The organism is Halobacteriovorax sp. (assembly GCF_041587335.1).
Classification (GTDB): domain Bacteria; phylum Bdellovibrionota; class Bacteriovoracia; order Bacteriovoracales; family Bacteriovoracaceae; genus Halobacteriovorax.
In genome coordinates, this window is the sequence record NZ_JBFGYP010000007.1 from 1 (window position 1) to 51,231 (window position 51,231).

At 35.3% G+C, this 51,231-nt stretch carries 38 protein-coding genes; 16 read left to right on the forward strand and 22 right to left on the reverse strand.

Features of this window, described 5'->3' with window-relative positions; genetic code table 11:
- The 4 genes from pnp to ABX784_RS02140 form a co-directional block, all read right to left on the reverse strand.
- A partial coding sequence (gene pnp, locus ABX784_RS02125; protein ID WP_372652013.1) for a polyribonucleotide nucleotidyltransferase occupies positions 1 to 1,823 on the reverse strand: 1,823 nt, incomplete at its 3' end.
- 216 nt (positions 1,824 to 2,039) lie between these two features.
- Complete coding sequence (rpsO, locus tag ABX784_RS02130; protein WP_372652015.1) at positions 2,040 to 2,318, reverse strand: 30S ribosomal protein S15; 279 nt, start codon at positions 2,316 to 2,318, stop codon at positions 2,040 to 2,042.
- Between the two features lie 80 nt (positions 2,319 to 2,398).
- Complete coding sequence (locus tag ABX784_RS02135; RefSeq protein WP_372652017.1) at positions 2,399 to 3,433, reverse strand: RNA polymerase factor sigma-32; 1,035 nt, start codon at positions 3,431 to 3,433, stop codon at positions 2,399 to 2,401.
- A 37-nt stretch (positions 3,434 to 3,470) separates the two neighbouring features.
- Positions 3,471 to 5,162, reverse strand: coding sequence for a hypothetical protein (locus ABX784_RS02140; protein WP_372652019.1), 1,692 nt, complete (start codon positions 5,160 to 5,162; stop codon positions 3,471 to 3,473).
- Positions 5,163 to 5,224: 62 nt separating this feature from the next.
- Between ABX784_RS02140 and ABX784_RS02145 the strand changes: the two genes are divergently transcribed.
- Entirely contained in the window at positions 5,225 to 6,643 is a 1,419-nt protein-coding gene (locus ABX784_RS02145; RefSeq protein ID WP_372652020.1) for a tetratricopeptide repeat protein, read from the forward strand.
- Here ABX784_RS02145 and ABX784_RS02150 read toward each other — a convergent pair.
- The 4 genes from ABX784_RS02150 to ABX784_RS02165 form a co-directional block, all read right to left on the reverse strand.
- Entirely contained in the window at positions 6,640 to 8,478 is a 1,839-nt protein-coding gene (locus ABX784_RS02150) for a FecR domain-containing protein (RefSeq protein WP_372652023.1), read from the reverse strand. The two genes, ABX784_RS02145 and ABX784_RS02150, sit on opposite strands and share 4 nt — an antisense overlap.
- A 70-nt stretch (positions 8,479 to 8,548) precedes the next feature.
- The gene (locus ABX784_RS02155; protein ID WP_372652025.1) at positions 8,549 to 10,066 is read right to left on the reverse strand and encodes a SpoVR family protein; all 1,518 of its coding nucleotides are present in this window, start codon (positions 10,064 to 10,066) and stop codon (positions 8,549 to 8,551) included.
- Positions 10,066 to 11,181, reverse strand: coding sequence for a DUF444 family protein (locus tag ABX784_RS02160; protein WP_372652027.1), 1,116 nt, complete (start codon positions 11,179 to 11,181; stop codon positions 10,066 to 10,068). The genes ABX784_RS02155 and ABX784_RS02160 overlap by 1 nt, the downstream gene beginning before the upstream one ends.
- Before the next feature lie 54 nt (positions 11,182 to 11,235).
- Positions 11,236 to 13,299 (reverse strand): PrkA family serine protein kinase, encoded by a 2,064-nt coding sequence (locus ABX784_RS02165; protein WP_372652029.1) that lies wholly within the window; start codon positions 13,297 to 13,299, stop codon positions 11,236 to 11,238.
- A 231-nt stretch (positions 13,300 to 13,530) separates the two neighbouring features.
- On the opposite strand from ABX784_RS02165, the gene ABX784_RS02170 reads away from it, so the two are divergent.
- The 4 genes from ABX784_RS02170 (at position 13,531) to ABX784_RS02185 (ending at position 18,592) form a co-directional block, all read left to right on the forward strand.
- The gene (locus ABX784_RS02170) at positions 13,531 to 14,274 is read left to right on the forward strand and encodes a Stp1/IreP family PP2C-type Ser/Thr phosphatase (RefSeq protein ID WP_372652031.1); all 744 of its coding nucleotides are present in this window, start codon (positions 13,531 to 13,533) and stop codon (positions 14,272 to 14,274) included.
- A gap of 54 nt (positions 14,275 to 14,328) precedes the next feature.
- A complete protein-coding gene (locus tag ABX784_RS02175; RefSeq protein WP_372652033.1) occupies positions 14,329 to 16,638 on the forward strand; it encodes a fatty acid cis/trans isomerase in 2,310 nt (769 codons plus the stop codon).
- 84 nt (positions 16,639 to 16,722) lie between these two features.
- Positions 16,723 to 18,021: a dicarboxylate/amino acid:cation symporter gene (locus ABX784_RS02180; protein WP_372652035.1), complete on the forward strand. Its 1,299-nt coding sequence runs from the start codon at positions 16,723 to 16,725 to the stop codon at positions 18,019 to 18,021.
- A gap of 142 nt (positions 18,022 to 18,163) precedes the next feature.
- Positions 18,164 to 18,592, forward strand: coding sequence for a hypothetical protein (locus ABX784_RS02185; RefSeq protein WP_372652037.1), 429 nt, complete (start codon positions 18,164 to 18,166; stop codon positions 18,590 to 18,592).
- A 48-nt stretch (positions 18,593 to 18,640) separates the two neighbouring features.
- Here ABX784_RS02185 and ABX784_RS02190 read toward each other — a convergent pair whose 3' ends face one another.
- Positions 18,641 to 19,036 (reverse strand): hypothetical protein, encoded by a 396-nt coding sequence (locus ABX784_RS02190; RefSeq protein WP_372652039.1) that lies wholly within the window; start codon positions 19,034 to 19,036, stop codon positions 18,641 to 18,643.
- Positions 19,037 to 19,252: 216 nt separating this feature from the next.
- Between ABX784_RS02190 and ABX784_RS02195 the strand changes: the two genes are divergently transcribed.
- The 4 genes from ABX784_RS02195 (at position 19,253) to ABX784_RS02210 (ending at position 25,911) form a co-directional block, all read left to right on the forward strand.
- Positions 19,253 to 20,347 carry a M23 family metallopeptidase gene (locus ABX784_RS02195; protein WP_372652041.1) on the forward strand — a complete coding sequence of 365 codons (1,095 nt, stop codon included), beginning with the start codon at positions 19,253 to 19,255 and terminating at the stop codon, positions 20,345 to 20,347.
- Positions 20,348 to 20,368: 21 nt separating this feature from the next.
- Entirely contained in the window at positions 20,369 to 22,924 is a 2,556-nt protein-coding gene (gene secA, locus ABX784_RS02200; protein WP_372652043.1) for a preprotein translocase subunit SecA, read from the forward strand.
- A gap of 111 nt (positions 22,925 to 23,035) precedes the next feature.
- The gene (locus tag ABX784_RS02205; protein WP_372652045.1) at positions 23,036 to 24,529 is read left to right on the forward strand and encodes a hypothetical protein; all 1,494 of its coding nucleotides are present in this window, start codon (positions 23,036 to 23,038) and stop codon (positions 24,527 to 24,529) included.
- The gene (locus ABX784_RS02210) at positions 24,508 to 25,911 is read left to right on the forward strand and encodes a glycerol-3-phosphate dehydrogenase/oxidase (RefSeq protein WP_372652047.1); all 1,404 of its coding nucleotides are present in this window, start codon (positions 24,508 to 24,510) and stop codon (positions 25,909 to 25,911) included. Before ABX784_RS02205 ends, ABX784_RS02210 begins: the two co-directional genes overlap by 22 nt.
- Here the strand turns inward: ABX784_RS02210 and ABX784_RS02215 are convergent.
- Both ABX784_RS02215 and ABX784_RS02220 read right to left on the reverse strand, forming a co-directional pair.
- Positions 25,908 to 26,972 (reverse strand): hypothetical protein, encoded by a 1,065-nt coding sequence (locus ABX784_RS02215; protein WP_372652049.1) that lies wholly within the window; start codon positions 26,970 to 26,972, stop codon positions 25,908 to 25,910. The genes ABX784_RS02210 and ABX784_RS02215 overlap by 4 nt on opposite strands.
- 7 nt (positions 26,973 to 26,979) lie before the next feature.
- Positions 26,980 to 28,554 (reverse strand): hypothetical protein, encoded by a 1,575-nt coding sequence (locus ABX784_RS02220; RefSeq protein ID WP_372652051.1) that lies wholly within the window; start codon positions 28,552 to 28,554, stop codon positions 26,980 to 26,982.
- Positions 28,555 to 28,725: 171 nt separating this feature from the next.
- On the opposite strand from ABX784_RS02220, the gene ABX784_RS02225 reads away from it, so the two are divergent.
- Both ABX784_RS02225 and trxB read left to right on the forward strand, forming a co-directional pair.
- Positions 28,726 to 28,914, forward strand: a complete 189-nt coding sequence (locus ABX784_RS02225) for a hypothetical protein (protein WP_372652053.1) — start codon at positions 28,726 to 28,728, stop codon at positions 28,912 to 28,914.
- Positions 28,911 to 29,834, forward strand: coding sequence for a thioredoxin-disulfide reductase (gene trxB / locus ABX784_RS02230; protein WP_372652055.1), 924 nt, complete (start codon positions 28,911 to 28,913; stop codon positions 29,832 to 29,834). Before ABX784_RS02225 ends, trxB begins: the two co-directional genes overlap by 4 nt.
- A gap of 33 nt (positions 29,835 to 29,867) precedes the next feature.
- On the opposite strand, the gene ABX784_RS02235 is transcribed toward trxB, so the two are convergent.
- Together ABX784_RS02235 and ABX784_RS02240 are read right to left on the reverse strand one after the other, a co-directional pair.
- Complete coding sequence (locus tag ABX784_RS02235) at positions 29,868 to 31,619, reverse strand: hypothetical protein (RefSeq protein ID WP_372652057.1); 1,752 nt, start codon at positions 31,617 to 31,619, stop codon at positions 29,868 to 29,870.
- Positions 31,620 to 31,782: 163 nt separating this feature from the next.
- The gene (locus ABX784_RS02240; RefSeq protein ID WP_372652059.1) at positions 31,783 to 33,648 is read right to left on the reverse strand and encodes a sigma 54-interacting transcriptional regulator; all 1,866 of its coding nucleotides are present in this window, start codon (positions 33,646 to 33,648) and stop codon (positions 31,783 to 31,785) included.
- An 89-nt stretch (positions 33,649 to 33,737) separates the two neighbouring features.
- Between ABX784_RS02240 and ABX784_RS02245 the strand changes: the two genes are divergently transcribed.
- The 3 genes from ABX784_RS02245 (at position 33,738) to ABX784_RS02255 (ending at position 36,993) form a co-directional block, all read left to right on the forward strand.
- On the forward strand, positions 33,738 to 35,444 hold the full coding sequence (locus ABX784_RS02245) for a hypothetical protein (RefSeq protein ID WP_372652062.1): 1,707 nt from the start codon (positions 33,738 to 33,740) through the stop codon (positions 35,442 to 35,444).
- Between the two features lie 53 nt (positions 35,445 to 35,497).
- Entirely contained in the window at positions 35,498 to 36,010 is a 513-nt protein-coding gene (locus ABX784_RS02250; protein WP_372652064.1) for a hypothetical protein, read from the forward strand.
- 149 nt (positions 36,011 to 36,159) lie between these two features.
- The gene (locus tag ABX784_RS02255; protein ID WP_372652066.1) at positions 36,160 to 36,993 is read left to right on the forward strand and encodes an enoyl-CoA hydratase/isomerase family protein; all 834 of its coding nucleotides are present in this window, start codon (positions 36,160 to 36,162) and stop codon (positions 36,991 to 36,993) included.
- Between the two features lies 1 nt (position 36,994).
- Here the strand turns inward: ABX784_RS02255 and ABX784_RS02260 are convergent, their stop codons facing one another.
- From ABX784_RS02260 to ABX784_RS02285, 6 genes are read right to left on the reverse strand one after another with little or no spacing between them, the layout of a single operon-like run.
- Positions 36,995 to 37,897 carry a mevalonate kinase gene (locus ABX784_RS02260; protein ID WP_372652068.1) on the reverse strand — a complete coding sequence of 301 codons (903 nt, stop codon included), beginning with the start codon at positions 37,895 to 37,897 and terminating at the stop codon, positions 36,995 to 36,997.
- A complete protein-coding gene (gene mvaD / locus ABX784_RS02265) occupies positions 37,898 to 38,986 on the reverse strand; it encodes a diphosphomevalonate decarboxylase (protein WP_372652070.1) in 1,089 nt (362 codons plus the stop codon).
- The gene (locus ABX784_RS02270; RefSeq protein ID WP_372652072.1) at positions 38,970 to 40,004 is read right to left on the reverse strand and encodes a GYDIA family GHMP kinase; all 1,035 of its coding nucleotides are present in this window, start codon (positions 40,002 to 40,004) and stop codon (positions 38,970 to 38,972) included. The genes mvaD and ABX784_RS02270 overlap by 17 nt, the downstream gene beginning before the upstream one ends.
- Positions 40,001 to 41,323, reverse strand: a complete 1,323-nt coding sequence (locus ABX784_RS02275) for a hydroxymethylglutaryl-CoA reductase, degradative (protein WP_372652075.1) — start codon at positions 41,321 to 41,323, stop codon at positions 40,001 to 40,003. Before ABX784_RS02275 ends, ABX784_RS02270 begins: the two co-directional genes overlap by 4 nt.
- A gap of 12 nt (positions 41,324 to 41,335) precedes the next feature.
- The gene (locus ABX784_RS02280) at positions 41,336 to 42,334 is read right to left on the reverse strand and encodes an isopentenyl-diphosphate delta-isomerase (RefSeq protein WP_372652077.1); all 999 of its coding nucleotides are present in this window, start codon (positions 42,332 to 42,334) and stop codon (positions 41,336 to 41,338) included.
- 59 nt (positions 42,335 to 42,393) lie between these two features.
- Positions 42,394 to 43,086 (reverse strand): SAM-dependent methyltransferase, encoded by a 693-nt coding sequence (locus tag ABX784_RS02285; RefSeq protein WP_372652079.1) that lies wholly within the window; start codon positions 43,084 to 43,086, stop codon positions 42,394 to 42,396.
- Positions 43,087 to 43,181: 95 nt separating this feature from the next.
- On the opposite strand from ABX784_RS02285, the gene ABX784_RS02290 reads away from it, so the two are divergent.
- Positions 43,182 to 44,291 carry a hypothetical protein gene (locus ABX784_RS02290; protein ID WP_372652081.1) on the forward strand — a complete coding sequence of 370 codons (1,110 nt, stop codon included), beginning with the start codon at positions 43,182 to 43,184 and terminating at the stop codon, positions 44,289 to 44,291.
- Here the strand turns inward: ABX784_RS02290 and ABX784_RS02295 are convergent.
- The 3 genes from ABX784_RS02295 to ABX784_RS02305 form a co-directional block, all read right to left on the reverse strand.
- Positions 44,275 to 47,259, reverse strand: coding sequence for a hypothetical protein (locus tag ABX784_RS02295; protein ID WP_372652083.1), 2,985 nt, complete (start codon positions 47,257 to 47,259; stop codon positions 44,275 to 44,277). The two genes, ABX784_RS02290 and ABX784_RS02295, sit on opposite strands and share 17 nt — an antisense overlap.
- A 229-nt stretch (positions 47,260 to 47,488) precedes the next feature.
- Entirely contained in the window at positions 47,489 to 48,700 is a 1,212-nt protein-coding gene (locus ABX784_RS02300; protein ID WP_372652085.1) for a U32 family peptidase, read from the reverse strand.
- A complete protein-coding gene (locus ABX784_RS02305) occupies positions 48,667 to 49,875 on the reverse strand; it encodes a U32 family peptidase (protein ID WP_372652087.1) in 1,209 nt (402 codons plus the stop codon). Before ABX784_RS02305 ends, ABX784_RS02300 begins: the two co-directional genes overlap by 34 nt.
- 114 nt (positions 49,876 to 49,989) lie before the next feature.
- Between ABX784_RS02305 and ABX784_RS02310 the strand changes: the two genes are divergently transcribed.
- Positions 49,990 to 51,123: a hypothetical protein gene (locus ABX784_RS02310; RefSeq protein WP_372652089.1), complete on the forward strand. Its 1,134-nt coding sequence runs from the start codon at positions 49,990 to 49,992 to the stop codon at positions 51,121 to 51,123.
- Positions 51,124 to 51,231: the final 108 nt, after the last annotated feature.

Consider the following 51,231-nt stretch of genomic DNA (forward strand, 5'->3'; position numbering starts at 1 on the left):
ACACCAAGAACTTTAACAAGCCCTTCTTCTGTAATTTCAACAGTTACATCAAAGTCTTCTTGAAGCTTCTTAATGTTTTTCCCACCTGGACCAATTAGAGCACCAATTTTGTCTGTAGGAATATTTGTTGTAACAATTCTTGGAACACCGTCTTTGAACTCAGCTCTCTTAGTTGAAATAGTTTTCGCCATCTCACCAAGGATATGAAGTCTACCTTCTTTCGCTTGCTCAATTGATTTCTCAACGATCTCACGAGTAAGACCAGTAATTTTAATATCCATCTGAATTGCAGTAATACCATCAGCAGTACCTGCAACTTTAAAGTCCATATCACCAAGGTGATCTTCGTCACCAAGAATATCTGTAAGAACTTTAAATCTTTCACCATCAGTAATAAGTCCCATCGCAATACCTGCAACTGGGTTAGTGATAGGTACACCAGCATCCATAAGTGCCATTGAAGCAGAACATACAGAACCCATTGAAGAAGAACCGTTTGATTCCATAACTTCACAAACGATTCTTGTAGTGTATGCAAAATCTTCTTGAGAAGGCATTACAGCTTTAACAGCTCTTTCTGCTAGATTACCGTGACCAAGTTCACGACGTCCAACACCTCTAACACCTCTTGCTTCACCTACTGAGTAAGGAGGGAAGTTATAGTGAAGGTAGAATTTTTGGAAGTTAGTTCCTCTAATAGAGTCTTCCATTTTCTCACCGTGTTTACCACCAATAGTAACAGCGGCCATTACTTGAGTTTCACCTCTAGTAAATAGTGAAGAACCGTGAACACTAGAAAGAATGTTAGCTTCAGTTTCGATCTCTCTAACCTGATCCATTCCTCTTCCAGCGATACGCTTTTCTTCATCAAGAATATCTGCTCTCATCATTTCATAAAGAAGTTCATCAACACCTTTATAAGCTTCTTTACCAAAGCTGTCAGAATCAGTTAATCCAAATGCTTCTGGAGATGCTGCCATTGCAGCTTTAACTTCACCTTCAAGTTTTCTAGTAGCAGCTTGTCTTTCCATTTTATCATCAGTAGAGATACAAGCTCTAGCAGCAGAAGCGAAGTCGCTTCTCATTTTTGCCATCATAGTTTCATTCGCAGCTGAAGAGATGAATTCTCTCTTAGGCTTACCAATTTCACTTCTAACTTGCTCTAATAATTTTACGTATTCTTTAATGTGATCATGACCAAAGTAGATTGCTTCAAGAACATCTTTCTCTGGAACAACTTGCGCCTCACCTTCAACCATAAGAATTGCGTCTGCAGAAGCAGCAACAACGATCTCTAGGTCAGAGTTTTCCCACTCTGATTGGCTTGGGTTAAGAACTAGCTTCCCGTCAATTCTACCAACTTTACAAGTTCCAATTGGCCCAGCAAATGGGATATCAGAAATTGTTAGAGCTGCAGATGCACCTAGTGCTGCTAGAACTTCAGCATCACCATCTTCACCGTATGAAAGAACTGTACAAGAAACAACAGTGTCAAACATATATCCTGAAGGAAATAGTGGTCTTAGTGGTCTATCAATTAGACGTGCATTTAAAGTTTCAGAAGTTGCTGGTCTACCTTCTCTTTTTAAGAATCCACCAACAAATTTTCCAGCCGCGTAGAACTTCTCAGTGTACTCTACTAAAAGTGGAAAAAAGTCTTGCCCATCTTTTACTTGGTGAGCTGAACAAACAGTAACAAGAACCTGAGTTCCGTTACAAGATACAAGTACAGATCCATCTGCTTGCTTTGCAAGACGACCTGTTTCAATAGTGACTTCTTTGCCACCATAGTTTAACGAATAAAGTTTCTTTTCGTTTAACATAATTTCTCCTTACCAATTAACGCTTGTTAACTAGCTTATTAATGTGAAGGATTTCAATAAAGAGGGAATTTAAAAGATATTTCAAATAATGATTCTTCAATGTAGCGCCAATATTTCAAATATCCTCTAACTTCCTTGCGCTTTATTTCCATCCAGGGTTTTCTATATTTTAAGCCTAAAAAAAGAAAAGGGGAACAATTAGTTCCCCTTTTTTAATTACTTTCTTAGACCAAGCTTTTTAATTAGCGATTGGTACTGCTCAGGCTTCTTAGCAAGTACATACTTAAGAAGGGCCTTTCTTTGACCAATCATCTTCAGAAGACCACGGTTTGAGTGGTAATCATGAATATGTTTCCCAAAGTGATCTTTAAGACCATTAATATTGTGAGTAAGTAGTGCAACTTGTACAGCAGCATTACCTGAATCTTTCTCACCTTTTCCAAATTCAGTTCCGAATTCAGCAACAATGTTTCTTTTTTGTTCTGTAGTAAGCATATTATCTCCAAATCACCTAAAACCAAGTAGCAATGTTATTATTGAAACCGAGTTGAAGGATATAAACTTATTGGCGCAATTTATCTGATAAACTCGGACATGTAAACCTTTAAATTCTTTAGAAGCCGCTCCTCTATTTGACGAATACGCTCTCTTGACACACCGTATTCATCAGCAATATTTTGAAGAGAAGGAGGAACCTCGCTAAGTAGCCGTTTTTTAAAGATATCTCTATCTCTTTCCTTTAGACCTGATACAAAATCTTTCAGATTATCCTGTAAAAGTTCTAAACCTTGAGCATCAGCAATTTTTTCAGATATATCATCTTGATCTTTGTCTTCAAGAATATCCGAAAGTACTCCGGATCCAGTATCATGACCAAGTGGCGTTTCAAGACTGACTTCACCACCTGAGCTTGAAAGTCTTGAGTCCATTAAGGCGACTGCTTTCTCAGAAACGCCAAGGTTTTCAGATATTAATTTATGATCAGGCTCAATACCTTGCTTTGCTAGCTTATCTTTTTCTTTTAATAGGTTATAGAAGAGTTTCTTCTGCTCGTTAGTAGTTCCTATTTTTACTAAGCGGAAGTTATCTAAGATATATTTTAAAATATATGACTTAATCCACCAGCTTGCATAATAAGACAGTTTCGCTCCCTTATCTGGATCGTACTTTGACACCGCCTTCATTAAACCGATATTTCCCTCTTGAATTAGGTCCATGACATTTTGAAAAGAGCTTCTATATTCCATAGCTATCTTTACAACTAGTCTGAGGTTAGCCGCGACAAGTTGTTTCGCAACTTCAATATCACCAGTCTCAAATAATCTACGTGTCAGCTCTTTCTCTTCTTCAATGGTAAGAAGGTCATATTTTGCAATTTCTTTTAAATAAACGGTAAGGGGATCGCCTACCTTAGAGTCGTACCTAACGAGATCTTTGCCAACGTCAAGAATTGGCAAGTAGTCTTCCTTTAACTCTTCAGAAGAGTTTGAAAGAGATATCTCAATATCTTCAAGTGTACTCTTTTCAGACTCACTGAGTAAGTCCTCAGTACTCAGAACTTCAACAGTTGATTGAGGATCTTTAATGTCATTCTTATTTTTCTTAGTCATATAACTACTATTCAAGTTTTGGGAGAGATTAACACAATTACTCTTCCTCTTCCATAGTATTTAGCTTAAATAACTTTTCGCTTTGCCTAGCTTTTTTCTGGTTTTGCTCGACATTATATTCATATCTTAGATATTTTAAAGCATAAGGTGCGAAATTAATAAGAACAGGTATATCAACCATCCCCGACTCATCGTCATCAAAGTAATTGCCTCTATACCTAGAAATCTGCTCTAAGATTTCATTTCTTACAATCACATCTAATTCACCGTCCCATGGAGGATAAGGGAATTTTGATCTAATGTTGTTAACTATTGGTTCAATGCGAAGTTTCATTTTATAAAAAAGTTCATCTTTTCTTTTCTTATTCCTAGGGTCTAAATTTACCCACTCGTTTCTGGCCCAACGAAGAAATTTTCTTGAAAATTTAATATCAAATGTTGTTGATAGCTTGCCAACAATCTGATTTGTCCTATCTAACTCTCCTAAGTTCACATCAAAGACAACTTTGAACTCAGGTAAGTAATTTTTAAAGTAAAGAGATCTATCAACGAGCTCTATAGTTAAAGGTTCTTCAAAGTAAACTTCTCCTTTAAACTTATCGACCTGATTCTTTGCCCAATCATCCCAAGTTTTGTCTACACTTGCCCTTAAGAACTCTTTACCAAGAGAATAGTTATTACTTCTAAGAAATAAAGAAGGGACACCAGTTTGAAGAGCAAGAAATTGAGATATCAGAATATTTTCTTCGTCGAAAGTCATCTTCTTTATTATTTTTGAAATTTTAGGGGCCTGTCCCTTTATTTGATACTCGTAATCTCTGACCTCTTTACAATAAAGTCTGGAAAGATCATCGCTTAATGACTTATGGCCAACTGAAGTTGGGAACTTCTTAATGAACTCTGCTGCATTCGTCTTTCTACAAATCAGACCTTCACATAAGACCTGCGCTGTTTTTTGATTCTTAGCTTTATACACGTCTCGAGAGTTCTTATTCCACTCAAGCTTCTCATTTGAGAGTTGTCTCATTAGAGAAGAATATACAACTGGATTTTTAACAAAAGGAACAAGTAACCTAAGGTTAGACTCATCTCCACCCCAACTACAGAATACTTTAAAAAGGTCTAGCGTCTTTGCAAATTCTCTTTCTCTAACATCATCCATTGTTGCTAAGGAAGATATCTTTTTAGGAAATAGTGAATTATCAGACACGTCAGGTAGCTCAAATGAATTTTCATTATCAAATTTGCTCAAGAAGTTTTTCTTCAGCTGTTTAATACTAATAATACTTAGATTTTTTGAACAGTAATTACCCACTATATTATCAACCATATTGGAGTACTCATCTCTAGAGAATTCAAAGTATTTTGCGTACTGAGGTATTGCTCTGATAGAAATATCTAGTCCTATATACTGAAGAGTAGCAAAAATACTTCTTTTAACTTGCTGTTCTTGCCACGGAGTTGGGTATGAAAGTTGGTAATCTGCTCTACAAGACTTTTGTAGATTACTTCCTTCCTCGTAGTATCCCCTGTAGATCGTTAGATCTCTTTTTTCTGAAATTTTTCCAGGAAGCTCAGCCTTCTTAAGAAATAAATAATCAAAAGGATCAGCAGACTCTTTGGAGTACTTCTCTTCGAAGTTTCCTAAAAGAATACTCTCTAGAGGCACCAATGCCCTAGCTTGAAAGCTAAATGTGAATATAAGAAAAATGATCCATTCCTTGATCATAAAAGCACCTATTTTTGATTTCTACTTAAGATATCGGTTCTTTATCCCGAAATATTAAGTATATGAAAACATTAATATTTCTGACTTTTTTAATCACCCTTTCACACCTAAGCATGGCGCAAAGTACTCCTGCCATAGTAGATGTTTCAAAACTTAAGGAAATTTACGTAGAGTGGGAATTATTGGATGGATTAGAAATAAATGAATTAAATAGAAGAAATACAATTAAAGCAAGAAAGTACAATATAACTGTTCTAAAACGAGTGAAACAACTCATTATTGGCGGAGATGTAAATGCGGCCAAGTATTACTTAAAGAAGCTAGATGATAAGAATAAGGCCATTAAATATATTAAGGCGAGATACTTATCGATAATTAACTTTATTGATGACAACTTTCAAGAGTCACTCGATGCCATCAACAGTGTTAGCTATGACGAGGATATGTTCTATGAGAGGACTTGCTTATTAAAAATCACGAATATGATGGCCCTAAATATTGAAGAAGGACTCTATAAAGAGTTTGATAGATGTAATCGTCTGACACTTAAATACTCTAAAACAGATCACTACTGGCTCAACACTATTTTTAAATTGAAATTTGATAGAGAAGAAAGCTTTAAAGGAACTTCTTTTTCAGATACACAGTACGTTCTTCAAGATCAAGACTTTTTAAGAATATGGCTAAAAACAGGAATATATTTAAATAAAGAATATCTTATTTTAAAATTAATTAAATCGATTCCAGAAAACTACTATAGATCAAAGAGAACAAGAGAACTCATAGGACTACTCTACTTCAGAACTGGGGATGAAGAGAAGGCCATGAGCTTTATTGAAGACATTGAAACTCCAAATTCTGAGAATATGAAAGGTAATTACAACCTAGCCAGAAATAAGTATGAGCTTGCCTTTGGCCATTACAAACTAGCTCTTCAAAAGAAGAAGAATTCATTAAATGCAATTGAAAGATCACTTCCTCTAGTTTGGATTTTAGGACAATGGGAAGAAGGCAATAGACTCTTAGAGCGCCTTATTAAAAAGAATCTTCCAGAAAGAAAGAGACTTTCACTAAGAACACTATTTAAAGTAAGACAAGAAAAGTTTGATCAAACCAAGAAGCTTTTGGATATATTGAATATCATGTATAAAGAAAAGATGCCTTTTGAGCTTAATCAACTCATGTACTACAATGCTCTCAGAACACATGATCAAAAAGAGTTAATCAAATATTCAAACTACGCTTGTAGATCAATGGACGGCCTTGCATGTTGGATATTAATGCAAACGATTTCATGGGAAAATCTTGGTCAAACAATAGAGAGAGATGAAACGGTACAAAATCTTGATGATGATTATTTTCAAAATTTAAAAGTAAAAGCAGAAGTTGAACCTATTCAAGAAATTCCAACAATAGATCAAAGAGATATAGAAGAGCTCGACAGCGAGCTCATCAGAATAACACCTGGTCAGAACAACTAGAGAACAAAGCCAACTTCGATACCTACTTCAAACATCGAGTTATCGTCTGTTGCATTATAATTAGTTGAACTTACTTCATAGCTAGTGTTCTGGCTCTCAACTCCAAACCTCATCCAAGTTCCTCTAGATAACCAGTACCTGAAGCCACCACCAAGAGTTAGAACAGTACTACTATCAACATCAACATCTCTTGCCGTCTTACTAGGAGCAAATGCAAAAGCTGCGCTAAGATCAACATCAAACCTCTTAGACTTTATAATAAAGTACTGTCCACCAAGTTCAATATTAGTAAAAGTAGATTTTTGTAATCTATATGTTGGATCACTAGTACCTACTGTATAGTAATTTTGTCTTAATTTTATCATTGTACTAAAGTTCAATCTCTCTGTTAGGTATCTCTTCATCCCAACGTCCATACCAAATAAGCTTGAACTTCCTTGAGAGAAAACACCCAATTCTTCACCTTGAAACCTAATACTTTTGTAGTGAAAATTTGAGATAGGCTGCCACTTTCCGCCAGAAGAATGATTCCACATGACAGAAAATCCTTTCCCCGTATCCTCTATAACTCTATTTGCAGTACTACTATTTGAGTGGTCTATAGTATTTGAAACAGAAGTTAATTTAATAGCGATTGAGTTTTTAGAAAATATCTCTAGCTGTGAATAGTATTTAACTGGAGCAATTACTTTAGAGTCTCTAATAACAACATCTTTCTCGATAACTTCATTCATCTTCTTAGCTTGAGCAATATTTAACTTAAGTTTCTCAGGTGATACATTATTCTGAACTAAAAATCCTCTTTTAGCGTCTAATACAAGACCCTCAGGGGCAACATACTGTCCAGTCACAGGGTCAATTCCACCAACGTTCTTTGCCAAATAGACATTTTCTTTTTGAGAAAATTCCGACTCAGGAGTAGGCGGAATATATAAACCAGTGGTAATATCGATAAATCCACCAGACTTTTGAGCAAACTTAGAGTTATTCTTGTCGTATATCCCCTCTTTTGGCGCCGTTTGAGGAACAACTTTAAGTCCTTTAGAGGAATCGCTAGAGGTAACAACACTACTTTGAGATGTCTTAACATTTTGAACAAGATCTTCGTTTTTATAAAGTGTATTTAACTGAACTGGAGATATATTAACTGGAAGTGTAGCGTCTTCAACTCCCCCTACTGAACTTGAGAACTGTCCGGCCTTAACAACAACAGTATTATCTGTCTCAAGAGAATTTTCTACAATATCTACAAGTTTATTTTTTAGTCGTATCTTTTGACTTCGACTTAACTTATCAGAAGATAGGGCCTTTGCTCTTTCACTATAAGACTTACCTGAAAGGATCTTATGCTCTCCCTTCTTAATTGCAACTTCACCTTCATAAGTTAGCAGGTTAGTTACATTATTCTCTGGATTATAAATTGTTTGAAATTCAGTTCCTCTGACTCCGAGAGCAGCACTCTTAGTTCTAACTAAGAACTTATGCTTACCTTTTTTGGTCTTCTCAGGAGATACTTTAGACCTTAGCTGCCCTTTAAGTAGAGTAATTATTCCCGCTCCTGACGTATTCATTTTAGTAACAATTAACTTACTGTTTGGCCCAAGTGAAGCTGTTGATCCATCATTAAACTTCACACGAACAAATGAGCCTTTATATGTAACGATAGAAGCATCTTCTGATAATTTGTCATTTACCTTCAAGATATGAGCATTAACATCACCTGGAGATAATACAGAGGCCTTACCTCTTAACTTAGATACTGTGGCAATATGAGTTTTAGCAAATGATGAATGACTTAAAAAAATAAGGACTACAAAGATATACGATTTGATCATTTTAAATGTTCCGAGGAAAAAGTTATTGTAAAACTATTTTCCTCTAAACATGTATTATCGTCAACAGTGATTAGTTCTTTACCGGCTTAAAACTTTCACCATCGTAAGAATATATATATTCTTTATCTTCTGTAACAGTTGCAATATTTACTGGTCTCTTCCAAATATAGAAAATATTCTTCATAGTATCAGCAGCAAAACTCAAGTCTAGATCAACACCTTGGTGAACATGCCTAAGTAAGATTTCGCCTCTATTATTGTAATTACTTGACTCAATCTCTATTAATGGTTGACCAAAGTTTGTCAGTTGTTGAAGAAGCTTTTGCTTAATCGCCTGAAAGTCTCTAGTTTCAATTTCATTTCGTCCAGTTCTAGGATTGTACTTATAAGTAAAAATCTGCTGTCTTTGGCAGAACTCTTCAGTAAAGTATTCATCTAGAAAAGTAATATCGTTATGAGATTTTCTTACTTCAAATATTTTTTCTCTACCAAGTCCTAGCTTTAAATCCCAAGACTCTTTCTTCTTCATATCAGTACACTCTAGATACTCTTTTCCAAACTTACCTGTATCCCAACGGTGCTCGATATCTCTAAAGAGTTCAATTCCTATTTTATAAGGATTGATACTCTTTTGACTCATGGCCATAACACCTGAGTGAACATCTGCAAAATCGATGATTTCAGAAGATTTAAGTGCATTATTAGTCATAATTTTTGAATGCCAGTAACTTGCCCAACCTTCGTTCATTATTTTAGTCATTCTTTGAGGAAGAAAGTAATAGGCCTCTTCTCGAAGACAACCAATTATATCTGACTGCCACTCTTCAATTGGAGCATTTTGCATTAGGAACTTCATAATATCTCGAGTTCCTTTTACATTCTTATCTATTTTCTTAAAATCATACTTATCATTTGGAACGACAACTTCTTCAGCTGATAAATTATCTTTATCTTTTGATTTCATATATGATCTTAAAACTTTTGACCTAACGTCATCGTCATCGTCTTCTCTTAGACCTTCCTCATGAGCAGTTTTTTCAAGTTCTTCTCTACCTCTTACGACTTCAGCTGTTTCGAAAAGAACATTAATATCAAGTAAGTTTTCGAGAGAGTTTACAGCATCAATAAATGCCTCAACTCTATCTTGTCCAAAGCGGTCCATATATTTTCTGATCTTCGTACCATGATTGGCCATAACATCCATCATGCGCTTATCTGTAGTTCTAAACCAAGCATTATTCTTAAAGAAATCAGCGTGTCCATATACATGGGCCATTACAAGCTTTTGATCTACAATTCTATTAGAACTAAGTAAGTAGGCATAGCAAGGATCAGTGTTTATTACTAATTCATAGATTTTTTGAAACCCATAAATATTTCCTTTAGAAAGCTGATCATACTCCATACCAAAGCGCCAATGAGGATATCTTGAAGGGAATCCACCTTGAGCGGCAAGTATACAGATCGTATCGTAATTACAGACTTCGAACACTACAGGATAGTACGTAAGACCATAATCAATTGCATATTGTTCAATCTCTTCTTTTAGACTAAGCAGTTCACCTTGAATAGGCTTTGATCTATTCATTATTTACCCTTTCCTAAGAATTCTTTAATAGAATCAAGTATGGCATCTTTATTTTTAATTTTTGATAAGATTACACCTTCATTGTCAGTGCCATATTTAGTATGAAGGTCTTTATAGAACTGTCCTGAACCATAACGACTCTCAACCTGTCCATAGCAGAAGACATTTGAGTTCGGTAAGATATCTCTATCAAGGATGTCTAAGCAAAGCTTAGTGTCGTCTGTTGACCAGTTATCGCCATCAGAAAAATGGAAAGGATATATATTCCATTCACTAGAGTTGTAGTCAGATTGAATTATTTCTCTACATAGTTTCAAGGCAGATGAAATAAGAGTACCACCACTTTCTCTTGTTTTGAAAAAGACTTCTTCTTCAACTTCCTTAGCTGTAGCATCGTGAATGATGTAGCGAATCTCAATATCTTTATATTGAGACTTAAGCCAAAGGTTAATCCAAAAACTTTCAGTTCTTACGATTTCTTTTTGCTCATCACCCATTGAACCTGAAACGTCCATCATATAAATAACAACAGCAGAATTCTCATATTCAACTGTCGTATTTGAACTTCTATATCGCATATCGCTTTTGATAGGAATAATTACAGGATTCTTACTATCATAAGTTCCAGTAGCAACCTGTCTTTTTAGGGCCTCTCTATAAGATCTTTTATAATGCTTTAGAGAGTCTGGACCAACTGTTCCAATTGATGAGTACTTATTTGTAGTAGACTCTAAACTTTTTTTACCTTTCGGCTCAATATTGGGTAATTCGAGCTCATCCCCTAGTATAGATGCTAACTCTTCAACAGTTAACTCTACCTCAAGTTCTTTATTCCCTTCAGTATCACCAACTTCACCTTGTCCAGGTTTACCATCACCTTGTTGACCATCAACTGGATCACCAGGCTGGCCATCACCTTGTCCAGCTCCACCTTGTTGTTTGTCACCAAACTTAAATCTTGGAGTTTCAATTTGAGGCATAGGAACTTTGAAGACTCCCTTTCCTTTAGGAATAGGCATTTCTCCACCGGAAACATATTTTTTTAAATTATCACGAACACGACCTTTTATGATTTTTCTAAATCGTGCATGATCTCTTTTGACTGGGTGATCCATTAGATCTCCTTTAGGGAGTAAAATGCGAGCACAAATAACGTGCTCGCAGTGATACTATGACTTAGCTGAGTCACCTTTAGCAAAAATACTTGCTACATAGTTAAGTGCATCAGTAGCTGAAATTTCACAATAACCATAGCTCTTAATAAGTCTTGACTTGATAACTTCAATTTTTTCTTGAGTTTCTTTATCCACAACTTTAGAGACAATGCTTGAAAGTTTGATAGAGTCTTTTTGATCTTCAAAAAGCTTCAACTCTAATGCTCTATGAAGTCTTTCATTCATTTTGAAATCGAAAGTTTTACCTTCAATCGCTAAAGCACCGATGTAGTTCATAATCTCACGTCTGAAATCGTCTTTACGAGATTCTGCAATATCGATTTTTTCTTCGATACTTCTCATAAATCTTTCATCAGAGTCTTCTAATTTATTTGTATACTTGTTACGAACTTTCTCTTTTTGAGTATAGGCCTTAACATTATCAATATAGTTAGCACAAAGAGTTTCAATTGCACTTTCATCAAGACAAATTGCTTTTTGAACATCATTTTTTACGATGTCTTCATACTCTTGTCTCGTCACTGCAAGCATTTCTTTGTAATGATCTAGTTGATCAGCACTATTAATTAAGCCGTGATGCTTAAGACCAGATTCAAGTTCATTGAAAACCATAAATGGGTTTAAAGAACCAGTATGACCGTACTTAACAAGTGCATTAGAAAGTTTATCTTGAATGTATCGAGGAGAGATTCCCTCTAGACCTTCTCTAATCGCTTCTTTTCTAAGTTCTTTAACATTTTCTTCATTATAACCTGGAAGAGTTTTCCCATTATATAACTTTAATTTTTGAATCTTAGTTAAATCTGCCTTCTTAGGCTCTTCAAGTCTAGTTAGAACGGCCCACATAGCTGCCATCTCTAGAGTGTGAGGTGCGATATGAACATGAGGAATCTTTTCAGCATTAAAATCTCTTTCATAGATTTTAACTTCATTGCTTAGTCTAGAGATATAAGGAACGTCAATCTTAACAGTCCTATCTCTAAGAGCTTCCATAAATTCATTGTTTTGAAGTTTTCTAAATTCTGGCTCGTTTGTATGTCCAAGAATAACTTCATCGATATCTGTCTGAGCAAATTTCTTTGGCTTAATAGAGTGCTCTTGAGAAGCTCCTAGTAAATCATAAAGAAACGCAACATCAAGCTTCAACATTTCAATAAACTCAACAATACCTCTATTAGAAATATTAAATTCACCATCGAAGTTGAAAGCTCTTGGATCAGAGTCTGAACCATACTGAGCTATTTTTCTATAGTTGATATCACCAGTTAACTCAGTCGAGTCTTGGTTCTTCTCATCTTTTGGCTGGAATGTACCAATACCGATTCTATCTTTTTCAGAAAGAATTAATCTTTTAATTCTTACATGATTGTTCATGACTTTCGTCCAATCACCATCATACTTTGTCATGTAAGCATTTAAAATAAATCTATCAGCTGGATTAACTTCGCCTTTTACATTTACTTTAGCTTCACCATCTTTTCTTCCTTTATTAATCTCTGCAAGAAATTGCTTTCTAACATCTAGAGGAAGTAACTTAAGAGGCTCTTCATGCATTGGAGATGCGAAGTGTTTTTGACCACCAAGGATGTCTGACTCTTCTTCATCGTACCATTCAAAAGTAAATATTCTCCCATCATCTGTCTTAGAATAATGTTCAATACCTTTCTTTAAATTTCTAGAGATTGATGACTTAGCTGATCCAACAGGCCCGTGTAGAAGAAGTACTCTTTTTTCTGTACCGTACCCCGAAGAAGCCGCTTTAAAAAAGTTTACTAGTTTCATTAAGTGGACATCAATTCCAAATACAGCATCCTTACCAGAGTTATCCGGGTCATCAAAGAAGTGATATCTAACAATGTCTTTTTTGTACTCTGTGTAGTTAGACGTACCATAAGACATAATCATGTCATAAACTCTTTGAAATGCATTTCTTGCAATCTTAGGGTCTTCAGTTACTAAGTTTACATAGTCTTGAAAACTTCCCGTCCAATTAAGGTAAGTAAAGTCATCTACTTTGTAATTTTCATTCATGAATTTCGTGATATCAATTTGGGCCATATTCAACTCCCATCCGTAGAAAAATTAAGGGGCCATTTCTTATTAATATTATATCGTTATACTTACTCTAAATGAAAGAAGAATATTTAGTAATTCGGCGAAATTTACACAGTGTTAAACTGACACCATCGCTCAAGTACTCAATGAACATTCTTCTACATCGATAAATATTTGACAAAAATTTGGTCATCATTGAAAATTTAAAAATCTATTTTTATTAAGGAGTTGCACATGGGTCTTATTTCTTCAGGATTGACCGACATTGGACAAAAACGGAAGACAAATCAAGATTCTATTTATCTTAATCCAGAAAAGAACATTTTTATCGTTGCTGATGGTATGGGTGGACACAATGGAGGCGATATTGCATCTCAAATGGCAGTCGACTTAATACCTAATCAATTATTAAAGGCATTAGATCAAGAACCAAAGAAGTCTTTAACTGAATCTGTTATTTTTGCCAACAATGAAATAAAAAAGAAATCTGATCAAGATCAGCTACTACAAGGTATGGGAACAACAATAGTTGGCTTTTACTTTAAAGGTGACACTCTTTATATAGCAAATGTTGGAGACTCAAGAGCGTACTTAATTAATAGAAATAAACTATTTCAACTTTCTAAGGATCATTCTCTAGTACAGGAAAAGCTCAACTTAGGAATATATAACAGAGAACAGGCAGCAAAAGATCCACAGAAAAACGTCTTAGTTAGAACTGTAGGATTCGAGAAAGATGTAGAGGTTGATACTTTTTCATACAAAGTAAGTAAAGGTGATATATTTTTAAGCTGCTCTGATGGGCTTCACGGAAAAGTATCTGACGCTGATATTCTCTATATTATAAATAAGTATATTCCTAATCCTTCAAAAGCAACTCCTGAACTAGTGCAACAAACTGTGACAACATTAGTAGCTCAGGCCAATGCCAATGGTGGTAATGACAATATATCTGTCATCGTTGTTGTCGCTCAATAATACCCTAGTGTTCAAATCAATTTACATGCTGTAATTTTAATCTATAATTTCAGCATGAAATTACTACTACAATTATTCACAATTTTATTTTTAACAATATCGTGCTCACTTTCGAATAAGGAACAATTCGTTATTACAAATAATGAAGTTATTCGAGCTGATTCTCTGGCATCCCTGCCTATTGGACCCATAAGCTATAAAGACAAGGTTAGGCCTATCTTAGATAATAGATGCGTGGTATGTCATGGTTGTTACGATGCTCCATGCCAACTAAAGCTTTCAAGTATTGATGGTATAAAAAGAGGTGCCAATCCTGAAAGAGTATATGACGGCTCAAGGATTCTATCGATGAAGCCTACAAGGCTTAACGTGGATGCAAAATCTGTATCGGAGTGGAGAAGTAAAGACTTTCACCCAGTTATTAGTGATACAAGTACAACACCTCAAGAAAACTTGGAGAACTCACTAATATATAAAATCATTCAATTAAAAGAAATGTTCCCACAACCTAGAGCAGGTCTTATTTCTAAAGAAATAGACACTTCACTAAATCGTCGCCAGTATTGCGCAAAGATTGAAAACTTCGAAGAGTATGTTGAAGAGCACAGTAACCTAGGGATGCCTTTTGCTCTACCAAACCTGACCCATAAAGAATTTACAATATTAAGTCATTGGATAGCCCAAGGCTCAAAAGGCAATGACGACAAAGATCAAAATGATAAAACAAAAAAGTTAATAGAAATATTTGAAAGTAAGTTTAATGAAAAGAGTAAAAAGTCTAAACTAATAGCTCGCTATATTTATGAACATTTATTTCTAGCGCATATAAACTTTAACACTGACCACTCTCGAACTTTTTATAGATTAGTACGAGCTAGAAATAAAAGTGGTGAGCCCAATGAAATCGATGCTCTTAGGCCTTACGATGATCCAAAAGGAGAATTCTACTACCGCTTCAAACTTTACAGACCCACGATTGTGGCCAAGTCACATAATCTTTACAAGCTTTCTCACCAAACATTTAAAAGGTATGAAGATCTTTTCTATAAGGTAGATTTTAAAGTAAATACTCTCCCTTCTTATGAACCTGAGGTGGCATCTAATCCATTTATTGCATTTAAAGACATCCCTATTAAGTCTAAATATAGCTTTCTACTAGATAACTCACGTTTTTTCATCGAAGGCTTTATTAAAGGTCCTGTATGTAGAGGACAGATTGCTCTTAACGTAATTGAAGATAGATTTTGGGTTTACTTTGCAGACCCAGATTCAAAGATTGATACAAATAGTGATGCATTCATAGATAAATATAAGAACCTACTAGAACTTCCTGCCTCAGAAGAAAGTGAGATTGAGTTTCTTTCTATCTGGTCTGACTTTTGGAAAAAACAAAAAACATTTTTAAGTGCTAGAAACCAACACTTTAAAAACGCAAAGAAATCAAATATAAGTGAAGCTCAAAAGATTATTTGGGACGGTGACGGCCATAATCCAAATGCTGCTCTTACAATATTTAGACATTTAGATAGTGCTTCAGTTAGAGAAGGTCTTCATGGGATTACTCCAGAAACAACGTGGGTGATTGACTACCCTATTCTAGAAAGAATTCACTACCTACTGGTTGCTGGCTTTAACGTCTATGGAAACGTTGCTCATCAACTTAAAACTCGTCTTTATATGGATTTTTTAAGGATGGAAGGTGAGAACTTATTCTTATCATTCTTACCAGTAGAAAACAGAAAGTTACTCCATAAGAAGTGGTACGGGGGTAACAGAAACCATGTAAAGCTCTTTATTAAAGATCCAAGCCAATGGCTTAATATTAATTACGTAACAGGCTTTAAAACTAAAGACCCTTTAGATGAATTACATACCTATTTTAGAAATCGTACAAAAAGAGCAGTTAAATCAACTAAGCAGTCCTTTGATACAAGACTTAAAAAGCTCGATAGATTCAAAGGGAAGTTCTTAAGCTATTTCCCAGAAATCACTCTTTTAAAAGTTGAGGACGAGCTCTACACCATAGTTCATAACAAAGAGTACAAGTTTGTGAGTTTCTTTCTAAATGATGCAAGTACGAGAGACTCTCTCGATCAGGAAAATGATACTCTAACTCTAATAAAAGGGGTTGAAGGCTCTTACCCTAACCTTTTCATTAACCTTTCAAAGGATAACATTCACCAATTTATGGAAGATATGGCCAACATAACTTCTCCATTAGAGTACACACAATTTATTGCAAAATATGGAGTGAGACGAACTAATTCAAACTTTTGGAAATATAGCGATTGGATTAATCAAGAGTATTTAAAAAATCAAAAATTTAGAGCAGGAGTTCTAGACCTAAACAGATATGCACCGTAATTAGACGAACCGAATTATCCATGGAACTAAGGGTCGTATTGAAGTATAATAGATACATTCAATAAATTCAGTTAAGGAAAGTTAGTGAAGAAAATAAAATTAAACCTAGCCGTCTGGGTTGCACTCTTTGGTGTCTTTGGCTATGTAAGTGCTTCGATGTTTGGAGACCCATCTTGGGTAACAACTGATCAAACTCCAGAATTCTATAAATTTATACTCCTAATAAAAGATATCTTTATTCAGTCATTAAAGATGATGGTTGCTCCCCTCATTTTCTTCTCTCTCCTCGGCGGATTAGCTGGAATAAAAGAGGCCTGGAAACTAAAACAACTCGGAGGAATCGCTGTTACTTATTATGTATCAACAACTCTAATCGCGATCCTCATTGGACTAACAGTCGTCTTCTTTATCCACCCGTGGAAAAATTCAACAGTAAGAGTAAATGTACAAAAGAGTGACTCTATAGGAAGTGATTTTAGCTATAAGAAACCAAACAAGATGATCGATGCCAAAGATAATTCAGTCATCACTGTTGTACATAAGATCCTTAAAACATCTTTAGTTAATCCTTTTGAGTCATTAGTGACTAACAATATTCTTGGTCTGGTTACAGCGGCCCTACTGATAGGTCTGGCCATGGTAACCTCACTTAGGACTGACAGTCAGCTCTTTCTCTTAATTGAGGATATCAACAAAATACTCACAACCATTCTAGGATGGTTCATACTATTGAGCCCAGTGGGGATTTTTGCTATTGTCTTTGATTTCAAATTAAAAGTAACAGGAGATCTCTTTTCTCAACTTTTCGCATTTGCTGCAGTTGTACTAGGAGCAACTTTAGTTCATGGAGTGATTGTTCTGCCTATAATCGCTAAGCTTTTTGGTGGTATTAATCCTATTACTCTTTTTAGAAAGATTGCTAACCCTTTACTTATCGCTCTAGGAACAAGTTCATCTTCAGCAACTCTACCAGTTACAATGAAAACATGTGAAGAAGAGCTTGGTGTTTCAAAAGCAGTAAGTGGATTTGTATTCCCACTTGGCGCTACAATGAATATGGATGGGACAGCTCTTTTTGAAGGGATAGCCGCAATCTTTCTAGCTCACCTTTATGGTATTGAGCTAACGACTTTTACTATCTTTGCTATATTCTTTATGAGTATGATTTCCAGTGTGGGAGCTCCAGGGATGCCAAGTGGCTCAATGTCTGGAATGCAGATGGTACTTCTAGCAGCAGGGATTCCTCTCGAAGCGATTGGTATTCTTCTTGTTATTGAAAAGCCACTAGATACCTTTAGAACAGCTGTAAACGTCGAGGGCGACATTATCGGAGCTCTAGTTGTCCAAAAGACAATGGAGAGAAGAAATATACAACTTACGTAACAGCTAAAAATCATATAAGAGAGCATCACTATACCTAGATGCTCTCAATCATTAGAAACTATCATCTCCATTGACGTAAAGAACTATCAATACTAAAACGAGAACAATTTAAATAAATTATACGTACAGGTCAGGAGAAATGATGAAATCGATAACACTTGGAATACTATTTTTTATTTCACTATCAGTGTCAGCATACGATATTGAACTAAAAGATTCAGACTGTAGTTTGTTTGGAAACATAAAAATTAAAGTATCTGGGCTTGAGTCCTTAGGTTCCGTCTCCAAAGACTATCTAAAGAATACTTCCACATCAAGAAGTAACTGTTCAAATCAACTATCTAACCTACGAGAAACCTTTAACAATGAAGCTGTTTATGCTGACGCTAAGGTAACAAAGAAAATAGTAAAGAGAACCTTTTCAGGAAGAGGAATTAAACTAATGAGAAGAGATAGATGTGAAGAGTCTTTAATAACTACTTTAACGTTAACAATTCCTTCATACTCGAATGAAACATTTAAAAACTCTGTAACTAAAGCCGTAAGATCTCACCCAGGAAGTTGCTTCTAACTATAGATCTTGATAAAGCAGGGAGGAGAACTCCTCCCACTGCTCAAATTAAATTGCGTAAGAGCAATCTACCTTAACACCTTCAATTACATCCATATAGTAAATTAAGCTTCTCTGCTTATCTTCTAAACGAGTATTTTCAACGCCGTCTCTGCTTCTAAGCAACTTAAAAGTAAACTTTAAGTAAGTATCCGCAGGAAAGTAGTCACCTAAACTATATGTTGCTGGGTAGTGCTTAACTACCGATAGAACTTCATCAGTTAAAAGAATCCAAAAGATCTCTTGGTCTTCTTTATCTAGTTTTGCCGTATCAACTGTAGCACTTAGAATATTCTCATGAACATATCCAGTAGCGAGAGCTGCATCGCGACAACGATCAAGAACATCTCGGGCCGAAACAGAGAAAGAAACTGTAAAAATCATTAAAATTAGTAAACTCTTCATATGGACTCCTTTTATCTGTCTCTTCATAGGTTAAATAGAACGAAAATAAAAGTAACAATGGCAATAATGACACAATTCAAACAAACAAAAAAAATAACACGCCGCAACCATATCTAATAAATTTAAATATATAATGAACAGTTATTTGCCATAAAGTTACTGGAGTCTTAGAATTGGTAATTAATTTATGAATTAGCCAACTACATGGAGCAGTACTTGGATAGATATTTCACAGTCATGGTTGTACCTGAGAGGGAAAAAGGCGTTAAGTCTTTTCGAATACCTAGGCTTGCTTTCCACGCAATCGTTTTTCTCTTTGTACTAGCAATATTTGTTTTAGGTATCCTTTCTTATGACTACTGGAAAATCCTTAGGCAAGTTCACCAAAATAAACACCTTACTCTAGAGAATAGACAGCTAAAAGAACAGATCCAACTCTTTCAAATGAAGATCAATACCCTGACTGAGGATATTGAAAGAATTGAAACTTTTGAAAAGAAGCTAAGAGTAATATCTGGCTTTGAAAAAATAGACCTTACGAGACCTGCAATTAAGCCTACTGAAAACTCTCAGGTACTAGAAGATCATAGTCATGAGCATGATGCAAAAACAGATAAGGTACAGTCATTCTTTGAGGGAAACGACACAATTAGAGATAAGTTGAAAGATGGTGACAATACCGAGAAGTTTATAGAGCTCAAAAACTTATATGAACAAAAGATTGCAACAAACTTTGGACTACAAACTGGATACGCTTTCACTAAAGAGTGGTCTAACCTTACTAAGCAAAGTTTTACACTTGCTGAAAATTTTGCAGATTTCGATTATAAATTTAATATATTAAAAGATTATGTAAAAGACCTAGAGGTGAATATTCACGATCTTGATCAGTACTTACTGGACCGAGAAAGTTTTATGCGCTCTACGCCTACACTATTGCCTACAAAAGGCTGGATTACATCTTACTATGGACCGAGAATATCTCCATATTCTAAGAGATTAAAAATGCATGAGGGAATAGACGTTGGGGCCCCTACTGGCACTCCAGTATTAGCATCTGCAGATGGAAGAATTACATTTTCAGGAAAAAAAGCAGGCTTTGGTTACTTTGTACAAGTGGACCATGGTTATGGATTAGAGTCAGTCTATGCTCATAATTCACAAGTGATAGCAAAGAAAGGCCAATTGATAAAAAGAGGCCAAATGATAGCGAAGGTTGGGAACACAGGCCATTCAACAGGTCCCCACCTTCACTATGAAATACGAGTGAACGGTACTCCCGTTGACCCATTTTATTATATCTTAGATTAATTTTAGAGGAGAAATATACTAATGTTTAACCCAATAAAAACAATATTTGGGACTAAGAATTCAAGGGATTTAAAAAACCTGAAACCTTATGTTCAAAAGATTAATGAACTTGAAGAGAAAATGAAGTCTATGAGTGATGAAGAGCTCAAGGCCCAAACTCCAAAGCTCAAAGAAATGATCAAAAATGGAGCAACTAGAGAGCAATTAATCCCTGAGGTTTTTGCAACTGTTAGGGAAGCCTCTGTTAGAGTTCTAAACATGAGACACTATGATGTCCAGATGATGGGTGGTGTAGTTCTTACAAAGAATACAATTGCTGAGATGAAAACAGGTGAAGGTAAGACACTATGTTCAACTCTCCCACTCTACCTTATTGCTCTTGAAGGAAAAGGCGCTCACATTATTACAGTGAACGACTACCTTGCTTCTAGAGATGCTGAGGAAATGGGCGTACTATTTAATTGGTTAGGTCTAACTGTAGGTTGTATCATTTCAGATATGGACGACGAAGACAGAAAAGCTGCTTACCAGTCTGATATTACCTACGGTACAAATAACGAATTTGCCTTCGATTACCTTAGAGATAATATGAAGTTTGACCTTGAGGACTACGTCCAAAGAGGACACCACTATTGTATCGTGGATGAAGTCGATTCAATCTTAATTGATGAAGCGAGAACTCCACTACTTATTTCAGGACCAAGTGAAGGACGAACAGATCTTTACCATGTTGCAAATGAGGTTATACCTAAATTAAAAGTAGAAACTCACTTCACAATAGAAGAAAAATCAAAGACGGCCATTTTTACAGAAGACGGTGTCCTTGAAGTTCAGAAGCTATTAAAAATTGAAAATCTCTACGATGTTGAGCACTCTGAAATGCTTCACCATTTAAACCAGGCACTAAAAGCACATAACCTCTTTAAGGTAGACGTCGACTACGTAGTAAAAGAGGGACAGATTATTATCGTAGATGAGTTTACTGGTAGATTGAAAGAAGGATCTAGATGGTCTGATGGTTTACATCAATCAGTAGAAGCAAAAGAAGGTGTAGAAATTAAGTCTGAAAACCAGACTCTAGCTTCAATTACCTTCCAAAACTATTTTAGACTATACAGCACTCTAGCAGGTATGACTGGTACAGCAGATACAGAGGCAGAGGAATTTTCTAAAATTTATAATCTTGATGTTGTTGTTATTCCAACAAATGTTCCAATCGCAAGAATTGATGAAGCTGATGTAATCTACAAATCAAAAGCCGCTAAGACTAAAGCTATTATTCAACTAATAAAAGATTTAAATGCCAAAGGACAACCAATTCTTGTTGGTACAATTTCAATCGATAGTTCAATAGAGCTAGGTGAAGCACTTACTAAAGCAAATATTCCTCACAATGTCTTAAATGCAAAACAGCACGGTAAGGAAGCTGAAATTATCAAGAATGCAGGTATGCCAGGAGCAATAACAATTGCAACAAATATGGCAGGACGTGGAACGGATATTAAGCTAACACCTGAAACAAAAGCAGCTGGTGGACTTTATATTCTTTGTACAGAAAGACATGAGTCTAGAAGAATTGATAATCAGCTTAGAGGTAGATCTGGTCGTCAAGGTGATCCAGGTCGTTCTAAGTTCTTCCTATCTCTAGAAGATGATTTAATGAGAATATTTGGCTCTGATAAAATCAGAGGTTTCATGAATACTCTTGGAATGGAGGAAGATGAGCCTATAGAGCATAAGATGATATCTAATGCTATCGCTAAAGCTCAAAAGAAGGTTGAGACACATAACTTTGAAATTAGAAAGCACCTTCTTGAATACGATAATGTTATGAATGAGCAAAGAAGAGTTATCTATAGAATTAGAAAAGACATTCTATCAGATAATGACAATGTCGGCTTCATCAACGATATGATTGAGGATGTAGCGGACATCTTAGTAGAGACATATAGACCTGAGAGAAAAGTACAGATTGATGTTTGGCCTTGGGAAGATATGGCCAAGGGATTCAAGAACACATTTAACTCTGACTATGAAGTAAATGTAGATGAGTGCTACAAGAAGCACGATGGATCAATTGAGAAATACTTTGAATCAATTGCTAAAGAGCTTCTTGCAAAGAACTTCAGTCAATACGATGAAGATCAAGTAAGACTTGCAACGCGTGAGATTCTACTAACAATCTTTGATCAACACTGGAAAGACCACCTACTCTCAATGGATAATGTTAAAGAAGGGATTAACCTTAGAGCATACGCTCAAAAGAACCCTCTAACAGAATACAAGAGGGAATCGTTCAACCTTTTTGAAAATATGAGGATGGAAGTAAAAAAAGCTGTTGTAGAAAATATTTTTAGAGTTAAACTCTATACTCCTGAAGAAATTGAGGAGATCAAAAAGCGTCAACAAGCAATGCTTGAAGAGCAACTAGAAGCTGCTAAAAGAGCACAAGCGAAGGCCGAAGAGCAAGAACAAGCACAGAGTGCTCCAATTGCTAGAAGAAACCAGAAAGTTGGCCGCAATGATCCTTGTCCTTGTGGATCAGGAAAGAAATTCAAACACTGTCACGGTGCTTAACACTTAAATGCCCGGCCCTACTTCCTCGTAGGGCCGACTTTTCCTTACTCACGAAACCAAATAATCTGATATAATAAATATAATTAAATTTAGTAATTTAGGTATATTTACATGAGCGATGAAGACGAAATTGGTGAAAAATCAGATATGACAAGAATTGAGGATCTCTCAGAGTTCCTCCATCAAGATGACCCAGATGTAGACGCAGCACTGAGCTCTGAAGATGAGCCTCCATCAACAAGTGACTTACCAGGACTAGACGATCTTGATGACGATGAAGATACCCTATTTTCTATCGACGACAATGAAGACGAAGAAGAAAATGATTCAAATGAAGATCTCTTCAGCAATCAAGAAGATGTAGGTACAGAAACAGACTTCAATTTTTCAAATGATGAGGATCAATTAGAAGAAGATGATGAACTTAGCTTTGAATCTCAGGAAGAAGATAATACCGAGGGCCCAGAAGAAGACCTTCCAGACTTTGGGACTAATGAAGGTGATGACTTTGATACAGGCCTAGATTTCAATAATAGCGATGATGAAGAGACCGAAACTGAAACAGAGTTCAGCCTGTCAGAAGATGGAGATGAAGATGAATCTAACGACTTTGACTCAATGGATGACTTTGACTCAGAAATAGATTTTTCAGATGAGCAAGAAGATCAAGGTGACGACAATGATGTTCACGAAGAGGAGGAAAATCTTTTCGATGAGCCTGAGGAATTGTTTGAAGCCCCGCAAGAGGAAGACCTACCACCAGAACCTGTCGAAATAGAGCAGACACCACAAACACCAAAGTATATAGATAAGTCTGAAAAATTTGAAGACGTTAAATCTTTTGCAAAAAATATCACATATGGAAAGATCTCTTCAGGGGGAAATCCTCCCTTTAGTATCATTCTTCGAAATATAAAATTTGAAGAAGATGTAGAAGATATCATGATCATTTTGAATGAACATGACCTCGTCACACCTGAAACAGAGTCCGCGATGAAACAATCTCTTGAAGGTGGAAGCTTACTGATCTCTCAAATATCAGAGTATGCAGCAATATACCTAACTCATAAGTTCAGACGGTTTAACCTTGATATTCAAATGGGTCTATCAGATGAACTACATCCATCTAAGTCGTATGAGTCAGACAGTGTTGGCCTAGTATCAAAAGCAAGAATTAATCAAAATAGAAATGAAACAACTAGAATTGATAAATCTAAAGTAGATCTTGAGGCCATTATTATTTCAACAACCCCTACTCTTGAAAACTATAAAATTATTGAGTATCTAGGGATTGTTTCTGACTTTGTCATAGTAGATGAAGAAGAGCTTACCAATGACCAAGAGCTATCTGAGTATCATGAGAGGATGGCCAAGGGGCATGTAGATGATGAACAAAAAGAATCTGAACAAGAAATTGATCTTGATTTAAAAGTTACACAATCGGCCATATATAATGACCTAAGTGAAAAGTTAAAACCTATCTGCATAAAGAAAAATGCAAATGCCATTGTTGGAATAAACTATCAGATAACACCGCTTTCAGACGGTAGTAAATATAAAATTAGTTGCTCAGGAAGTGCAGTGTGGATAATAGACAACAATTAATACATAGTACCTCACCCCTATTAGAGCTGCCTAAGAAGCATTTTAATACAGTTATAATTGGTGGTGGTATAGTTGGAGCAGGAATTCTTAGAGACTTATCTCTCCACGGTGTAGACTCTCTATTGATAGAAAAAAAAGACTTCTCAAGTCAAACATCTAATAAAAGTTCTAAAATGCTTCACGGTGGAATTCGCTACCTAGAAAACTTTGACTTTGCACTAGTTCATGAAGCCCTTGCAGAGAAAAACTTATGGTTAAAACTTGCACCACACCTTTGTAAGGAAGAAATGTTTTACCTTCCCGTTTATAAAGACTCTCTTAGACCTTTATGGATGATAAGGATGGGAATATTCTTATACGATTTCTTGTCAAATTTTGAAAATGCATCACGCGGCTTTGCAGATCACGAAACAACGCTAAAAGAAATTATACATATTAAGAAAGAGAAACTTAGCGGTGCTGGTATCTACTCAGATGCGATAGTTGATGACGGTAAACTTGGATTAGAAGTAATCATGGATGCATTAGAGAACCCTAATGCGAGAGCTTTAAACTATACAAATGCATCAAACATAGAAAAGGATTCTAAGGGATTATATCACCTACGAATTACAGATGAACTGACAAGCGATAATAAAGACATCACTTGCGACAACTTAGTAATAGCCACAGGTCCTTTTACTGATAAGTTTATTAAAAAGAATATTACTCAAATTGAATGGACAGATAAGCTTCTTCCATCAAAAGGAAGTCATATCTGGATTAAAAGATCAGACTTCCCACTAGAACATCCTGTCCTTCTAACACCAAACGACGGTAGAGTAATCTTTGTCATTCCACATCACGATAGAGTTCTAATTGGAACGACTGAAGAAAAGGCCGAGGGAGACTACTTTGACTTAACACCTTCACAAAAAGAAATTGATTACTTACTAGATAATTTAAAAGAGTTCTTTCCTACAAGTGAAATAAACGAAAGTCATATAACCGATAAGTTCTCAGGTATTAGACCTCTTGTAAAAGAAGATGGTGCCAACAATAGAGGTAAGACAGCGAGAGAACATAAGGTCTACTCTCCACTGTCAAATATGTATGTGATTGTCGGTGGTAAGTACACAACCTTTAGAACTATGGCCCAAGATATTACTAGAGAAATTATAAAGAAACAAAAGATCTGTTACAATCCAAACAAAACAAAGATTCCCTTAAGAGTAAAGTGTCAGTATAATTTTTTCTACAAACCAAAACTAACCAAAGAAATTATAGCTAAGATAATCAAAAATGAACTACCAAGAACTTACGAGGATTTAGAGTTTAGAAGAGCACATAGTGAAGAATTCTCCCAAGTTTTAGAAGAATACTTCACGAAACATACAATTTAAAATCTATATGAAAGACCTACTCTAAACCTTATTCCAGTGAGGGATAAGGTTAAGTTCTCATCACTATCATCAAATTCAAAAGTTGAACCTGAGCTAAAGTAATCAAGAGTTACACGTGCACCAAATCCATTTCTAAGATAGTATTTCCCTCCAGCACCAACAAGTAAGAAGTTACTTGAACCACTTAAAGGATCTGAAGAAGTTGTTGTAGTCGACGCGACTTCAGTTTCCATTGTTGCAGTACCGACACCACCGGCAACAGTGACAAAACCAATTGGGCGATTATTAGAAAGAGGTGGGTTATAAAAGTGCCAATTGGCCCCTACACCATACTCAGTCCAATCACTTGTTGTAGTGATTTCAACTCCCGATTGTGAGTTACGTTTACTAATCAGTCCAAATATAGAAATATTTTCTAAGAATGATCCTTTAGTAGAAAAGTATTTCTCAAAACCAACAGAGAAATCAATATTACCTACAGAAGAGTCACCCGAACTCTCTCCTTGTTCATATGAACCTGAAAGAGAATTTAATGAAAGAACACTAAATACTTCTAATGTTTTATTAGATGAAGAACTACCTACTATTACAGGAGACTGTTCATCATTCATCATACCATCAAGCTCACTTCTCTCTTCAACAGTAACCTCTGGAAGTGGTTCTGACATTTTTCCACCACGAGACATAACAGGAATTGTTCCACTCATATCATCCGCTCTAATGGCCCTAGATGGATCTTCAGTTAACTTTACAGCTGAAGAAATCTTAATATTTACAACTCTATCTGTACTTATTTTATCAGCATCAATAATTCTATAAATAGACCATATAGATCTACCGGGAGATGCTTTAATAACTACGGCTCGAGCAATAACTCCAGTCGTTAAGAAGAACTTTGCATGATCACCAACAACTAATCCATCTTCGAGTCCTCTATTGGCCAAGAGAGTCTTCTTAGATCCAGAAAGTCCAAGTATTCGAATCGTTAACTTCTCATCAATTTCTAAAGAGAATGATTCGAGAGAAAGAAGACATAGTAAAATTGTTAATATTCTTTTCATTTAAACCTCAAAAATAAACACTTAGTCCAACAGTAAGCTTTATGTCATTTAATAAAATAGTAGTATTAATATCGTCTACGTTTGTAGATACAGAACTTAAACTCATTCTCTCACCAGAGAGTCTTAGGTTAAAACCTGCACCAACTGGGATGTCATCATCAAATGAATCTCCAGTCTTAAATCTATATTTAGTTCCAATAGACCATGTAGGTAGTCCTACTACTTGAAACTCATATGAATCCGATAATTCAATAGAAGTCACATCAGCATTACCACGTCTAGCACCAATCCCTACAGACCATGCCCATTGATTTAAAATCGCTGGATTGTTGTAAAAGTAATATAAAAACTGTCCACCAAAAGAACCCATAGAGAATCTTCCGTTGATCCCACCAAGGTCAATATTTTCAATGGATCTTTGTGCATAGACTTCGATAGCATATTTCAATAAAGTAGGTGACGTTCTCATCAGGTGATATTCATACCCTACAGCTACTGAGTAACCGTTATTTCTATGATTATCATCTTCATCTGTAGAATGATTATTAACTGAAGAGCTAATTCTGAACGTTATCTCATTACCTGTTTTTTCAGTTAACGTTTTATATTGCCTAATCTCTTCTTCTTCAATTCCACTTTTTAACATATAGTTTCTAAGTGCTTCATCATCAAAATCAGCAGACCAAAGATCTCCATCACGACGGACCTTATTACTGCTTTCTAAACCTAGAATTCTTTTTCGCTTAATTTCTTCACGTGATTGTTCATATACATTTAGAATATCATTACGATCTTTTAAGAATGAGTTATCGTTATCTTTTTTCTGGTCACGGTAAAAACCTTTAAGCCCATACTTCAGCTTATTAACCTTTGAAATGAATCCGTCTATTTGAGCGCGGTAAATGTTACTTTTAATTTTTCCGACTTCGTCTTTATGTAAGCTTTTTTCTTTAAAATTTTCGTCTATGTACTGACTCTCAAAGCTTCGCATAAAGTCATCAATCTTAGTCATTCCATTTCTTTTTGCCCAAAGGTCAAACTCTTGTATTTCAATATCATGACCGTGGGTCATGTTTGTTCCTAATAGCTCTTTTGACTTAACATATTCATCACCTTCAACAATAAGTGATGGAGGAACACCAACTTCATTTTCAAAATCGATATCTTCATTCTTAGTAGTATCTGTGAAGATTCTTTTCCTACTAAGTGTTTTAAAAGGCCTAACTCCCAAAAGTGAGTCATGCTTTGTTTTATAAATGAGTTTTTGCTTAGACTTAATACGTGCAGGGTTAACTAATGTTTTGAAGAACCAATAGGAATGATTATCCAAAGAGCGAATCAATTCCCCCTCAGCAACTTTCTCTAATTTTGGATAGTCTAAGTCGCCGGAGTTAACCATAAAAATGGCGTGCATCCCTTCTTTGACACCATGTAACCTACCAACAGAAAGAATAGCACTTTGCCCTGACGAACTAGCAAGAATGACTTCGACAGAGTCCATAGACTGGGCATAACAATTAGTAAGCAGAAAGCTTATAAAAATGAGCTTTTCAATAAAAGACTTAAGCGTCATTTGAACCATCTTCAATTCCATTTAAAGATTAAAATACTGTAATATTTTAACACGCTACGACCTTTTTTCTCAAATTTTGGCAAAATTGGCCGAATTCGCTTGAGACACATCGCGCAAAACTTGAAATGTAGGTGTATTTGCCTTATAACAGATTGGAAATACAAAATAAGGAAGGACTACGTGGCCAGAAAAAAGAAGAAAGAGATCTTTCGTTACGATTGCACACTAACAGGTGAAACGTACAAGACAACTAAGAAAGCGAAAAATCCAGAAGAGCTAATCTCTGTAGCTGCTTACTACGAATTAAATCCAGAAAACGATGACAGACCAGAGCATATTATAAAAGACATTGAGGAATCAAAAGAATGAATACTAGAAAAGTTGTAATTATTGGATCGGGCCCTGCTGGATACACTGCTGCACTTTATGCTTCTAGAGCAAATTTAAACCCTCTAGTTATTGAAGGGCATGAGCCAGGTGGTCAATTAACAACAACAACTGACGTTGATAACTTTCCAGGTTTCCCTGAGGGAATCATGGGTCCAGAGTTAATGGCAAACATGAAAAAGCAAACACTGAGATTTGGTACTGAGTACCTACAAACTCATGTGACTGCTGTTGATTTAAGTAAGAGACCATTTAAAATCACTTGTGAAAACGGTGATGAAATGATGGCAGAGTCAGTTATTATTTCAACTGGAGCAAGTGCAAAGTACTTAGGGCTTCCAAATGAAAAAGAACTTATTGGTAAGGGTGTTAGTGCATGTGCAACATGTGATGGTTTCTTCTACAGAGATCAAATTGTACACATTGTTGGTGGTGGAGACACGGCCATGGAAGAAGCAACATTTCTAACTAAGTTTGCAAAGAAAGTTTATGTTGTTCATAGAAGAGACTCACTAAGGGCCTCAAAGCCTATGCAAGAACGTGCTTTTAATAATGAAAAGATTGAATTTGTATGGAATAGCGCTGTATCAGAAATTATTGCTGATGCTACAGGTGTTACATCTATCAAAGTAACAAATACTGAAACAGGTGAAGTTACTGAGCGTCCAACAAATGGATTATTTATGGGAATTGGTCATACGCCAAACACAGGTTTCCTAAATGGACAGATTGATACTGACGAACATGGATTTATCATAACTAAAGGTGAACACCCAGATACAAATGTACCAGGTGTATTTGCTTGTGGTGATGTTCAAGATAGCTACTACAGACAAGCAATTAGTGCTGCTGGAAGTGGTTGCCAAGCCGCGATTAGAGCTGAAAGATTTTTAGAAGAATAGAATATAAAAGAGCTGGTTTAACCAGCTCTTTTTTTATTTAACGGCCCTTTGACCAAACCTCTTATTTATCCTTAATACATTATATCTATTACTAATTACCTGAAAAATTGAGACTTCAGGCTTCTCTACTATTTGATTATCATCATAAATATACTCTTCACCTTCTGCTAGGCCACTATCTTGAGCAAGTTCGTCACCTAGACCATTATCTCCATTAGAATCACCTTCTAATTCAAGACCAAGGGATCCTAGAGAGCTATTTATTTTTGACAGTGCAGCAAACTTACTCATTGATGACGATAGTTTGTCTTTATCACCTTTAAGCTCTTTAGGGACATCACTCTTTTCAATAATTGAAGATATTCTATCCACATCTGGAAGCGCCATACTATCTCCAAAAGAAGATGATAAGTTTGCACTTTCACTGCCGTAATTCTTCTTTAGAAAGGCCTTCATTTGTTTGTTCTCATCAAACATCTCTGCCTGTGAATCACTTAATCTACCTTTATCTTTTAGTTGATCTAAGATTCTTTGTTTAAATGCACCAGCTCTTTTTAGGTCATTATCAATAGCTAAGCTAACTCCACTATCAGATAAGTTAAGGTTACCAGAAAGTCTTGCATCGGCCCTTTCCAGAGCACCAGTGAGACCAGACTTTCCAACTGCACTTGACACTGTTGGGCTCCCAAATGAAACACTAAAAGTAGGACATGTCTTACCTGAGTCGTTACAACATTCTGTAGAAGGAGCTGCTTCACACATCTCCACTTGCTCAGTAGTTAAATTCTTATTAGAGAAGTTATTTGCTTGAGTAGAGCTACTAACGTTTATTGGCGCCCCTGAGCTACCATTGATCGCTAGCTGCGTAGACAGAGTCGTACTATCAATATGTTTTTTATTAAAGAAGTCCATATACTTATTTAAAATATTTTCAAGCTTCTCAGCTTCACTTTCATATTTAGATCTAGCGCTAGAAGCAGCATTTTTCATTTTCGTTCCTAACACAAGAGAAATCGTTGCACTTCCTGCAACCCAACCAGCACACTTAACCTTATCCATCTGTACATTAGGTGGGATAGCATAAATAACAGCTTCAATGGCAGCAATACCAAGTGCTAATGAATACATTGTTACTTCTTGCTTGTATCCATCTTCTCTAATCTTAGCTGATTGAGCACCTGCGAGAAGAACCTGTCGGTAGGCCTGCATTAACTTTATTTGCATCTCATACGAAGTCCCTTTAGTTCGTTCGTTCTCTTTAATTAATGCGTCTAGATTTTGTTTTGATATCTTTAATGTTTGCTTAACCTGCTTTTCCATATTTCTATCATTCATAAATGACATAACACCAGTGGCGATTGAAATCATTCCAGAAATACACATATTACTAAATACATCTTTAGCACTCTTTGCCGCGCTATATGCTTCATATAACTTATAAGCAGCAATACCTGCACTAACCACAGACTTTGCTGTACCTATCTTTTGAATGGCCTTTTCTTTCTTTGATAATTCAACATCAGATGAATCTACATTTGATTTTGGGTCGGTATCAAAACTCTGAACCATTTTATTACATTCATCTTTTCCTGCACCATCTGCTTTAGAGTCACACATTTTTTGCTTTTCATTAACTCTACTATCGTCTTCAGCACTTAAACATTGTTCGATATTTTCATTCCAAATTAATCCATCAGAGCACTCTTCAGCGAGAGCTGAAGGAGAAACACTAAATATAAGTAGTGCTAGCAGGGATGAATAAATGAACACTTTATTAACTTTCATAAATTACTCACATTCAAAGTGGTATTACCCTTCTATTTTCTCGCAAAAGAGAGAAATTAAAGAGTAATAATTGATTCTTTTCTTGTTTTTATGTCTTTTCGGTAAGTTAAAGAATATTCGTAGCTTTTTGAACATTTTTTTAGCGTCAACAACTGTGGGCACTCTAAGAGGCTATTTTTCTTAATACTAGTCCTTCGTCAATATCAGCGTAAGACCTATCATACTCTTCTCTAGTGATCCCTTGGGCAGCACAGTAAGCAGTGATAACTCCCTCTTTAACTGAGTCCAAGTCTAATTCATGAGTAGCATCTCTAAGGATATTATCAATAATTCCACTCTGTCTTGGATACTCTCCAATAATAGGAAACTCCTTTTGTGGTAGATCATCTAAAAATCTTAGATATGGATAATAATTAATAAGCCTCTCTGTTGTTACCTTCAGCTCTTCAATATTACCAGGCCAGCTATATTTTTCAAAAGTATGCATAACAAAGTCGGACACTCTTTTAGAAGGAAGACCATACTGCGAACATAGAAGGTCTAAAAAGTGATTAACTAAACATGGAATATCTTCTCTTCTATCTTTAAGATCTGGTACATGAAAATAGTTTTCAGATAGAAAGTTATATAGTCCATAATCAAACTTCTCCTCCTCACAAAGCTTCATAAGAGGATTTGTTGACGTCGTAATCAGTCTAATATCTTCCCTTTTCTTTAAAATGCTAAATAATAAACTCTGACAACTAGCACTTAACTCAGAGGGTTCATGAACAATAAGTGATCCTCCTGAGTAGAGCTCAATTTTACCAACGTGATCAAGATCACCAGTTAACTGAACTTCAAGATCATTCTCATCAATAATTGATTCACAGAAAAGGGCCCCTACTGGCATTTTACTTCGAGAGCTACAGTGATGTATGTTTTTTCCAATATGAATCTTACCCACACCATGATTCCCTTCAATCAAAACATTCTCAACATGTGAGCCTTGCCCATGGATAAACTCATTAATATTGTCCATTCCCTTGCTACGACCAATAATTACTGAATTATCAATATATCCAATATTATCCTCCAAGTGAGATACAAATTCAGTCTTATCAAGGTCCCCAAAACAAAGAGTAAAGATATTACTAAAAAGCTCTATAACAGAGAGATCTCTCTCGCTATAGTTCTTAGACTGATCAAAGTTTATAAATTCAAAAAATCCACATGCCTTCCCCTGAGAATCTAGAACTGGAAAATAAAGAGCACTAGAATAATCATCACCACTTTTATTAAGAGGCATTGATGGGAAGTTATCTAAATTTAAATCCCCATTTGACCTTATTATTCGAAACGACTTCTGGGCCAGGATATCATTAGCGAGGTTTTGATTTTCTAGAGAAGAGTATTTATAAAACTCTTCCTTATCAATATCATAGCTGTATAAATGGTCTCTCTTCTTATTTAATAAAAATATTCTTCCAACTTCAGAGTTTGAGAACCTGCAACTTTCTTTAAAGATAATTTTAAGAAAATCACTTATCCCCTTAAATTGTTTCATATCTAAAAACAACGACAGAGAAAGCGATAATTTTTGTCCATCAGTAAAAGTATTTATACGACTTTCATTAATTAATAAATTAATGAGATGCTTCTTTAGTCTTCGTGTACTAAAACTAGAGATGAAAGAAGAAATAAACTCTTTCCCATTATCTTGATCTTCAGTGAAGAACTCAATTCCATAGAGGTAACTTTCTACTTCACCAAAAACATTATACTTTGGAATAAATCTTGCGACCTTGGAAGAGACATTGAATTGATGACCTTTAAACGTAAACTCTAATTCGAGAATACCTTCTTTCTCAAAAGTCATACTTGACTCAAATGCGACACCAGACAAGCTGACATTAGTTAATTTCCATGAATTGCTATCGTAGTGAACTAAGTTCCCGTTATATTTAATAATATCCATACTAATTTTATCCCCTTCTGTGACGGGAATACGAAAAGATCGATAAGACTTTAGTTTTACAATATTATTCATACGTTATACTTCCTAATATAGACCTACTATTTATCGGAAAATTCTTCTTTTTACTTAAACTATTAAGGAAAGAAAACCGATAAATGAGTATGGCAAATGGTATCAATAACTTTAAATTCTATAGATCCTTCAGAGTCCGATCTGAGATGAACGATAAAATCTTCTTGAAGATTTCACTGATAGGTGAGAATAATATTGGAAGAACACTCAGTACAGACACTAGACTAGTCGACTTTAATCTATTTAGCCTCTCTTTTAAATCTAGTGTTCAAATACCAATTGGGTCTAGAATAAAAATAGAAATCTTTACAAAGAAAATATTTAACAAATGGGACCTTGAAGTAGAAGGAAACGTGATACGAAGCTTTCAAGAGAACTCTGAAAAGAAAACATTTAATTATGGTGTTGAGCTTATTGACCAAACTGAAGAGTCTGAACTTAAATACTTTATTACAGATTATATTTCAGGATTCTCGGGTAAAAAACTGAAAGACTTTCTGATCAAGTCTTCCCTATCCGTGAGAGAAATAAATGTAGATGATGGGGTTGAACTCTTTGGATTATTAACAGTTCTCTACAGAGAATTTAGTAATTCAAATATAAATGAAATATTAGATCAATGTGCACATATTCTTCACTGTGAGGAAGTTAGAGTTTGGAAAATTAATCTTGAAAAAGATAAACTAGAAAACATTTATCATGACTCCAACTGTACTCATATAAAAGACAACTCCTTTAATAAGGGAGAGCTTGGAAAATGTTTCACGACCGCAAGATGTATTAATACATTTCTAAAAGAGCCAAAAGAAAGAGATGAGGATAAATTCACTCTAGAGAACACTCTCTGTCTTCCTCTTTTAAATAAAGAACGTAAATGTATTGGAGTACTTCAATTTAACAATAAAAAAGGCGGTCAATTCTCTATTGCTGATGAGAATATGGGACACTTTCTTTCGCTAGTAGTAGCAAAGAAGTTCTTTAATTATATTGTTAAGAGCAAATCTACATCTATAGCACACTTAAACCCTGAGCTAAAAGACGCTTTTATTTACTTTGGTTCAACTCAAAAGTCTTCAGCGATTAGATCTACTTTAAAAAAATTAAAATATGGAAAAACAAATGTAAATATAGTTGGAGAGAAAGGACTTGGAAAAGAATTCTTTGCTAAGTACCTTTCAAATAACTCTGAGAAAGACATATTTAACTGCGAAGACCCTGCTCAGCTTCAAAAAATACTTAACGATACTCCTCAGTTCTCAAGTAGTCAGACATTAATTTTAAAAAATATAGACAAGCTTAACTACGAAGATCAGAAGTCTCTATATAATTGGATACAGTTTCAAGATTGTAAATTTATCACCACAAGCTGTAGAGACTTAATATATGAAGTCCAAATTGGTAAGTTTAATAAACTTCTCTTTAAAAAATTAACCCAATCTAGGTTTCATCTCACTCCTCTTAGAAATAGAAGAGAGGATATTCTAACAATAGCAAAGTACTTTATAAAAATAGAGTGTGGAAAAAGAAATCTACCTCTAAGAGAACTTAGTCCCGAGAGTATGCAATTTGTAATGACTCATCACTGGTCGGGTAATATTACAGAGTTAGAAAAGTTAATTAAGAAGAGCTTTATGGTCTCAAATAATAATACAGAGACCATTGAACTCGAGATTAAAGAGATACGTGGATTTAAAAGTATAGAAGACAAGTTAATCTTCTCATCTGACAATAGTATTCACCCAAATAAAATAATGGAGATGATTAACAACTCTATAAAAACTGGGAAGGCATCCTGAAGCTCTTATTAGTATTCTCCATACTAATCTTATCCGGACAACTTCACGCTTCGATGACACTTACAAGTATTGAAGGAAGTTCTTTTAAATACTCTCCAAGGACAAATAAATATACAAAGATCAACATAGAAACTCCCCTATATGAAAATGAAGTCATTACAACTAGTAAAGTAGGCCTTACCGTAATGGACTTTAATGATGAAGTGATAGGAACAGTTGTTCTTGCACCAAACACACAAGTCATATTAAGAAAAACAACTAGTGACGGGATAAGACTATTAAGTTTAGTGAGAGGGCACGTTAGACTATATAGAGCTGAAAAATATAATAAAAAGAAAGTTGGTGTATTAATCAATATAAGAGACAACCCTACTGCTTACTATGGTACTCATTTTGAAATTCAGTACTCTCAATCTACTAAGCTCGTGACAAGTTTTAATAGTAACTTTAAGAAGTATCATCTAAACAAGAAATCATTTACTTTGAAGAATATTGCACCCAAAAAGACCGACCCTGTAGATCAGGAGTTATCTGAAGATCTTAAGTTCTTACTAGAAGACACCTAAAAGAAAATAAACCAAGTAGTAGAAATCACTTAATATGGCCATTTATATGGTCCTATATTACATTTTTTTTTGACAGAGTTCCCCGATGTTTGAAAAAATTTATATATAGAATCAAGGATAGATTCTAGGAGATACCAAGGAAGGTAAAAATGTCATTATTTAGCTACAACACCCTAAGTGTGGAACTGAGCAAAGAAACGCGAAGTATAAGTATAAAGCTCAATAGACCAGAAGTTCAAAATGCCATCAACACTGAGATGATTTTTGAACTGGAAACACTCTTCACTTGGATCTCAACTCACCTTGAAATTAAATCTATCTATCTTTCAGGAACTGGAGACTACTTCTGTAAAGGATTAGATGATAAAGAATTCTCTACTTGGACAGAAGAAAAAAGACAAAAGAATTTTGAAAAACTACAAAAGCTTATCTATAGCATGTTCTTTTTGCCACAAACTATCATTGCTGATTTAAAGAAAGGTTGTGCTGGTCTTGGTCTTGAACTAGCGATGGGTGCCGATATTAGAGTTTCTCATAAAGAGACAGAAGTTGAATTCAATCACCTATCTAAAGGTATTGTCCCAAGTTGTGGTGGTATTAGCTTTACTAGTGCTGTCACTAACAACTCTACTGCGAGACAATGGCTTCTACTTTCAAAGAAGCTAAATGCTACAGACTTAGTTACTCATCATATTACAGTTGAATCATACGATGACTTTTCTCCAATTCAAAATTTCTTAAAAACGATAAACTCACAACCAGATGTTGCGAGAATACAAGCTAAGAGAAGTCTATTAGAGCCAATTCTAAAGAATCTAGATCAAGGACTTGAGTGGGAAAAGAAATTTAGTATTGCTGGAATGTGCACTAATGACTGGAAAGAAATTGCAATTCATGGTGAAGATGCTGAAACAGTTAGTGCTAAAGAGCTCTCTTCTAGACTCAAGCGAGAGAGAGCAGAACAAATGAGTAGCGGACAATAATTTAAAATCTATAGAGGGGGCGAATTTCATGAGACTTAAGCTCTTGCATCGCCTCTTTTAAGTTCATTGTCATCCCAAGCAGAAAACCTCCGCCACCGGCACCACATAACTTCAAATAAAAATTCTCATGTTCTAGTCCAGTTCTCCATAACTCACTATATAAGTTTGGTATCATTGGCCCAAAGTGTCTAAATTGGAAATCAGAAAGTTCTCTAAAAAATTCAAAGAGACTCTCACTATCATTGCTTAAGAAAGATTCAATACAACTATTCGTAATAGGAGCAAGTACATTATCGCAAAGGTTCTCAAAGGACTCTGTCTTACACTTCTCTAGAAATAAGTTTACTAAAGGCTCGGTTCTTCTTGGTCTACCAGTATTTAATAAGAATATAGCACCTTCGCCTGTGTTTTTAGGTATCTCAACTTTTTGATATTCACGAGATTCGGTAGTGAGTATAGGACTATTTAAATAACTTATAAGAGGGTCGAAGCCACTGCTTGAGCCATGAAAGTGTGACTCAAACTGAGCAAATACATTTTTTAAATAACCTAAATTCGCGCACTCTTGCTCACTACAAGTCGAGTAATTAGCAAAGATAGAAGCAACAAGTGCACCAGAGCTACCAACTCCATAGCCTTGAGGGATAGATGAATCAAAGAAGATTCCCTGTCCAATATCAAATTCAAAGCTTGATAAATCCATAGGGCAAAGTAACTCTCCTCTGGATTCAAGGTTTTTTAGGTATTGGCAAAATGCACGTAACTCACCATCAACTCTATCTTTCTTTTCTCTAGGAAATGTTAACTTCCCTTCAAATAGTTGGTAAGGAACGGCCAAGGCCATTGAATTTCTAATAATAGAATACTCTCCAAATAGGAGCACTTTAGAATAGAATGAGTCCATCTACAGAAACCTTTCTGGACCAGAACCTACTTTATCATGAATAATAAGACCACCTTGAGCCAGTGGAACTAATTCATCTGTCATAAACTCATTAATTTCATTCGAAATATTTTCAGGATAGAGCAAGTGAACATTTGGACCTGCATCTAATGTAAAACAAATTGGTAAACTTGTTCTACGGCGAAACTCTCTAACTTTTTCAATAACTGCTAAGGTATTAGGTCTCATCAAAGTATAGCTAGGTGATGAGTTCATCATTAGACCATGAAGCTCAAGAGCTTCCGTTTCAACAATATCACAGAAGGCTTCAACATCCCCTGTCTTCATAGCATCAACTAATAACGCTAGTTGATCATTAGCATGCTTAAATCTAACATCTCTAAAAGGATGAGACTCCATTAGAGCATGCCCGGCCCTAGAACTTACGGCCTTCTCACCACCGTCAACAATCACAATTGAGTCTTGGTATGTTTTAAAAATATCTGCAATCCCATTAACGACTGAGGCACTCTCATCAGTTGATTGAATGTCTTCAAGTTCAGACTTACCCCAGCTTACGATACCCGGATAAATTGAGCGTGATGCACTACCAGAAGCTAACCTTGCAACATAAGTTGCCTTTTCAAGTAATTCTTCTTCACTTTGATTTAAGTCAAAAGCTTGATCTTCAATGGAACATAGACCAAGAGCAAGAGCAGACATACTTGAAGCACTGGAAGCAATTCCAGCTGAGTGTGGAAATGAGTTAGTTGATTCAATCTCAAGTCCTAAGTATTTTAAGAAAGGAAAAAGTTCAAAATTATTTTCCAAGAACTTTCTTATTTTACTTTCAAAAACTTCATTTTTTTTATTTTCAAAATAAAAATCTAAAACAACTTCATCTTTAGAAGCGTTTTTAATGGACCATGAAAAATCCATAGTAGTTTTAGACTCATTTAGAGTAAAACTAATCGAGGGATTGCAAGGCAACTGCTTACCATGCTTTCCCCAATATTTAATCAGAGCAATGTTTGAAGGCGACGTCCAAGAAACCCTTCCCGTATCTTCTATTAATTCTTTCTTCGTATACTTTTTAATGTAGGAATTCATTCTTTTGGTCTTGCTTGCTAGTATTTAATATTATTTCATCATATGGAATAAAAACCTCAAGGCCTTTATCCAGAAAATATTTACGTGTCTCTTCTTTAGGTCTGTCACTTGTTACAAGAACAAAATCTCCCCCCCATGCTCCTAGAGACTTAACTTCGCCCCAGTAATTTGAGAAGAGTTCATCTTTAACAGGCTTAAGATCGAGAGTTTTAGAGATAATATTCTCATGGGCACCAATAAGGAATTCAAACTCTTTCAAGCTTTTGGCCTTAGAAATCTCATTCGTAATATCTGAAATACTAAGAATTATTCCCGGATCAATTGGTCTTAAACTATTATAATACTCAATCGCCTTTCTTGAATCCTGCTTTTGACCTCTATAAACAAAGTAGAGATTTTCACTGTATTTTGGCTCAAATATTGTTGGGGACCACTTAGGTCCATTTGTATTTCGAGAGTAGAATATTGGTCCTTCAGACTGAGCGCATGCTACGTCATAACCAGATCCACCATAAGTCTCAAATTGAAGTTCAAATGGACTTACATATGCCCACTGGGCCATATTGTGAACAAGAGTTGAACTAGAACCAAGTCCCCACTCGAGTGGAAAACCTAAATGTGTTTCAACATGTACATCTATATCATCTCTCAAGAAATGAGGATTTTGCTTTCTTGCTTGTCTTAATATCTTTTGAAGAACTAGCTCTTTTGGAGTTGGGTTAACACTTGTAATTTCAAATCTCCAAAATTCGAAAACTGTTTCAAACCAAAGATTACCGGCAACATCAAAGCTCTTCCAGTAAAGCTTGGGCGAAAATGATGGAGAATATTTTACATTTAACGACTGTCCTACTGTTGTAGGTAGCGCTAGAGATTGAGCACCATCTAGGACAAAGTACTCCCCCGTTAAGAGAAGCTTTCCATGACCATAGAAGGTATGATCATTTGTTTTATCATTTATATTTCTATTAGATTTTATTTCCCTGATTAATTCAGGTTCTTTGTTTTCTAAAATCACTGATAGTTCCTTAGACCTGCGATAAAGTCTCTAACACTATTAAAAGAGATTACTTGTGTTTCAAACTGAATTCTTGCTTTTTCTCTTTCTTCGTCATTAGCCTCAAGGTGATTTAAAATATTCATAAGGTGCATTTTCATATGACCCTTTTGGATACCTGTAGTCACAAGTGATCTGACTGCTCCAAAGTTTTGAGCAAGACCAATAGCTGCAGTAATCATCATTAGCTCTTTAGCATTTGGGCCACCGAGCATATCTAATGATATCTTTGACATTGGGTGAAGAGAAGTAAGACCACCAACAGTACCAAGGGCAAGTGGTATCTCTATTTCAAATTTAAAACGATTATTTTCTACAATACAATTACTTAGACTTGAGTACTGACCGTTTCTAGCAGCATAGGCATGTCCACAAGCTTCAATAGCTCTAAAGTCATTACCTGTTGCCAGCACAACAGCATCGATACCATTAAAGATACCTTTATTGTGAGTGACTGCTCTATTAACATCTTTTTGAGCTATTCTTACTGCTCTAGAAAACTTATGTGCAAATTCCTTGGCCGTCATTCCAAGACCACGATCTTCAAGATCTTCGATATCGCACTCAACCCATGCCTTTACAAGACAATTTGGAGTGTAATTAGAAAGAATACACATTACGATCTGGACATCTCTATGCGCTTCATCAAATCCTTTGTTAAGAAGAATTTGTTCTTCCCATTTCTTACCTAGAGCTTCCAATACACTATTTATAAAGTTAGCACCCATCGCATCACAAGTTTCAAACTCTCCATGCAATTGATAATAACCTTCTTCTAGGTCTGTACAGTCTTTAAGATTCAGAGAAAGAAGCCCACCGCCTCTTTTATTCATATTTACTACAAGAGGCGAAACACTTTCAATTAACTCTTCTTTAGACTTTTCAAAGAAATCGAAAAGTTGTTCTGTGTCTCCATTCCAAATGAAATGAACTTGACCTACTTTAGTCGTAGATACAACTTCAGCTTTAAAGCCTCCACGCTCAAGCCAAAACTTTGCAGCTTTAGCACTAGCAGCAACAACTGAAGACTCTTCTATTACCATTGGTACACAATGGATCTTATCATTTAATTTAAAGTTTGGAACTACACCATATGGTGCATAGAAGTTTGTGATTGTATTTTCAGAAAAGTCATCAAAAACTTTTTGTTCAACTTCACTGTCGTGCCAAAAGCTTTTAATCTTATCTTTTGAAAATCGGCTGCCATTTAAGAAATGATCAACTAGGTAGTTAATTTTTTCTAACTTTGTAAGCTTTGAAAATCCGCTGATTATATTCAAGTCTTAGACCCCTTATCTCAATTTTAAAAATGCCTTCGCCATCTTTAACGTTTCAATTTGACCAGATACAAATGCCCTAAGCTCATCAAGATCAGTTGCGTGATCAAGATACCCTTTGGCCCTTCCTACCACACTATTTAAAGAACACTTCTCACTAAGCCAATGGCCGTAAAGAGTGTCTGAAATTCCGCCTGAAATAATAATATCTCTGCAAAGGCAGTTCTCGCCTAATTCGCTCTGTAAAAGATTTATCTGATCTACCATTTCTAGTGCAGTATGTCCAACAAACATTAGATCATGTAACTTTGAGCTATATTTAGAATTCTCTCGTAATTTCTCTAACTTAGAGAAGTTAGTCCCACCAAAAGATGCCAGTTCTAAGCCCTTCAATGGTAGTTCTAAGAGCTTTTTTATAGATCTTGGACCCATTCCCTGCCCAACTTCTTTAACGACCACAGGAATCTGCGACTCTATCACTTTTTCAATAGTTTCAAGTGCTGGCTTCTTATAGGTATCACCTTCTGGTTGAAACCACTCCTGAAGAGGATTTATATGTATGATAAGTCCATCAGCATCTAGCTTTTCAACCAGCTCATTAACTCTATCTAGCTCATTTGATTCAATTAATTCTTCTAATTGTGCGATACCTAAATTGGCCCAAAATGGTAACTCGCTTCCAAGGATAGGTCTTAAATTGAAATCCTCAAAGTCCTTATTACTTTCTAATAAAGGTCTGCATGAGCCAAGGCCCATTCCAAGACCAAACTCAGCCGCGACCTTAGCTAGATTTTGATTAATTATTCTGGCGTCACCAGTTCCTCCAGTCATACTAGAGATCCAAAGAGGTGCTTGGACACGCTTACCAAGAAAGTCTTTAGATAAGTCTATGCTCTGTGGATGAGCAGAGAATATTGGTTCATAATCGAAGAGTTTATTTAAACTCTCCTTCTCTGTCTGAGCATCATTGGCCAATTGAATATGTGCGTATTTTCTGTCTGATAAATTTCCCATAGAAGCTAGGTAGCACAAAGCACCTAGCTAGTCTATAAAGGCAGATGTCTTTTGATGACTTAAGGGCTTAGAATTAGGATAAACTCACGCTTGAAGTCTTTAACTTTCTTTGTAATACTCTCTAGCTTTCCAAAATGTAGTTCCTCACTTGGACAGTTTAGATCCATTGCTAAAAAGGCTAATCTGCCAGTTTTAAGAGAATTTACTTCATCCAGTAACTTCTTCATTCTATAAGGGGTATCCATTAGAATAATTGTTTCTTTTCGACTCAGGATACTCTTAAGCTCCTCATCTCTCTCTGGTGATTTAATTGGAAGAAAGCCGCCAAAAGTAAATTTGGAGTGATCTATTCCACTCAGGGCCAAAGCAAGTGAGATCGAATTTGAAAATGGCGTGGCGGTTACTTTGATATTATTTTGATGACAGGCCTTTACGAGTTCAACTCCAGGGTCACAAAAAGCCGGTAGTCCCCCATCACTCATAATAAAAGCATTCTTACCAGATTTCAGAGCCTGCATAATAATAGGAAGGTTTTCTACACGTGAGTGCTCATTGAATAAAACAAAGTCTTCTACTAAATCTCTCGTTAAGCCAAACTTTAACCATCTTCTTCTTCCAGGCTTAAGATCTTCAATGATAAAAATATTATCAGAAGGGTTCTCCGTGGCTTCCTTTAATTGTTTGAAGGCCACTTGCTCTAAGGGACTATCTTCATCTATTGGTGTCGGAATCAATGTTAATACACCTTTCACTACATACTCCTAAGATTATTTGTACTTATATGCTTTCTAAGATAGATTCTATTTTTTAATCAAATTATAATATCACAATGTCAGAAGATAAAAATATGAAATTTAGTTTTACAGTACTCCCGGGAATCGAAGATATCGCTTTAAGTGAACTAAAAAAAAAATGGAGTTCACTAAACTCCTCTGAACTTCCAGAGATTGAGCAAAAAAAAGGAAAACTATTCCTTGAAGCTGATGTTTCTGATGTTTGTACACTTATTCCATATTTAAGAATACCAACTGACGCCTATATAATACTGGATGAATTCACTGGAAAAGATAGGCCTAAGATATATAATAAAATATCAAAAATACCTTGGCATAACTACCTTAGAGGTGACTTTCCTTTAGTTCTAGTGACAACAAAAGAATCGAAGATAATTAATTCAAGTTTAGTCAAAGAATCTGTAGAAAGTGGTATTAAGCTCGCGCTAAAAAAATCTCCCATAAAGAAGGTACCAAAAGGTAAAGAGTCTATTAGTAATAAGATCCATATAGATCTTTATCAAGATAGACTAAGAGTTTCACTAAGCCTCTGTGGTACACGTATGGACAAGCGCGGAGTAAAACTCTACACCGATGCGGCCCCTTTAAGAGAAAGCATCGCGGCGGCCATGACTTTCAGACTTAGTGAGCTGTGTGAGGACCAAAATTTAATAGACCCTATGTCTGGAACAGGAACATTTAGCTTAGAGTCTATTCTTTTTAACAGATACAATAGTTATAGAGATTTTGATTATCAGATAGCCCCCTTTTTTATCAACCTGCCTCTGAGAAAAAGAAAAAAAATAGAGAATAGATTATTTAAATCAGTTTCTACATACGACCTTTCCCCAAAATCAGTTGAGTCTATCAAGCACAACTTTATCCCTTTTAAAGAAGAGTTTGAAGAAATTATAGTACAAGACTTCTTTAAGTTAGAAGAGCGAACAGACTCAGTTGCTATTATTAATCCACCGTATGGAAAGAGAATTAAGCTAGATGAAGAACTTGATATATTTATAAATAGGATAATTACTCACGCTAAGGATTCTATTAAACTAAAAAAAATAGCATTGATTTTCCCAACCTGGGCATATCACAAGCTCAAAGGTTTAAACCTCTTAGAAAAGAGGTTTATATCTAATGGTGGAATTGATGTGGCCTTTATAATTATTGATCTAACATAGGTAAGGCATCAGCTTGTCCGACTTTAAGTAGATCAATTAAATTCTGATGTCTCATTTTTCTATTTTTTCTTTCTAATTCTTTTTGCTGATCTTCGATCTTTTTAGTTTGTTTTACTTTATTTTTAACAATAACTTTCTTTCCTTCTAGCGTTAGAACTACAATTTCATCCTCACCTTCAGCAAAGAGTGACTCTAGTACCTCTGTTCGGTTTTCGATATCATCAGCAGATAGGTTAAAATCTACCTTTACGACTCTACTATCTAATTCAGAAACATCTCCTTGGTAGGAAACAAGTTCAATTTGAGATGAAGAATTACTTTCATTTCGAATAGCACCATCTAGAGAAACTAGTCCACTCTTATCAAGGTTGCTATCAATTGCTCTCTCATTTTGAGACTCAGTTACTTGCCTAGAAGCTGTTGATGGCGTTCCTACATCGGAAGAAGAAGCAATTGCAGAACTAGATGAAAAGTTATTAGCACCAGAGTTTGAAGATACGCCAGCAGAAGATACTCCTCCAGAACTTCTTGTTGAAGAGCTAGGAGACCTAGAGTTTGTGGCAGCAATACGACTTCTAAGAGGAGAAACCTCTGAAGTTGATTGTGTCGCAACACTAGTATTAGTTTCTTTTTTAGTATTTTTTAATTCATTTAATTCTTTTGTTACTTTTAATTTTTCAGACCTAATCTTTTCAATATTAATTTTTTCTTTTAATTCTGCAATTTTAGAATCTATTGAGCTACTCTCTTCAGGAGTGTTAGTGACCTGGTTATTTTGAGCTACCAACTCCTCGAGTTCTTTTATTTTATTTTCTAGTTCATTGCTCTTATCGCTCTTAGGTGTTGTCTTAACAGTTTGTCTTTGTTTATTTTGAACAGGAGTATTTTGAGAGTTAACCATCATATTACTTGAGAATCTATTATCAGTAGAAAGAGAACTAGGAGCAGTAAACTCTTGTTCTTTTACGGATTCTGTAACAATTTCTTCAGATGGCCTAACATTAGCGATAACTTCACGAGTTGAAGACTCTTCAGTCTGAACATCATTTACAGAAGTAGCAATTGCTAAGACTTCACTTTGAAACCTTTCAGACTTTGATTTTTTAACAAAGTCTTTGTCTGACTTTCTTTTTTCATTTTCAAATACAAGTTCGTAACTACTTTTGTTACCTAGCTTTTGATCAACTTCTCTATCTGTACGTACGACAATCTCTAATGCAGCAGCTGAACCAACAGCTCTTTCGAGTTTCTTTATTACACTATCTTGATCTTCCTCTAGTTGACTAACTAGTCCTAAACTACCTCTATACTTTTGGTCATAATCAACAAAACTATTCTCTAGAGACTTAATCTTTAACTTAGCCTCCTTAGCTTCTTTTTCTGCGTAAGCAATAGCAATCTTTAACTCATCAGTAGAAAAACTAACACCTTGAACAAATGCTTGTTTATTAGCATTTTCTATCATGAGAGCTAAGTTTGGTGAATATTTCTTTGCTAAAGAAATAAGCTCTTCATTCTTAATATCAACAATAACACTATCTCCATCTCTTTTTGAATATTCTCCATTGAAGATATTAGTTAAAAGTTCAAGTTCTCTTTTCTTTTGATTTTCTAATTCTATCTGCTTGTTAAGTTCATCACTTAATCTTATAAATTCATTATAATTTTTTAACTTATCTTTCTTTGCTATTTCTAACTTAGTTGACACGACTAGGACTTCCTTTTCTAGTGCGTCTACTATTTTTATATTGTTAGACTTACCTTTTAGTTCTTTAAGATCTACTCGTTCTTTACAAAATAAGACATCTATATCAAATATAAAATTCTGAACTCTACTTTTTTCGTCTTTAGTTAAATTACCATTTAGCTTACTGGCAATTTCTTTTTCTATTATTTTAAACGTCTCTTTCTGCTCTTTTGTAACAGGATTAAAAGCCGCAGCTCTCAAGCTTCTCACACTTTTATCTACATCAGACTTACGAATTAACCTATCTATTTCAGATCGAACTTTCTTACATGCTGAAGAAATAGAAGAATCAACCATAATTGAATCGTAGCCATCAGAGTATTGAACTACATCTTTATGATAAGGACTACTTTTTGAAAGACTTACTTTTAGCTTACTCTGCAGAGTTCCTAACATAAACGCACCAGTAGCATTAGACATTTGTATCGCGCTTTTTTTATGATTAGATTTAATACTACTAGCAAGTATGTTTGGTAGATTTTCATCATTCCTCATAAGTCTCATTACTGCAGAATCTTCAACTTTATCCCACTGTATAACTGAAAGATCATACTTATTGCTATCTGTTAAACTTACTTGGCCACTACTTTTTCTGTAGTCAATATCAGAAGCTAAAGTTTTAAGATAACCTGCATCTGAAAGAATATCCTCTAGAGGTAACTTCTTTGTATTTTTGATATCTGAGCTAATTTTCTCGAAAATCTTTAAAGACAATTCGTCTTTACTAGTTAGTATTTTACCCTGTCGTTGCTTTCTTTGAAACTCTCCAAAAATAGGGTCATTTCCATTATCAGTAACAAGGCACTTAGGTCCAACGTAAGCTGAACCAAGAACTGTTACTAAATCATCATAACCTTCTATATCTTCTACACTACCAGCAATAGACTCAAGAACCTTTGCTTTTGAGACTTCATCTACAACAAGACCTATTTTAACAGCTTCCTTATCTGTTAAGTGTGCTCCCTTATTTGAAATAGCGCTAACACAGTTACAAAACTTTTCAGGGTCTTTAATTGAATTGCAGTTCATTTTATTCATGAAGTCTGAAATACTCTCTAGCCCTACATCTGTAGTAGGTCTTGTCTGACAATTTATGGCAGCTTGTGAGAATATCTCCTCATTCAGTGAAAAGTCGTAGGAAATACTATTCATTCCAGGAAGAGCAAATATATTGCAATTTACAAATAAGAATAAAAATAATTTAGCAGCGCACTTTTTCACGATTTCTCCAAAAACTTTACAATACTTATTTCGTCAGTTTTTTATAATCTCTTAACCATTTTAAAGGCTAATTCTGCTTAAATTGTAGTAAAGAAAAGTTAATGGAAGTTAAAATAAATATTTGCTATTTAAGTGTTGATGGGCTTTCAGGAGCTTACAGCAAAAATGATCCCAAGGTATAAATAAATAAATGATAAAATTAAATTATTTTTTCACACCCTAGTGCAACTTATTCGTGGCGATAAACTCGAGTTTTCACACTAACGCCTGAAACGTGGTTAATAAAGGCAATACTATTTATAGAGGCGCTCTCTATACTTTCACCATTAGAGTTTCTAAGATCAGAGATTATAAGTTCTTTCTCCTTACCGTCTGGAGTTTTTAAAATAAGATTATCTCCAATTTGTAAGCCTATATCTTTTGACTTAACCATTATGCCTAGATGCTTCTTCTTTTTTACATCTAATACATCACCAATATAGTTTTTATCATTTCTCTGAGTTCTTTGATTTTTCAATTTCTTAAAAAGGACATCAGACTTATTAACGTGGAAGAAACCGCGAATGATAGGATTAGGGTAATCATCTTTTAAAGGATGTATTGTACTTGAAATTGGTGAACGAAGTGCATTAACGGCCTTTACTAAAAAGCTGTTATCCTTTATATGCCTAAAATCTACTCTAGCGACTGCTAGCTTCATTTCCTGTAATTCCACACAATGATCTAATAGAAACTGATCTTTAGTATTGAACATGAATGTACCATGAAGGTTTTCTAAAAGAGGAAAACCTTTATGTGGGCTCTCTTCACTAGAGCCTTCTAACTCATAAGAGCTCTCCATAGCTGCCTTAGTCTTATCATCATCATGATCAAGGATATATGGAGATATAAGGTTTCTAGGCGTATAGAAAAGAAGAATTCTACCTGCCACTAAAATCTCTACTGGAACATCTAGAGCATCTATATATTCAGACAGCTTTTGTTTTGGTAGCTCGATAGAGAGAATCATTCTTTCTAACTGTGGGCCAGCAATCTCTTTCCACTTCTTTAAACCCACTAAATTATGATTTCCAGTTTCTGTTAGTAATTGAATTGGCATATCTGGGAGATTGTTCTTAATCCAATATAGTGCACCAGGATCTTGAACTCTAATCGCATCTACACATTCCCAATTTATACTTTGGATCTCAGACTTCCTTTGCTGAAAAACTTTCTCAGTCATCAGAATATCCCAATCAAAAACAACTCTTAAGTTTAAATTTTTGACCTCACGACAAAACTCTGAATATCTCTTAGGCGATATCTTTCCAAATCTAGAAAATAACATATTTCCAAGAATCACTTCATTAACACCAGCTTCTTTAGCTAAAATGGCTTCATCTAAATGATCTACATATGTACAAACTATCATTGCATTACCTTCGCACGTATTATATTCCACTGCTCAGCTCCCTTAACATACGGAGTTTTTAGTAAAATACCTGGACGACTTTTTTCACAGCTACTTCCATCAGTCTCAGTTAAAAAGTCTGCTTTAAACTCAATACAAGGATCATTGAATGGTACAAGCTCTAATGTGCTACCAGGGTAGAATGCAGATCTAACCTCTACTAGTAAGTGACTATCTTCAACAACCTCTAGAACTATCCCCGCAACCACATAGTCAGGAGTCTCGTGCTCTCTTTCTGTATATATAGAGTCTGCACCTGCAGGCTCTTGTAGAGAGCCAAGAGTATAGTCTCGATGAGTAATCTTTCTAAGTTCTTGTTCCCATTCTAAAATATTCTTAGAAACAATATCTCCGCTCTTTTGATATTGAGTTAGAGCATCAGAGTACACTTTGCTAATTGTTCCAGCATAATGATGACTCTTCATTCGGCCTTCAACTTTAACAGAGTCAATTCCGGCCTCAATAAACTCAGGAAGAGCTCTAATTCCCTCTAAATCTTTAGAAGACATAAAATATGCTTTAACTTCATCTTTTGAAGCATTTTCAATATTATTAAAGTCTAGAGAGTACTCAAAGCGACAACTGTGTGCACAGCCACCACGATTACTATCTCTTCCTTGTGTGTAGTTCGATATAACACAGTTTCCAGAGTAGGCCATGCACATTGAGCCGTGAATAAACATCTCAATCTCAAGCCCCGAAGCTTCTCTTATCTCTTTGGCGTCAGAGAGTGATATTTCTCTTCCTAAAACAATTCGCCTTACACCCATCTCTTTCCACAGAAGGGCAGCTTCTGTATTTAAGCAACTTGCTTGAGTAGATAAGTGTATTTCAATATTAGAATATTTTTTAATTGTCTCAATTACACCGAGATCAGAAACAATAACTGCGTCTATACTCAGCTCATCTAAAAGGGATAAGAACTCTGGCAATTCACTTAAATCTGAATCGTGAAGAAAACTATTAAGAACAACATAGACCTTTGCTCCACGATCATGAGCAAAATGGGCACCTTCTTCAAGCTCAGCTGTTGTAAAGTTATCAGCAGCTGTCCTAAGTCCGAACTTCTGCCCACCGAGATAAACAGCATTTGCACCATATAAAATGGCCACTTTCAATTTTTCCAAGCTACCCGCGGGTGCTAATAATTCTGGAACGCTACGCATAAATTCGCCTATTACTATTTTCCTAATATATCAAAGCTTTTATGTAGCAGAATTTTTATATACAATAAAGAAAACAGAGAAATTTTTACTTATATAACTGTTTAAAAGTACATAATGATTAAAAAACTATTTATTTCGCTTAGCCTTATTACAATTGGTGGCCTTTCACTCCTTTTTATTCGCATTAAGAATAAGCCGACTACTATTTACCCATTCCCTTATTTTGTTGATTCTGCACAATATAAATCCCCAGATCTCAAAGAAATCAGCTCTAGTGACATATTGATTGTCGGAGACCGTTTAGGCGTAAACCTAGATAAGTACATCCCTGCAATAAATGAAACTCTTTCTAAGAACCTAAGAAATCAGTTAAAGATCTACAATTGGTCTTCTAAAAGCGAAGGCCTACACAGGACTCTAAAAAAGTTGAGATTATTAAAGAAGCTTCCACCAATAGTTATTTACTCAGGAGCAAGTGAAGAGTTTTATGAGGAGAGACTTCTTACCGCTGACAAAAGCACCCATGACTACAATATGAAAATGTTTAAAGACGACCGCTTCTCTAGCTTGCTCATGGCACTTCCTGATGTCAGCAAGGTTCTATACAAAAAGCCAATAAAATACTTTTACCTAAAACAAAATATTCTTCCGTTTCCAAAAGCATCATCTGCTGTAGTGTCTCAAACGCGAGCAGAACTAATTTATAACTACTTTTCTATTCAATTAGATACTCTTGCAACTATTTCAAGAGAAAAAGGTTCTACATTTATTTACATAACCGCTCCAGTAAACTTAGAAATTCCACCAAGAATTGTTTGTGACAATGCCGTCTCAAGTACAATTATCACAGAGCAATCAGACATAAAAAAACTAATAGACTCAGGTCAGTCTAAAGAGGCCTCCGCTAGGCTTAAGAAGCTACTCTCGCAGTCTATTGGTAATGCTCAAACTTATTACCTTCTAGGAGTTGCACAACTAAACCAGGGGCTTCTTAAGGAAGCTAAGGAAAACCTTAGCATGGCAGCAACATATGATTGTGGAAACTGGAGAAGTAATGCAATATTTAATAAATTAATTAATAGAAATGCAAAAAAGAACGGGATTAAAGTTATCGACTTCTCTGAAATTGTAACTCGAGGACTTGGAAGAAATATAACTTTTGAGGATGAGTACTACCCACAAAGTATTTACTATAACAAATTACAAAAAGAACTTATCCTAACTATTAAAAGTATTCTAAAAATTTGAGGAACTTATGAGTGAGATATCTGGACCGTTAACATTAAATTTAAAAAAAGGTGATATTGTCTGCGCAGAAGGACAAGTTGATCATGACCTTTTCATTATACACTCGGG

Bases quoted from the DNA above. Each gene is read 5' to 3' on its own strand.
- rpsO (WP_372652015.1), bottom strand. From the start codon at position 2,318: ATGCTTACTACAGAACAAAAAAGAAACATTGTTGCTGAATTCGGAACT.
- ABX784_RS02135 (WP_372652017.1), bottom strand. From the start codon at position 3,433: ATGACTAAGAAAAATAAGAATGACATTAAAGATCCTCAATCAACTGTT.
- ABX784_RS02140 (WP_372652019.1), bottom strand. From the start codon at position 5,162: ATGATCAAGGAATGGATCATTTTTCTTATATTCACATTTAGCTTTCAA.
- ABX784_RS02145 (WP_372652020.1), top strand. From the start codon at position 5,225: ATGAAAACATTAATATTTCTGACTTTTTTAATCACCCTTTCACACCTA.
- ABX784_RS02150 (WP_372652023.1), bottom strand. From the start codon at position 8,478: ATGATCAAATCGTATATCTTTGTAGTCCTTATTTTTTTAAGTCATTCA.
- ABX784_RS02155 (WP_372652025.1), bottom strand. From the start codon at position 10,066: ATGAATAGATCAAAGCCTATTCAAGGTGAACTGCTTAGTCTAAAAGAA.
- ABX784_RS02160 (WP_372652027.1), bottom strand. From the start codon at position 11,181: ATGGATCACCCAGTCAAAAGAGATCATGCACGATTTAGAAAAATCATA.
- ABX784_RS02165 (WP_372652029.1), bottom strand. From the start codon at position 13,299: ATGGCCCAAATTGATATCACGAAATTCATGAATGAAAATTACAAAGTA.
- ABX784_RS02170 (WP_372652031.1), top strand. From the start codon at position 13,531: ATGGGTCTTATTTCTTCAGGATTGACCGACATTGGACAAAAACGGAAG.
- ABX784_RS02175 (WP_372652033.1), top strand. From the start codon at position 14,329: ATGAAATTACTACTACAATTATTCACAATTTTATTTTTAACAATATCG.
- ABX784_RS02185 (WP_372652037.1), top strand. From the start codon at position 18,164: ATGAAATCGATAACACTTGGAATACTATTTTTTATTTCACTATCAGTG.
- ABX784_RS02190 (WP_372652039.1), bottom strand. From the start codon at position 19,036: ATGAAGAGTTTACTAATTTTAATGATTTTTACAGTTTCTTTCTCTGTT.
- secA (WP_372652043.1), top strand. From the start codon at position 20,369: ATGTTTAACCCAATAAAAACAATATTTGGGACTAAGAATTCAAGGGAT.
- ABX784_RS02205 (WP_372652045.1), top strand. From the start codon at position 23,036: ATGAGCGATGAAGACGAAATTGGTGAAAAATCAGATATGACAAGAATT.
- ABX784_RS02215 (WP_372652049.1), bottom strand. From the start codon at position 26,972: ATGAAAAGAATATTAACAATTTTACTATGTCTTCTTTCTCTCGAATCA.
- ABX784_RS02220 (WP_372652051.1), bottom strand. From the start codon at position 28,554: ATGGTTCAAATGACGCTTAAGTCTTTTATTGAAAAGCTCATTTTTATA.
- trxB (WP_372652055.1), top strand. From the start codon at position 28,911: ATGAATACTAGAAAAGTTGTAATTATTGGATCGGGCCCTGCTGGATAC.
- ABX784_RS02235 (WP_372652057.1), bottom strand. From the start codon at position 31,619: ATGAAAGTTAATAAAGTGTTCATTTATTCATCCCTGCTAGCACTACTT.
- ABX784_RS02240 (WP_372652059.1), bottom strand. From the start codon at position 33,648: ATGAATAATATTGTAAAACTAAAGTCTTATCGATCTTTTCGTATTCCC.
- ABX784_RS02245 (WP_372652062.1), top strand. From the start codon at position 33,738: ATGGCAAATGGTATCAATAACTTTAAATTCTATAGATCCTTCAGAGTC.
- ABX784_RS02250 (WP_372652064.1), top strand. From the start codon at position 35,498: ATGACACTTACAAGTATTGAAGGAAGTTCTTTTAAATACTCTCCAAGG.
- ABX784_RS02255 (WP_372652066.1), top strand. From the start codon at position 36,160: ATGTCATTATTTAGCTACAACACCCTAAGTGTGGAACTGAGCAAAGAA.
- ABX784_RS02260 (WP_372652068.1), bottom strand. From the start codon at position 37,897: ATGGACTCATTCTATTCTAAAGTGCTCCTATTTGGAGAGTATTCTATT.
- mvaD (WP_372652070.1), bottom strand. From the start codon at position 38,986: ATGAATTCCTACATTAAAAAGTATACGAAGAAAGAATTAATAGAAGAT.
- ABX784_RS02280 (WP_372652077.1), bottom strand. From the start codon at position 42,334: ATGGGAAATTTATCAGACAGAAAATACGCACATATTCAATTGGCCAAT.
- ABX784_RS02290 (WP_372652081.1), top strand. From the start codon at position 43,182: ATGAAATTTAGTTTTACAGTACTCCCGGGAATCGAAGATATCGCTTTA.
- ABX784_RS02305 (WP_372652087.1), bottom strand. From the start codon at position 49,875: ATGCGTAGCGTTCCAGAATTATTAGCACCCGCGGGTAGCTTGGAAAAA.
- ABX784_RS02310 (WP_372652089.1), top strand. From the start codon at position 49,990: ATGATTAAAAAACTATTTATTTCGCTTAGCCTTATTACAATTGGTGGC.